Origin of the sequence: Actinoplanes sp. TBRC 11911 (assembly GCF_012933445.1) — a bacterium.
Lineage (GTDB): Bacteria > Actinomycetota > Actinomycetes > Mycobacteriales > Micromonosporaceae > Actinoplanes.
This window is the reverse complement of the sequence record NZ_JABBNC010000028.1, coordinates 1-57,671: the sequence shown is the minus strand read 5'-3', so window position 1 is coordinate 57,671 and position 57,671 is coordinate 1. Positions and strand designations below refer to the sequence as shown.

The window sequence follows — 57,671 nt, the reverse complement described above, 5'->3', positions numbered from 1 at the left end:
CGATGTCCGACATTTCCCGTGATCAGCTGAATTGCTGGACTATTCACCCAGCCAGCGGCCCGCAGCTGCTTCCATTCCGTGGGACGGACGGCCATCTACTGAGACCGTCGACCGCATCCTGGACCTGGCGTCCGGAATGTGGGACCTGCCTCCATTGTGGATGGAGCTTTTGTCCCACAAAGTGGCTTTCGTCCAGCAGCCTTTCGGGGCCGGATGTGAACCTTGGAAAGTTATGGCTCGTATGTGGGCGCAACTCGCCAAGGTTCACCAAAAGTCCACGATGTGACTGCGTTGTCCACATAGCGGGAACGCACCCGTCAGCCCGTCGCCGCGCCCGCCACGCGGCTCGTACCCGTCAGCGCATCGCCGCAACCGCCACGCGGCACGTACCCGTCAGCGCATCGCCGCAACCGCCACGCGGCACGTACCCGTCAGCGCATCGCCGCAACCGCGACGGTGACGCCCGGAAAAACCCGCTTCGGGACGGTGAGCCGGCTTCCGCTTCCGGCTGCGGCCAGCGCGGCGGCCTCAGCGACGCTCGCGGTCCCCACGGCGGCATGCACGGTAGCGCTGGGGTGGGGCACATCCTGACGCCCGAGCTCGACGGCATCCAGCGGCACGAGCTCCCAGCCTTTCTCCCGCGCCATTTCCCGTACGCCACGCTCCGCCGCACGCCGCTCGATGGTCGCGAGGATGCGCACGTCGGCGTCCACCAGCCCGGCTTCCCGCAGAACCGTGTCCACGGCCGACCGCAGATCCCCCACCGAGACTCCGCGGCGCGCACCCACCCCGACGACAAACACGCCCCGATCCTCCCAGCCCAGCACCCGCACCACCGCCACCGCCACCGCCACCGGAAAAACGAACGCTCGTTCTCGGACTCCCGACCCGCGCCCACGGCCAACAGCCGCAAAACGAACGCTCGTTCTCGGACATCCGGCCGGCGTTCATGGGCGACAGCCCAAAAACGAATGCTCGTTCTTGAACATCGGCCCGCGCAAGGCGACGGCCTAAAACGAACGCTCGTTCTCCGAACGCCCGATGCCAACGCCAACAGCGCCGGAAAACGAACGCTCGTTCGACAACACCGAGCTCGGCATCTACGCCGACACCCCCGGAAAACGAGCGCTCATTCGCGGACGCCCCCGCTCGCATCCGCCCCCACCTGCGAGGCCGCCCGCGAAGACGTGACGGCGGCGGCAGGCGCCCCGGCCCCCAGCAACTCGCGGCGGCGCGGCAACAACAGCGGAGTCGCCAGAATCAGCAAACCGGCCACCACCAAAGCGGTGCGCGGACTCGTCCAGCTCGCCAGCACCCCGCCCAACGCGCTACAAACCGCGATCGACGCGCTGCTGCTGATCGACCAGGCCGTCAGCGTGCGCGCGATGCGATCCGGCGGCGTCTGCTCCAGGCGGTACGTCACGAACACCGGGTTGTAGAGGCTCATGCAGGCGATGATCGCGAACTCCACCAGCATCACGGTGAGCAGGCCCACGACGCCGGGCCGGACGAACGCCAGGCCGATCAGCCACACCGCTCGAAGCGTGCCGACCACCAGCAGGATCCGGTCCCGGCCGAACCGGGCGACGACCCGCCGCGCCAGCCGGGAGCCGATGAAGCCGCCGACGCACGGCGCCGCGAAGGCGAGCCCGAACTGCCACGGCGGGAACCCGAGCCGGCCCAGCATCAGCACCGCCAGCAACGGCTCGGTCGCCATGATGAGGCCGCTGGTCAGGAGGTGGTTGAGGAAGAACGGCCGCAGAGCGCGATGCGTGAGCAGATGCCGCCAGCCGTCGAGCACGTCACCGAACCGGAGACGACTCCCGGCGGCGCGCACCGGGCGATGCTCGTCCCGCCGCCGGATAGCGGTGATGCCGAGCGCCGACAACAAATAGCTGACCGCGTCCGCGACCACCGTCGTCACCGGCCCGAAAAGCCCGACGGCCGCGCCCCCCAACGGCGGCCCGACCGCGATCGAACTCCACGTCGTCGATTCGAAGCGCGCATTCGCCACGAGCAATTGCGACGGCGGGACCAGCTCCTTCACAAACGCACCACTGGCCGCGTTGAACGCGATCTTCGCCGCCGCCACCACGGCCGAAACGACGAGTAGTTGGACGAAACTGAGCAGGCCGAAGGCGTACGCGCAAGGAATTGTCATCATCGCCGCGAACCGCACCAGATCCATGGTGATCATCACGGGGCGTTTGCGGCGGAATTCCACCCACGGGCCGAGCGGTAACGCGATGAGCGCGCCCACGGCCGGCCCGATCGCGGAAAGCGCCGACACCTGGGCCGGACCGGAATGCAGCACGAGCACGGCGATGAGCGGGAACGCGCCGAAGCCGAGCCCGGAACCGTACGCACTGATCGCGTACGACGTCCACAACCATCGGAAGTGCCGGCCCATCCCCGCCCCCTCGACCCGCCGAGTCGCAAGCACGAGATCCAAGCAGGGGCCGGCCCGGCGGATCAAACAACGGAAACGGCGGCGGGTCACAACCGTCCGTTGTGTGGAAAGGTCGCCCGGGTGGACCTCGAGGCCGTACGCACGTTCGTCGCCGCCGCCGGAACCGGCCAGTTCCAGGACGCCGCCGCCACCCTGTCGGTCACCCAGCAGGCCGTCTCCAAGCGCATCGCCGCATTGGAGAAAGATTTGGCCGTACGCCTGTTCACCCGCACCCCGCGCGGTGTGGTGCTCACGATCGACGGCCAGGCGTTCCTGCCCCATGCCCGGGAGTTGCTGCGGGTCGCCGATCGGGCCGATGCCTCGGTGCGTCCGGGCCGGCGCGCGCTCCGCGTCGACGTCGTCAACCGGCGGATCGCGTCCGCCATCCTGCTGCAGGATTTCTATCGGGCACATCCGGCGATCGAGCTGGACGTCGTCACGCTCGCGGGTGACGTGGACGCCGCGATCGCCGCCGTCGAGTCCGGGACGATCGACGCGACCTTCCACGCCGTACGGGTCCCCGGAACGCATCTGCCGGACCACATCACCTGGGTGCGGGTCATCGACGAGCCGCACGAGATTCTCGTCGGCCCGCGGCACCCGTTCGCGAATGCCGCGTCGGTCAGTCCGGCGCAACTTGCCGGGCATCGCATCTGGATGCCCGGCATGGCGGCCGGCACGGAATGGGCCGACTACTACGCGGAACTGGCCGGCGCGTTCGGGCTGACCATCGACGTGGTGGGCCCGGTGTTCGGCAACGAATCCCTGCTGGAGGAGATCGCCGATTCGGCCGAATTGGCGACGTTCGTGGGTGCCGGCTCGCGTTACCTGTGGCCGGACAGTTACGACCTGCGGCGCGTTCCGGTGCGCGACCCGTCGCCGATCTATCCGCTGTCGCTGATCTGGCGCGACGACAATCCGCATCCCGCGTTGGGGAAACTGTGCCGGTACAGCCGGTCGCGTCGCGCCGATCTGCGGGATGTCACGGTGTGGACGCCGTCATGGTCTCCGCCAGAAACCGTGTGATCGCATCGAACGAACGCGTATCGGCCCGCTCGTCGTAGGCAACCCCGGGTGTCGAGCCGGCGACCGCGTCGCGATGGGTGAAACCGTGCTGGGCTCCCCCGTACACAATCAATTGCCAATCGGCCCCGGCCGCCGTCATCTCCTCACTGAACGCATTGACCTGCGTCATCGGTACGTGCGGATCCAGCGCACCGTGACACACCAGGATTTTGGGTTGCACCGGCCCGGTCGTCGCTTTCGTCTCCAGGGTGCCGTGCACGCTGACCGCCGCGGCCAGGGGCACACCCGAGCGGGCTAGGGTCAGCGCCGCCATGCCGCCGAAGCAGAATCCGATCGCCGCGTGACGGTCCGCCACCGTCGCTATTTTTCGGAATCGCCCGTCTGGCGGGAAATCAGCGACTCCACGCCGTCCAGCAGCCGCTCCAACCCGAACGCGAACGCCCGCGCCGGATCCGCCGCGGCCTGATATTCCTCGCCGGCCGCCGCACCCACCCGCGCCGCCGTCGGATGACGGGCCGGATCAAAGACCTTTTCCAGTACGGGCGCGGCCCGCTCCCACCATTGTTCGTCGCTGAGCCCGGTCGCCTGCGCCACCAAGGTAGCCCCCACGGCGCCGCGCACCGCCCCGTGCACGTAGTCGGTCACCATCTGCACGATCAGGTCCATCTCCAGATCGGACAGTCCGACGCCGTCGACCGCGCGCAGCTCGTAGTCGTACTTCGCGAGCAGGTTCGGTCCCAGCGGTGGGCGGGTGGTCGCGACCTGCAGCATCCACGGGTGGCGCAGGTAGAGCTCCCAGTTCGACCGGGCGACCAGCGTGAGCCGGGCCCGCCAGCCGCCCGGCACGTCGGCGGGCATCGGCATCTCGGTGCAGACCGTGTCCAGCATCAGGTCGATGAGCTCGGCCTTGCCCGGCACGTACGTATACAGCGACATCGCCTGCACGCCCAGCCGCTCGGCCACCCGCCGCATCGACAGCGCGCCGAGCCCGTCGATGTCGGCGAGCGCGATCGCGGCGGCCGCCACGTCGTCCACCGAGAAGCGGGGCTTGGGCCCGCGGCGGGGACGCTCCTGCACCCGCCACAGCAGTTCGATGCTGCGCACGGGGTCGCCGGCGCCGCTGAAGTCCGTCGTCACGGTGCCAGCATCTCACTCTTTACAGCGTACGGAGTAATGTGGTTAACTCCGTACGGCGTAAGGAGAAGCGATGATTATGGTGGAGCAACTGACCCGCCGGTTCGGTGCGGTTGCCGCTCTCGACGGGTTCGACCTGGTGGTGCCGCCCGGCACGGTGCACGGCCTGCTCGGAGCGAACGGCGCGGGCAAGACCACCGCGATCCGGGTGCTGACCACGCTGCTGCGTCCGAGCTCCGGCCACGCGCGGGTCGCCGGGCACGACGTCGCGCGGCATCCGGAGCGGGTGCGCGCCCGGATCGGCCTGGTCGGCCAGCACGCCGCCGTCGACGAGGAGCTGGACGGCCGGCAGAACCTCGAGATGTTCGGCCGCCTGCACCATCTCGGTACGCGACCGGCCCGCGCCCGGGCCACCGAGCTGCTGGAGCGTTTCGACCTGCCGGACAAGCCGGTCCGCCAGTATTCCGGAGGCATGCGCCGCCGCCTCGACCTCGCGGCCGGCCTGATCATCAGTCCCGCCGTGTTGTTCCTCGACGAGCCCACCACCGGCCTGGACCCGCGCGCCCGCACCGAGGTGTGGTCCGCGATCCGCCGCCTGGTCGCCAACGGCACGACGGTCCTGCTCACCACTCAGTACCTGGACGAGGCCGACCAGCTCGCCGACCACATCACGGTGATCGCCGCGGGCCGCACGCTCGCGACCGGCACCACGGACGCCCTCAAGCGCCGCCTCGGCGACGACCACCTGGATGTGGTGATCCGCGACCCATTGTGTCTCACAGACGCGGCGCACTTGCTCGCCGCGTTCGGTCCCGTGCGGATCAACAAAGATCAACGACAGATCACCCTTCCCGTACGCGACCGCGTGGCGGCCCTGACCGGCGCGGCTCGCGCCTTGCAGGACAACGGGATCGACGCCGCCGACATAGCGCTGCGACAGCCCACTTTGGACGAGGTGTTCCTGCATCTCACGGCGGGTTCCGAGGAAAGGACTCCGGCATGACCACGGCGTACTGGATGGCCTCGGACAGCTGGACCCTCACCCGCCGCACCCTGCTGCACTGGCGCAACCAACCGGCGCAGTTGCTGCTGGGCCTGCTGTTCCCGGTGATGATCCTGCTGATGTTCGGCTACCTGTTCGGCGGCGCGATCGCGATCCCCGGCGGCGGCGACTACCACGAATACCTGCTGCCCGGCGTGTTCACGCTGACGATGGCCTTCGGCATCGAGACCACGTATACGGCCGTCGCCACGGACGCCACCCGCGGCGTGACCGACCGCTTCCGCACGATGCCGATCGCGGCCGGCGCCGTGGTGACCGGCCGCAGCATCGCCGACATGCTGAACGCCGCCGTCGGCCTGCTGGTGCTGCTGGCCTGCGGCCTGGCGATGGGCTGGCGCTGGCACAACGGATTCGCTTCCGCGCTGGCCGCGGTGGGTCTGCTGCTCCTGCTGCGGTTCGCCCTGCTGTGGCTGGGAATGTGGCTGGCCCTCGCGGCGGGCCGCCCGGAGACGTTGATGGCGTTACAGATCCTGGTCTGGCCCCTGGCGTTCCTGTCGAGCGTGTTCACCCCGCCGTCGACGATGCCCGGCTGGCTGGGCGCGATCGCCGACGGGAACCCGCTGTCCGCGACGGCCGGGGCGACGCGCGCGTTGTTCGGCAACCCGGGCGCCGACCAGCCGGTGTGGCTGGCCGTCGCGTGGCCGCTGGCGCTGCTGGCCGTCTTCGTCCCGCTGGCGGTCCACCGCTACCGCCGCCTGACCTAACCCGTTTGGACGCCCGGGGTCCATCCGGAGACGTCACACAGCCGGCCGCGCCACAGGCAGGGCTCCTCGCCCGTACGGTCCGGGGAGTGGATCCGGGCGTTGCGCAGATGGATGTAGCGCGTCGGTGCCATCAGCGCGTTGTGCTGGCGCTGGGTCACCTCGCCACCGACGTCGCGCAGCTTGATCGCGCCGTGTGCCAGGTCGGACTGTTCCTTCACGTGCTCGGCCATGCCGGTGTAGAAGGCGTCCTGGTGCTCGTTCAGCTCGCTGACCTCGAGGAACCACTGCCACTGCGGGATCAGCTCGCCGGCGACCAGCAGCCCGTGAACGGTCAGACTCAACGGCACGCCCGGGTCGACCGGATCGGTGAGGCGGTCCATCTGCGCCACGTACGTGCCGAGCACCGAGTCGGGCTCGTTCCAGTCGGAATGAGCCGGCCTGGCGCTCACCATCACATCGGTCACGACCCTGACTTTAGGCCAGGTTTCAGGGCTGCAGGGCCAGCTTGCCGACGGTGGCCCGGGCTTCCAGCTCGGCGAGCGCCTGGGGCCCGTCGGCCAGCGGGTAGACGGTGGGCCGGGCCGGGCGCAGCACCCCGGACCCGATGAGGCCGGCCATCTCGCCCACAAGCTCGCCGAACAGGTGCGGCGCGGCCTGGATCAGCACCCCGATGTTCAGGCCGATCACGTGGATCTGATGCCGGTACACCAGGTCCCAGTTGCTGATCCTGGCTTCCCCGCCGGCCAGGCCGTAGACGACAACCCGGCCGGTGACCCGCTTGGCCGCGCCCAGGCTGGCGTCGAGGGTGCTGCCGCCCGCCGACTCCAGGACCAGGTCGGCGCCCGCGCCCCCGGTCAGCCGCCGGACCGCCGCGGCAACACCGGCCGCACGGGAGTCGAGGACATGGTCGGCGCCCTGTGCCCGGACGACCTCGTGTTTGCCCGGCGAGGCCGTGGCGATCACGGTGGCGCCGTAGTGTTTGGCGATCCGCACCGCGGCCTGCCCGGTCGCGCCGGCAGCCGCGTGGATCAGCACGGTCTGTCCCGCGGTGACGCCGCCCAGGGTCCGGAGCGCGGCCAGCGCGGTCGGCCAGTTCACCACCAGGCCCAGCGCCTCCCGATCGGCCCAGCCCGCCGGCACCGGGACCGCGGCGGCCGCGGGCAGCAGCATGTACTCGGCGAAGGCACCGCCGGCCATCCCCGCGCCGATCACGTGCATGCCGGGCCGCAGTCCGGACACGCCGGCGCCGACCGCGGTGATCTCACCCGCGCCCTCGATGCCCGCCAGATACGGCGGCCGCGGACCGCCCGCGAACGTGCCGCGAGCCTGCGAGATGTCGACGAAGTTGACGCCGGCGGCACCGACCCGGACCAGCACCTCCCCCGGGCCCGGGGCCGGCATCGGCGCGTCGGCGATCAGGTGCAGATCTTGCGGGCCGTCGAGGGAGGTCTGCTGCAGGGCGCGCATGGCAATCGGTTTCCTTCGCTCGGGTGGTCGGAGTCGCCTACCCAGGAAGACCCGGCGGGACCGGCAAAGGAATCGCTTGCCCGAAGAAGGAGAGAAGTGCGGGATCCCCGAAGGACGAGATCCGGCGGATGCCCGCGTCCGTCACGGTCAGCACGCAGATCCCGTACGGCTGATCGTGCCGGTAGACGATCGCGGCGGGCTGCCCGTTGGCGCTGGTCGCGAGCATGCGCCAGTCGCCGGGCTCGCCCAGGAGGTGGTCGCGGAGGAACGGCACGCAGACATCGCGACCGGCGAACCACGTACGCGACGGGGTCGCCTCCAGAGTCGCATCCGCCACCAGGAGGCGCTCGAGCGCCGCGATGTCGGCCTTCTCGAACGCCGCGATGTACTGGTCGAGGAGCGCGCGTGCCCGCGGCGCGGCCGGTTCGGTGAGGTGGCCGTTGGCCAGATTCAGTTCCTCGAACCGTGCCCGAGCCCGCTGCAGCGCACTCTTGACCGACGCCGTCGTGGTGCCGAGCATGCCCGCGACCTCGGCGGCCGGGAACGCCAGCACGTCGCGCAGCAGCAGCACCGCCCGCTGCCTCGGCGGAAGGAACTGCAAGCTGGCCACGACCGCCAGCCGCAGGCCCTCGCGCGCGGCGACGATGTCCGCGGGATCCAGCACCATCGCATCGGGCGCGGGCTGCAGCCAGCGCACCTGCGGTCCCGCTTCGTGCACGTACGCGTCGGGATCGCGCTCGGCATCGAAAACCCCCGACGGCAGCACCCGCCGGCGCTGCCCCGCCAGTTCGGTAAGGCACCGGTTGGTGGCGATCTGGTAGAGCCACGTGCGGACCGAGGAGCGCCCCTCGAACGCGCCGTACGACCGCCAGGCCCGCAAGAAGGTCTCCTGAACCACGTCCTCGGCATCCTGGATCGAGCCGAGCATGCGGTAGCAGTGCGCCGTCAACTCGCGCCGGAACGGCTCGGCCGCGTCGACGAATGCGGAGCTGTGGTCGGCCACGACCCCTATTGAAACATCGTCGTCACGCCCACCCGGCTGTTCCTGCCGCTGCCGAACGTTCCGTCCGCATCGCGCACGGCCCACAACCGGTCGCCGGCCAAACCGCGTTCACCGACGTCGGCGGCCGGCGGAACCTCGCGGATGGAGGGCAGCCACCGGGTGTCCTACCGCCGTATTGTCAACACGCCTGACTGTTCGGCGCCGGGGAAGGGGAACCATGCGGATCACGGTACTGGGCGCGGGTTCGTGGGGTACCACCGTCGCGTCCGTCCTGACCCGCCGGGACCATGAATCGCTTGTCTGGGCGCGCGATCCGGCCGCGGCCGGCGAGATCAATGACAAGCACACCAACGAGCGTTATCTCGACGGCTTCCCGCTGCCGGATCGGCTTCGTGCCACCGCGGACCTCTCCGAGGCGGCGGCCCACGCCGAACTGCTCGTCGTCGGCGTGCCCACCGGGGCGTTCCGCGCCACCTTGGAGCGGGTACGGCCGGACCTGCACCCCTGGATCCCGGTGGTGAGCCTCAGCAAGGGTCTGGAGCGCGACTCACTGCTGCGGATGACCGAAGTCATCAAAGACGTGCTCCCGGGACATCCCGCCGCCGCGCTCACCGGCCCCAACCTCGCCAAGGAGATCATGGCGGGCATGGCGGCGGCCACCGTGATCGCGACCGAGGACCTCACCGTGGCGGCCGAGATCCAGCGAGTGTTCCGCCGGGGCTTGCTGCGCGTTTACACCAACCACGACGTGATCGGCTGCGAGGTCGGCGGCGCGCTGAAGAACGTCGTGGCGATCGCGACAGGCATAGCCCAGGGCCTCGGCGTCGGCGACAACACCCGGGCCGGGGTGATCTCCCGCGGGCTGGCCGAGCTGACCACGCTGGCGGTCGCGATGGGCGGCGAGCCGCGCACGCTAGCCGGCCTGGCCGGGATGGGCGACCTGGTGGCGACGTGCATCAGCCCGCACAGCCGCAACCGGCACGTCGGCGAGCAACTCGGCCGCGGGCGCAGCCTGGACGCCATCCTCGCCGAGATGGGCCAGGTCGCCGAGGGCGTCAAGACCGTCCACGCCGCGGTGCGCCTGGCCGACCGGCACGGCCTTGCCATGCCCATCACCCGCACGATCCACCGTGTCGTCACCGGCGACATCACGGCCGAGCGGGCGTACGAGGGCTTGTTGCGCACGCACCCCGCCGGACACGAGTCCGAGCCCGGCTGACCAGGAGTCCGAACCCGCCTGATCACGCCCGTTCGAGCCCGGCTGACCACGAGTGCCAGCCCCGCCGATCACGCTGGTCCGAGAAGGTCCCAATGATTTCCCGAAATATCGGCAAAAACCGCGACCCGGCCGTACGGCTCAGCACGGGCCGGGCCGACGAACATGACGCCCGCGGCAGCCATCCGCCGGTACGCGGCGTCGAAGTCGTCGACGCGCAGGAAGAAGCCGACCCGGCCGGCCGTCTGGTTGCCGGCGGCAGCGCGTTGTTGTTCCCCGTCGGCGCGAGCCAGCAGAATCCCCGTCTGCGCCCCCGGCGGCCGAACGACCACCCACCGCTTGGGTTCCCCACCGCCGGTCGACGCGGGTGAGTCCTCCACAAGCTCGAAGCCGAGCGCTTCGGTGAAGAACGCGATCGCCGGGTCGTACTCCTCGACAATCAGCGCCACGAGATCAATCTGCACGCCGGCAGTCTAGAGACCGTTCAGGTGCCGCGCCCGAATCCGCGTCGTCGCCATCCCCAACCGCACCGGGCCGACGCTGACCGGCTAGGACGCCGTGCTGGCCCATCCCCGGGTCGCGGGAGTCCAAAGCGTCGAGCTCGCCAGGCCGCAGCCGACCCCCCGACAGCGTGCTGCTCACGCCTCCGCAACAGCCGTCACCCCGCCCAGACCATCGCCATCATGCCACGGCCACCATCGCACCCACGGCCACCGCCGCCATGCCACCACGGCCACACCCACCGCCACCGAGCCGCACACGTCTCGAGGTCGACACGCGCCTCGTCCATCGATCCCATGATGCGGACGATCCCGATCACATTCTGGGCTTACTGGAGACCTTGGAGAGTTACGCCCATATGCGAGCCATAAGTTGCCAAGGTCTACAAAACGTCCGGGAAACCGGCCGGACAAAAACCGTAAAAGTGTCGGAACGATGCTCTACTGTGGATCGGCGTCTCACATCGCGGGCTTGGTATCCATGATGTGGTCGGCAGTCCCGCGTAATGGGCGCGCGTCCCACATTGTGGAGCTTCGCGGGCGGCGGGCGCCTGTTGACCATGGGCGCCAGCAGGCTCAGTTCGACTACGTGGTCGAGCCCTCAAAGCCGGCACGATTTGTCCCGCCTCAGACGTGCCGCGCTGGATCGGCGGGTATCCCGCGGGCCTGCTGTAGGTCGACTATCCCCATCCCGGTAGGAGCGGCGATAGATCCTCGAGCGCCGCACCCGGGCGTCTCGGCGTGCGCGTCCCGCCGCCGTCGTCGTGCCAGCGCCGGCCGTACTGGTCGGGCAGATCGGCCCATCCGCGGTACGCCATCGGCACCGCGGGCGCGATCCCGATCTGCTCGATGCACTCAGCGGCGACGCTTTACAGATGCGTCCAGTTGTCGCCGAGGTCGAGCGCCTAGGCGAACTGCTCGGCCGGCTACGACCGGCTCAGGGCGGGCGGTGACGTCGCCGATCGTCCCTTCCGGATCGCTGAGACGTGCTGCTCAGGCGGACAGCAGGCGGCGGACCGCGGCGCGGGCCGCGAGCAGTGCGACGATCAGCAGGGTGACCGACACGAAGCCGCCCAGGCTCACCGCGTCGCCGAAGACGAGGTCGACCAGTTCCAGGACGACGAATTTGCTGCCGGCCGCCACCACCCACAGCGTCACGGCGGCGATCACCTTGCCCGGTCGGGTCGTGGCGGCGCGCATTCCGCTCACGATCCGCTGTTTCAGGATCAGCACGAGTTCCAGGGCAAGCTTGAGCAGCACGGCGGTGAGCAGCGAGAGGGTGAAGCCTTCGCTGATCACGGACGGAACGTATTCGACAGCCAGGTTCAGGATCACCACGTAGACGAAGACATCCACCACGTCCTCGGGTCCGCCGAGCGGCCATCGGCGTACGGGGACCTCGGCGCCCGGCGGCGAAGCCGTGCCGTCAGCTCGGGTCATGGGGGTGAGTGTGAACCATGCTCGACGGTCTCGCGACAGACGCGCCCGACAACCCATCCGGAGCGTCCCGCGTCTAAAGAGCAGAGCATCGACCATCTGACGGGAGTGGTGATGAATGACAGTTCCGATGCGGCGTACCTCGCGTACGTTGTTCAGCTCGGCGCCCGAGCGTACGGGGAACCGCCGGGTTTAGTTTCGGGTGGCTGTACGTGCTGGCGTCGTCCCCGGACGACCAGAGTTACCGGGTGTACCGATTCGATGCGGTGAGCGGCACCTGGCAGATCGTCGCCGACCGGATGAACGTGGCACAGTTGGCGGCGGCCGGCATCGTCCCGAACTTCGGCCAGGACCTGCCCAAGGTCTGGGCGGGGCGGACGCCGTTCGCGTTGCCGCGGCACATGCCGTCGGTCCATGACGGGGTCGACGCGTACGTGGTCAAGGCGGTGAGCGACGACGTGCACGTGGTGGCCGGCACCGCGATGAGCAGCCGCGCCGACCCCGACGTTCCGTTCCTGCCGATCATCTGGCGCTGCCGATAGCGGCTCAGGCGAAGTCCGCGCGGTGGTCGCGCGCCCACTGTTCGAGGGTGCGGCCGCTTTGTCCGGTGAGGTCACGCACGCCGGGGCGGACCTCGTCGGGCGCGGCGACCGTGTCCGACCAGTAGGCGAGCAGCATCGCGATGATGTCCTCCGGGATGAACGGCGACACGTCGGCACGGAACTCGTCCGGGCTGATCTCCAGCAGACGGATGTCCCGCCCGATGCCCGTGGCGATCGCGGCGACCTGCTCGACGCGGGTGAGCGACTGCGGGCCGGTCAGCGCATAGGTCCGGCCGCCGTGGCCGTCCCGGGTGAGGACCGCGGCCGCGACGTCCGCGACGTCCTTCTCGTGAATGGGCGCCTGGGCGGAGTTGACGTAGGGTGCCCGGACCGGCGCTCCGGCCTTGATGGTCCACGCCCACGAGAGCAGATTGTTCGCGAAGGTGCCCGGCCGCAAAACCGTCCATTCCCCCGTACGGGATGTCACCGCCCGTTCGATCGCCAGATGGTGCGTGTAACTGGCCGAGCCGATGTCCCGGGGAAACTCGCCGGCCGCGGCGAGCGACGACAGCACCACGAACCTGCGTACGCCGGCGGCCACCGCGGCGGTGACCACCTCGTCGACGCCGTGCGCGAAGGGGAAGACGAACATCCGGTCCACGCCGTCGAACAGCTCCGCGCCGATCGACGACGGGCCGGCGAGGTCCGCGCCCACCACCTCGACCCCCGCGGCTAATCGCGCGTCCCCCGGTTTACGGCTCGTCGCCCGCACCCGCTCGCCGCGCTCCACGAGGCTCGCCGCCAGATGCCGGCCGACCGCACCGGTCGCACCCGTAATCAGAATCGTCATGACCTGCCTGTCCTGTTCGCGCCGCCGGGCCGGCGGCGCGGCCCACACACGACACTAGGAGCCCATCAGGCCAGTTCCTGTCCTCAATAGAGATCGACGAACGGCCGCCCGATCGGCCTAGACTAATGCCAAGGCGCCTGGTGACTACCTCTACTGGCAGGAGCACCTGCATTGTGGCGCACAGGCGCAGACGACCGGACTTGCCTGGTCGACGCTGGCGCGCCGGATCGAACGAGGTTCGCTGGAGCGCATCGCGCACGGTGTCTACCGAGTACGCGGCGGCGGCGAGCCTGATCACGTGGACCTGCGTGCCGCCTGGCTGCAACTCGAGCCAGGGGTCCCGGCCTGGGAGCGCACCACCGCTACCGGAGTCGTGTCACATCGTTCCGCGGCGGAGCTCTACAGGATCGGGCATCTCCCCGTGGATGCGCACGAGTTCACGCTCCCGTCCCGGAAGCAGACGCGGCGACACGATGTGCGACTTCATCGAGGCCCTGTCGACCACGACATCGTCACCTTGCGGGGCCTCCCCGTCACCCGGCCGAGCAGGATCGCGGCGGATCTGCTGGCGGATCGAGCGGATCTGGGTGCGATCGCCCAAGTGATCGCCGATGCCCTGCGGCCCGGCTTCGACGATCCCGGATCGATCTCCTCGGCGATCGCACCCCACGCCGCGGCAAACGGATTGCGGCGCGGCGACGGGATCGGTCTGCTTCGCTGGCTGCCCGAGCTGTCCGGAGATGGCGACGGCCGTTCCTGAACCCGCTCCTGGACGGGTCGGCGACGGGTGTCTGGCAACCGGGGCGACTGGCATGGTCGCGGCCGAGGCGACTGTGATCCACGTCTGTTCTGTGGTGGGTGGGGCGCCGCTACGATGGTGCCGATCATCGTCGCCCGCCTGGCCGGTCGGGTCGGCGTGGGGGCGGTGGATGGAGGTCTGCGGTGCCTGGAACCGAGCAGGAGTCGATCGCGTCGCGGCTGGATACCACGGTGGCGCACGCCGCCCGTCGCTACGACTACTGGCTCGGCGGCAAGGACAACTTCGCCGCCGACCGCGAGTCGGGGGACGCGGTCGCGGCGGCCTTCCCCACCATTCGGCTCGCGGTGCGGGAAAACCGGAGCTTCCTGCGGCGCGCGGTGCGGTTCCTGGCCGAAGAGGCCAGCATCCGCCAGTTCCTGGACGTCGGCACCGGCCTGCCCACCGCGAACAACACGCACCAGGTCGCGCAGGCCATCGCCCCGGGGTCGCGCATCGCGTACGTCGACAACGATCCGATGGTGCTGGTGCACGCGCGGGCACTGCTCACCAGTACGCCGGAGGGCGCCACCACCTACGTCGACGCCGACCTGCGCGAGCCGGCGAAAATCCTCGGTGACCCAGAACTGCGGCAGACGCTGGACTTCGAGCAGCCGGTGGCGTTGATGCTGGTGGCGGTCATGCATTTCATCCTGGACGAGGACGACCCGTACGCGGTCGTGGGCGAGCTGGTCGAAGCGCTGCCGCCGGGCAGTTACCTGGCGGTGGCGCAAGCCACCTACGACCCGCTCCCGCCGGCGACGGTCGCCGCGCTGGAGGCCGCCAACGCCCGCGGCAACCCGAAGTCGCGGCCGCGCAGCCGGGCCGAGTTCGCGCGGTTCTTCGACGGGCTCGAGCTCGTGACGCCGGGCATCGTCTCGGTCGCCGAGTGGCGGGCCGAGGACGAGCCGCAGCCACGGCCGAGCTTCGAGGACATCTCCGGGTACGCCGCCGTCGCACGCGTCCCCTAGGCGAGTAAGCCCTAAGCCGAGTCGGTGGCCACAGCGAATCAGTGCCCGTAGGCGATCAGCAATCTGATCGCCGTCCGTCCGCCAGCCGCCGCCAGCCTCCTCTCGCATATCCGACATTTCCCGAAATTTCCAGGATGGGCTGAGCCGTCAGACAGGCGGGCTCGGCGCGCAGCCGCGCGGTGCTTCCATTCCGTGAGACGGGCGACCGCCTGCTGAGACCCGCGCCCGCATCATGGACCCACCGCCCGCGTGTGAGACCAGCGTCCATTGTAGAGAATACCTTTGTCACGTAACGAGGCTTTCGCCCGGCACATTTTTCCGGCCGAATGTGAACCTTGGAGAGTTATGGCTCGTATGTGGGCGCAACTCTCCAAGGTTCACAAAAATCCATGATGTGACCGCGGTGTCCACATAGCGGGACGCCCGGCGGCGAACGGATCACCACAGCGCCTACCTCCGTCATGGGGGCAATGGCTGACCGTAGCGCCGTCACCGCGGCGGGTGGTCCATGCCTGTACCACTCGGGGCGCCGGGTACCTTTGGGCGCTCACGAAGTCACGGGGGTGCCGGGTGGATCTGACCGAGGACGAGGCGGCCATCCGCGCGGCCGTCGGCGACGGGACGTTTCGGCAGGCCCGGGCCGCGGTGGCGCGTCAGGAACTGACCGACATCCAGTGGAGCGCGCCCGCCCGGATCGGGTATGCGGCGGTGCGGTCCGGCGGGTCATCCGCACGGGTGACGGCGTCGGTCGTGGTCGGGGCCGACGGGGCGGTGAAAAGCGTGCACGGCGTGTGCTCGTGCCGTCACTCGCCTCGCTGCGCGCATCCCACCGCCCTGGTGCTGACCGCGTTGGCCGGCCACTCGCCCCGGTCCGCGTCGTGGGAGTCCTCGCTGGAGGCACTGGTCGACGCTCCGGACGAGGCGCCCGTCGCAGCGGATCTGGCGCTGCAGTTCGACGTCGAGTCCGCGGAGGACGGCGGCGCCCCGCGGATCGGGCTGCGTCCGGTCGTGCCGGGTAAGCGGGGCTGGGTCCGCACCGGGGTGACGTGGGGCTCGCTGCAGTATGTGTACCGGCCGTCGTCGCGCCGCGCGGAGCGTCACGTGGGTCTGCTGACCGAGCTGTACTCGCTGGCCGACGCCGACCACACGCACGGCTACACCTACTACGGAGCGGACCTGCGCGTCCTCTACCTCGATCAGTTCGGCAGCCGGCGGGTGTGGGACGTGCTGGCCGAGGCGCGCGACACCGGCCTCCCGATGGTGCGGGCCGGCAAGACCGCGAGCCCGGTCACGGTGCTCACCCAGCCGGTGCGTTTCTCGGTACGCGTCGACCGGGTCGACGCCGGTCTGCGGCTGCGTCCGGTGCTCGCCCACGGCGACGAGGTGATCGACCCGGCCACGTCCATCGCGCTGGGACGTCCGGCGCACGGCGTCGCCTGGTGGGCGGACGAGGCCGGTTTGCGGCTCGCGCCGACGGCACGGCCGATCAGCGTGGCGACGATGGAGGCGCTGTCGGCGCCGGCCATCGTGGTTCCGGAGGCGGACGAGTCACGGTTCCTGCGCACGTATTATCCGGGCCTCGCGCGCCGGGGCGAGGTCGTGTCGCTCGACGAGGCGGCCGCGCTGCCGGGCCTCGCGCCGGCGACCCTGACGCTGACCGCCCGGTTCCTGCGCGACAACCGGATGTCGCTGACCTGGGAGTGGGTCACGCGCATCGGTGCGGAGACACTGCGCGAGCCGCTGCACGCGGGCCACGACGACGACCGGGCCGCCTTGCTGCGCCGGGCGACGGAGCTGGTGGCCGCACCGGCGTACGGGATGATCGAGACTTTTCCCGATGGGCGCAGGCTGCTGGCGAGCGTGGTGCTCGGCGGCGACGCCATGCTGCGGGTGGTGCGTGAGGTGTTCCCGGCGCTCGACGAGGCGGACGGCCTGGACGTGCTGGTCCGGACCGAGGACGGCGTCCCCGGATACGTCGAGGAGCCGGCCGCCCCGGTCGTCTCGTTCGCGAGCGAGGACGAGGCGACTCCCGGCGCCCATCCGGACTGGTTCGACCTGGCCGTACGCGTGTCCGTCGGTGGTGAGGCGGTCGCGTTCGAGGGTTTGTTCATCGCGCTGGCGGCCGGCCAGGAGTTCATGATCTTGCCGAGTGGCCGGTACTTCAAGCTCGACCAGCCCGAGTTCCGCAAGCTGCACGAGCTGATCGCCGAATCCCGCGAACTGCAGGACGCGCCACCCGGAGTGCTGCGGGTGGGCCGCTTCCAGGCCGGCGTGTGGGGGGATCTGTCCGAGGTCGGGGAGGTGGCCGGGCAGGCCGCGGCGTGGCAGGAATCCGTTCGTGCGCTGGGTGCGACCAGCACGGACGATCCGCCGAGCGGGCTGGCCGCCACGTTGCGGTCCTATCAGCTGCACGGTTTCCGGTGGCTGGCGACGCTCTATCAGCACCGTCTCGGCGGTGTGCTGGCCGACGACATGGGGCTGGGCAAGACGATCCAGACCCTCGCGCTGATGTGCCACGCCCGCGCCGGCGAGCCTTTCCTGGTGGTGGCGCCGGCCAGCGTGGTCGCCAACTGGGCCCACGAGGCCGCGCGTTTCGCTCCGGAGCTCGCCGTCCGCACGGTCGTTCAGACGGCGGCCCGGCGCCCCGAGTCGCTGGCGAGCGTGGTCGGCGGCGCGCAGGTGGTGGTGACCTCGTACACGCTGTTCCGGCTCGAGTACGACGCGTACGCGGCGCTGCCGTGGGCCGGGCTGATCCTGGACGAGGCGCAGTTCGCCAAGAACGTCCAGTCGCAGAACTATCGGTGCGCGAAGCAGTTGCCCGTCGCGTTCAAGCTGGCCATCACCGGTACGCCGATGGAGAACAACCTGTCCGAGCTCTGGGCGTTGCTGTCCATCACCGCGCCCGGTCTGCTGCCGCGGCTCGACCGCTTCACCGACTACTACCGCAAGCCGATCGAGCGGGAACGCGACAAGGAGCGGCTCGCTCAGTTGCGCCGCCGGATCCGGCCGCTGATGCTGCGCCGCCGTAAGACCGAGGTGGCCCGGGAGCTGCCGGCCAAGCAGGAACAGATCGTCGAACTGCCGCTCAACCCGAAGCACCGCCGGATCTACCAGACGTATCTGCAGCGGGAACGGCAGAAGGTGCTCGGCCTGCTCGGCGACCTCCAGCGGAACCGGTTCGAGATCTTCCGGTCGCTGACGCTGCTGCGCCAGGCCAGCCTCGACGTCGCCCTGATCGACCCGGAGCACGAGGGTGTCGCCTCGACCAAACTGGACGCCCTGGTCGAGCGGGTCACCGACGTGGTCGCCGAAGGCCACCGGATCCTGGTGTTCAGCCAGTTCACCCGGTTCCTGTCGGCAGCCCGGCAGCGGCTGGAGAGCACCGGTATCGAGTGCGCCTATCTGGACGGCAAGACCAGGAACCGCGCCCAGGTCATCGACGGCTTCAAGGCCGGCGGCGCCCCGGTCTTCCTGGTCAGCCTCAAGTCCGGCGGGTTCGGGCTGAACCTCACCGAGGCCGACTACTGCGTGCTGCTGGATCCGTGGTGGAATCCCGCGACGGAGGCGCAGGCCGTGGACCGGGTCCACCGCATCGGGCAGACCCGCAAGGTCATGGTCTACCGGTTCGTCGCCAAGGACACCATCGAGGAAAAGGTGATGGCCCTGCAGGCGCGGAAGGCGGAGCTGTTCGGCAGCGTGCTCGACGGCGGCGACTTCGCCTCCGCCGAGCTGACCGCCGCCGACATCCGGAGCCTTCTCGAATAGCCGCCGGTCAGCGCATTGCGGTGAGCAGCCGGGTCACGGCGGCGGCGTCGAACTCGTCAGGCCGGAACTCGTCTGCGGATTCCAGGTCGAGCCATTCCAGCCGTTCGTCGTGGTCGGGATGGTCCGGGTCGGCCAGGATCTCCAGGATCTCGGTGTACGCCCAGATGCCGCCGCAGTCGTCCGGCGGGGCGGCACGCCGGCCCCCGGTGCAGCGCGGATACGCCACGGCCTGCCGGTCGAGCAGCTTCTCCACCCGGATGTCGTGGTCCCAGTCGTCGCCGAAGTCGTAGAGATACTGGATCCGGTCGCCGGCGGCGGGGGCGACCTGCTCCAGCGTCACCGGCGCTTCGGCGAGGTGTTCCAGCTCCGGGTCGGCAACCCCGAAGCTCCCGTACGGGGTTTCGAAGACGTGCAGGTGGCCGCCGTTCCAGCCGAAAGCCACCTGGATGACGAGGTGCAGATCGGCGAGCCCGATGTCGCCGGGCACCTCCAGCCGCCGCCAGATCGGGGGTTTCGCCCCGCGCAGACCGACCTTGATCTGGTAGATCGGGGCCGGCCCGCCGGACTTCCTACGCTTGGCCGGCAAGGTCGTCGACGACCGGCGCTGCGACGGCATCGGGATCGGTGCGGTGGCAACCGGCCGGCCATCGCCGTGCGGGGCTGGTGGCCGCGGCGGTTCCGGGAGGATCGCCATCCGGGCGCGCAGCACCACCGCCAGCGTGGGATAGCCGGGGCCGTCCTCGTCGCCGGCGTCCAGCTCGGGCGGGCCTTCCCGATCGTGGACGGCGCGGGCGTCGAGAGCACGCTCGACCTGCCACCGGAATTCGCCGGGGTCGAGGTCGTCGGCGGACAGGGTCACCCCGGACCGGCGGGCGTCGTCCTGGATCATGCCGGTGACCTCGTCCAGCAGCTCACCCGGGAACGTGATGATGTCCGCGGCCGCGTCACAGTCGGTGTGGTCGACATGCACGATGAAGCCGTGCGAGTGGCCGGACCGCTCGAAGACGCACAGCAGCATCGACGCTTCGCCGTCCAGGTCGCCGTAGCGCCGGCTCACCGTGAGCCGCATCGGGCGCGCCATCGCGGCCTGCCATGCCGGCGCGGTGACCCCCGCGCCGGTCAGCGAACGTGCGGCGTCCGAGGCGCCCTGACCGGGGTGGACCGCGTCGATCGCCAGCAGCAGGGCCAGTGACTCCGGGGTGGCCGCCGCCGCCAGCGCCGGAATGATGCCGCCGGTCAGCTCCTCGCGGAACGACGCCTCGCCGGCCAGCTCACCCGCGGCGATCACGGTCGCCCCGAAGAGTTCCACGTCCAGCGGGTCCTCGAGGGCGACCAGGTCGGCGGCGCTGTCCAGCAGATCGTCGAGGAACTCCTCCGCGTCCAGCGGCATGCCGGAACACGCCGGGCAGTCGCACTCGTCGGGCGGCGTCGTCACCGCACGCAGGACGCGTTGACCGGATTGGCGGGATTTCGCTTTCTTCCGTCCACGGCTCACAGGGCTCACCGGACGATCCTCCCCCATCCCGGCGGCGGCGATGACCGGGCCCCCCGGTCAACCGGCCGCGGCCGCTACCAGCCGCTCCGCGAAACCCCGGTGCCCCGCCCAGTGCAGATGCAGGTAGGACGCGTGCAGCGACGGCGTCGCGAAGCCCTCCGGGTCGGCTCCCCGCCACGCCCACGCGGCACCCCCGGCGGGCGACAACAGGACACCCGATCGTGGATGGACGGTCGTGCGGTGAAACTCGTGGCCGGTCACCCGCGTGCCCGCCGGCGCCAACGGGCTGTCACTGAGCGCCACCGCGTCGCGGTAACCCAGCGTCAACGTCGGGGTCATCGCGGCCTCGGCGTCCAGGATGCCGCACATCGGGGCGTCGTCCAGCGAACGGCACAGCCACAGCAGGCCCGCGCACTCGGCGACGATCGGGCCCCCGGACGCGCCCAGCGACGACACCGACTTGCGCAGTGACTCGTTGGCGGACAGCTCCGAGGCGTACACCTCGGGGAAACCGCCACCCACCACCAAGGCCCGCGTGCCGGCCGGCAGGGCCTCGTCGCGCAGCGGGTCGACGATCACGACCTCGGCGCCCGCGCCGGACAGGAGCTCAGGGGTCTCGGCGTACGAGAAGGAGAAAGCGGGACCACCGGCGAGCGCGACCACCGGACGGCCCGCCACCGGCGACGCGGCCGCCGGATCCCACGCGTCCGCGTAGAGCGGCGCCGCGGACCGGGCGATCGCCGCCACCTCATCGAGATCGACCGACGCGGCGACCAGCGCGGCCAGCGCGTTCACCGATTCCTGGGCCTCGGCGGCGCGTTCGGCGGCGGGCACCAGACCGAGGTGCCGCGACGGGGCGGCGACCGCGTCGGCCCGGCGCAACGCGCCCAGCACCGGGGTGCCGACCTCCTCGCACGCCTCGCGCAGGATCGCCTCGTGCCGGTCCGAGCCGACCCGGTTGAGGATCACGCCGGCCATCCGCACGTTGCCGAAGCTGCGGAACCCGTGCACCAGCGCGGCGATCGACCGGCCCTGGGCGGCGGCGTCCACCACCAGGATCACCGGGGCCTCCAGCAGGCGCGCGACCTGCGCCGTCGAACCCGTCTCACCGGCGCCGGTGCGGCCGTCGTACAGGCCCATCACGCCCTCGATGATCGCGATCTCGGCGCCGGCCGACCCGTGCGCGAACAGCGGCGCGATCAGCTCCTCGCCGACCAGCACCGGGTCGAGGTTGCGGCCGGGGCGCCCGGCGGCCAGCGCGTGGTAGCCGGGGTCGATGTAGTCGGGGCCGACCTTGAACGGCGCGACCGGCACCCCCCGCTTCGCGAAGGCCGCGAGCAGGCCGGTCGCCACGGTGGTCTTGCCGTGTCCGGAGGCGGGTGCGGCGATCACGACGCGCGGCACGGTCACCATTCGATGCCCTGCTGTCCCTTGCGGCCGGCGTCCATCGGGTGCTTCACCTTCGTCATCTCGGTGACCAGGTCGGCGGCCTCGAGCAGCCCCGGCGCCGCGTCCCGGCCGGTGATCACGACGTGCTGCGTGCCGGGCCGTCCGGCGAGCGTGGCGACGACGTCGTCCACGGAGACCCAGCCCCACTTCATCGGGTACGTGAATTCGTCGAGCACCAGGAATTTGTACGTCTCGGCGGCCAGATCGCGTTTGATCTGCGCCCAGCCCTCGGCGGCCTCGGCGGCGTGATCGCGTTCGGTGCCCGGCCGCTGGATCCAGGACCAGCCCTCACCCATCTTGTGCCAGGTCACCGGCGCTCCCCCGGACCGGCCCAGCGTCTTGAGCGCGGTCTCCTCGCCGACCTTCCACTTCTCCGACTTCACGAACTGGAACACGCCGATCGGCCAGCCCGCGCTCCAGGCCCGCAGCGCCATCCCGAACGCGGCGGTCGACTTGCCCTTGCCCGCTCCGGTGTGGACGGCGAGCACGGCCTGGCGGCGGCGCTGCCGGGTGGTGAGCCCGTCCTGCGGCACGGTGGTGACTTTGCCCTGCGGCATTTCAGGCGGCCCTCCGGACTTCGAGCTGGTCGAGTGGCATGAGATCGGCGTCGAGCGCGGTGGCGAGCCGCCCGGCCAGCCCGAGACGGATCGGCCCGGACTCGCAGTCGACGACCACGGTGGAGACGCCGGCCAGCGCGGGCGCGACCTGGACCGGGTCCGGCCCGCTGGTGGCCCGCCCGTCCGTGACGATCACCAGCAGCGGACGCCGGCGCGGATCACGGCGCCGCTCGGTGGCGATGGTCGCGGCCGCGGTGCGCAAGCCGGCCGCCAACGGTGTCCGCCCTCCCGTGCGCAACGCCGCCAGCCGCAGCACCCCGACCTCGTGGCTGGACGTCGGCGGCAGCACCTGCTCGGCGTCATGCCCCCGGAACGTGATCATCCCGACCCGGTCCCGCCGCTGGTAGGCGTCCCGGAGAAGCGACAACACGGCGGTCTTGACGATGGTCATGCGCTTGCGGGCGGCCATCGAACCGGACGCGTCGACGACGAAGAGCACCAGGTTGGCCTCGCGTCCGACGTGGACGGACTCGCGCAGGTCCCGCGGCTCGACGACACTCCCGCCGCGGGGTGTGCCTCGGTGCAGGGCGGCGCGCAGGGTGGCGGGCAAGTGGGGTGCGCCGGTCAGCTTGCCGTGCGGGACGCGCGAGCCGACGACCCGGCCGCGCCGGGAAAAGGCGGGCGAGCGGCGGCCTGAGTGCCCACCCTCACCCCGGCGGGCAATCGATAAGGTCCGGGTCCGGTACGCCTGTCCGGCCGCGACCGCGGGAGCGCCGGCGCGCGGGTCGCCGCCGTCCCGTCGTTCCGCGCCGTCGCCGTTGGTGGCTGTGTCGCCGTCGCCGGTCGCGCCGGATGCCGAGCGCTCCGCCTCGCCGGACATTTCCGATTTATCGCGTAAGTCGCTGCGGCCGGACGCGGTGCCGGGCGCCATGGAGCGCTGGGGCGACTTGCCTCCATCCGACCTTTCCGAAAAATCGGAAATGTCGGATGGGTGGGAGCTGCCGTCCGAACCCGAGCCGTCCGCGCCCGCGCGATCCGAGCCCGCGCCATCCGGCCCCGCGCCATCCGGCCCTGAATCCGGCCCGCCACCGCCCGGCGGGTCATCGTCCGGATCGTCCCCGGCCTCCGCCTCGGCAAGCGCGTCCTCCAGCTTCTGCTCATCCGTACCCGGCGGGTCCAGCGGATCCTTCCGGCGCCGATGCGGCAGCGCCAGCCGGGCCGCGTCCCGCACGTCCTGCCCGGTCACGGTCTCCCGGCCGGACCAGGCCGCCAGCGCCACCGCGCACCGGGCCACCACGATGTCCGCGCGGAGACCGTCCACCCCGTACGCGAGACACACCCGGGCGATCCGGTCGAGCATCCGGTCCGGCAGCGCCACCCGGGGCAGCACCCGCCGTGCCGTCACGATCCGCTGCGCGAGCTCCCCCTCGTCGTTCGCGAAGCGGGCCGCGAAGGCGGACGGGTCCGCCTCGTACGCGAGCCGCCGCCGGACCACCTCGGCCCGGTCCTTCGCCTGTCGTGGCGCCGCCACCGTCACGACCAGGCCGAACCGGTCGACGAGCTGCGGCCGCGGCTCGCCCTCCTCCGGGTTCATCGTGCCCACCAGCAGGAACCGGGCCGCGTGCTTGACCGACACCCCGTCACGTTCGACGTGCGCGCGGCCCATCGCGGCCGCGTCCAGCAGCAGGTCGACCAGGTGGTCCGGAAGCAGGTTCACCTCGTCGACGTAGAGCACGCCCCGGTGGGCCGCCGCCAGCAGCCCCGGCTCGTACGCCTTCACCCCGTCGGCAAGCGCACGCTGAATGTCCAGCGTGCCCACGACGCGATCCTCGGTGGCCCCGACCGGCAGCTCCACCAGCGCCGACGGCCGGCGCACCGCCGGGGAGTCGGGGGCGTGCGGGCCGTCCGGGCAGTCCGGGTCGGGCGCCGCCGGATCGCAGGCGAAACGGCACCCCCGCACCACGGCGACGTCCGGCAGCAGCCCGGCCAGCGCGCGCACCACCGTGCTCTTGGCGGTGCCCTTCTCACCCCGGACCAGCACCCCGCCGACGTGGGGTGAGACGGCGGTGAGCAGCAACGCGAGGCGCAGGTCGTCAAGCCCGACCACGGCGGAGAACGGGTACGGCGTCACGGAGTTCCCTTCTGCGGGTGTCCACGCCCGCACGACGGTGGCACGAGCGGCCGGAGTCTCCTGACTCCCGGATCGATGCGGCCCGTCCGCCTTCCGGCCAGACGCGCCGTGGCATGCGGGACGGGTCGCTCCCCGGTCACAGTGGCGGGACCGTCCCGGACTCGCACCGGGTTCCTCCGCGACCGCTCGCCGGTCATGCTTTCTCACCGGCGTGCCCGCCGTCAACGCGGGCAACGTCACCGCCGCTCGTCAAGATCGTGTTATGAGGCGGCCTTTTCTGTGCTAGGCAGCGGCGGCGGCGCCAACCGGTCCAGCTCCTTGACGGTTTCCATCATGGCGAGCGCCGACTTCTCCACGAGCGGCCGCAGCCGGGCGTACAGGGCGGCGTCGGACGGGTCCGGCATCCTCGCCGCACCCACGCCCACCAGCGACGCGGCCTCGTCCAGGTCGCTCAGGTCGCCGAGCGCGTGCCACCCCAGCAGGCACGCCCCCAGCGCGGTCCCTTCCGGCGTATCCGCGACCCCGACCGGCAAGTTCAGCGCCGACGCCAGCACGCTCACCCACAGGTCCGACGCGGCCGCTCCCCCGGTCGCCCGCACCTCGGTGACCTCGTGCCCCTCGGCCGCGAACGAGTCCCGCACCAGGGCGAGCTGCTGGCAAACCCCTTCGATCGCCGCCCGTACGAGGTGAGCCCGCCCATGTTCGCGCCGCAGCCCCAGATACGCCCCGCGCAGCCCGGGCCGCCACCAGGGCGCGCGTTCGCCGAGCAGATAGGGCAGGCAGAGCAGCCCGTCGCTGCCGGCCGGTGCGTCCTGCGCCTCGAGGACCAGGGCGGCGTCCCGCTCGTCCGCGTCCTCGCCCTCGGCGCCGGGCCGCTCGAACCCGCCCGCGAACGCCTGCCCGGCCCAGCGCACCACCGAGCCCGCGTTGTTGATCGCGCCGCCGATGGCCCAGCGGTCCTCGGTGAGCGCGTAGCAGAACAGCCGCCCGGCCGCGTCGGTGGCGGGCCGGTCGACGATGGTGCGCAGCGCGCCGCTGGTACCGAGGGAGATAGCCACGACCCCGGCGGGAACGGCGCCGACACCGAGGTTGGCCAGCGGCCCGTCGGCGGCCCCGATGATCAGCGGAGTGTCCGCCGGCAGCCCGGCCGCGGCGGCGACCGCCGGACGCAGGCGTAACCGCTCGACCGTGGGCACGACGGAGGCAAGCTGCGACTCCTTCACCCCGGCGATCGAGAGCGCTTCCGGGTCCCAGCGGCGCTCGTGCAGGTCGTAGAGCCCCGTCCCGGAGGCGAGCGACAGGTCCACCACGTACGGGCCGTCGGCCAGCGCCGCGAGCACCAGCTCCTTGACCCCGGCCCAGCGCGGCGTCTCGTCGAGCACGTGCGGGTCGTGCGCCTTCCACCACGCGAGCTTGGCCAGCGGCGACATGGGGTGCACAGGCGTACCGGAGCGGGCTTGAAGTTTGTGTCCGAGGCCCGCCGCCACGATCTGCTCGGCCTGCTCGGCGGCCCGGCCGTCGGCCCAGGTCACCACCGGACCCAGCGGGCGGCCGTCGGCGTCCATCGGGAGCAGCGCGTGCAGGAAGGCGCTGAGGCTGACGGCGACCACCCGGTCACCGTCGGCCCTGCAGGCAGCGGCGACATCGGTCAGCGCCTTGACCGCGGCGTCCTGGATGTGGACCGGGTCGAGCTCGGCGCGACCGGGACCGGGCACCGACAACGGGTAGTGCACGCTGACGCGCGCCCGCAGCCGCCCGTCGAGACCGGCGGCGACGCCCTTGGTGGCGGTGGTTCCGGTGTCGATCCCGATCACGACGTCCATGCGGACGACCCTATCGGCCGAACTTCTCCGCGTAGCCGTCGCGCAGCCGCTCGAACCCGTACGCCATGGCGTCCGACCCGCGGATCACGCCGACCGGGTCACCGTCGAGCAGGCGCGCGAGCACCGCCACGCAGATGTGCCAGCCGGCCGCGACCATCGCCTCCATCCCCCGGGTGGCGAGTGTGTGCCGCAGGATCAGCCGGGTGCCGGCTTCGGAGGGTTCCAGCGTCCAGCGCAGCCGGTCGTCGCCCCACGTGTATTCCAGCAGCGTGGGCGGGTCGGCGACCAGCACCCTGGCGGGCATGTCCATCATGGTGTCGCCGTCGATCATGGTGAGCGTGGTGTCGCCGGGCTTGGCCAGGTCGGCCGCCGCCCGGAACGGCGCCCACTGGTCGAGCTCGGCCGGATCGGTGAGCGCCTGCCAGACGACGTCGGGGGCGTGTCGCAACTCGCGTACGAAAACGAGGGTCCAATCCTCGAGGGTCGCGTCGCCGACGGGCCCGGGGTCGAAGCTCACGGGATCATCTCCTTCGCATCGAGATTCGGTCCGGGGCGAAGTTCATCCGGCTTCCCCCTTCGCATCCAGGTGTCGCTCCAGCGCGGCGAGGTGCTGCGTCCACAACCGCCGGTAGGGCGCCAGCCACGCGTCCAGCTCGCGGAACGACGCCGGCTCCAACCGGTAGATCCGCCGCTGGGCACGGATCTCCACGGACACCACGCCGGCCTCGCGCAGCACCCGCAGGTGCTTGGACACCGCGGGCTGGCTCATCCCCACGATCGCGACCAGGTCGGACACGCTGCACTCGCGGGCCCGCAGCGCGTCGGTTATCCGGCGGCGGGTCGGTTCGGCGAGGGCGGTGAGCGCGTCCATGCCCGCAGAATGCCACCTCAGTTATATAACCGTCAAGGCATGTGGAACACTTGTCCGGTGCGGGTTCTGATCGTCACCTCCGGTTCGACCGGCGACGTGGCGCCATATCTGGGCATCGCCGTACGCCTCCAGTCCGCCGGCCACGACGTCACGCTCGCCACGCATGCGCCGTTCCGGTCGCTGGTCACCGGGGCCGGGGTGCCGTTCCGGCCGATTCCGGGTGACATGCGCGCGGTGCTGCCCCAGGCGCGCGGGCAGGACGGGCGCGGCTCGGGCACGGATCCGCGCGCGCTGCTCAAGCTGATGTCGCTGGCCCGGCCGCTGATCCGGTCGATGGCGGACGGCATCGCCGCGGTCGTCGAGTCGGTGCGCCCGGACGCGCTGCTGCTGTCCACGCTCGTCGCGCCGCTCGGTTATCAGCTCGCCGAGGCGTACCGGATCAAGGCCGCCGGTCTGTTCCCGCAGCCGCTGTATCCGACGCGCGAGTTCGGGTCGGTGCTGGTCGGGGGCCGGTCGTTCGGGCCGTGGGGCAACCTGGCCTTCGGCCATCTCGTCGACTCGCTGGCGCAGACGATGTACACCCGGGCGATTCGGTCGCTGCGTGCGTCACTCGCGCTTCCCGACATCCGCTTACGTACGCTTGAACGCGCCCAGTTATCGCTTTACCCCACTTTTTACGGATTTAGCCGGGCAGTTGTGCCGCGGCCGGCCGATTGGCCCGCGCAGCTCCGCATCAGCGGCTACTGGTGGCCGGCCCGCCCCCGCGACTGGCAGCCCCCCGCCGAGCTGGTCGACTTCCTGGCCGCCGGCCCGCCGCCCGTCCACATCGGATTCGGCAGCATGGCCCCCGGCCACGGCTCCCGGCTGACCGCGATAGTCATGGACGCGGTCCACCGCACGGGCGTCCGCGCGATCCTGCAGTCCGGCTGGTCGGGCCTGGCCACCGGGCCGACCGACGACGTCCTGAGCATCGGCGACGTCCCGCACGACTGGCTGTTCCCGCAGGTGTCCGCCGTCGTCCACCACGCCGGCGCCGGCACGACCGCCGCGGCGCTGCGGGCCGGCGTCCCGGCGGTCCCGGTGCCGGTCCTGGCCGACCAGCCGTTCTGGGCGCGCCGCGTGCACCACTTGGGCGCCGCCGCCCGCCCGATCCCGATGCCCGCGCTGACCGGCGAGCGCTTGGCCGACGCCCTCCTCGATGTCCGCGACAACCCGCACCGCGCCGCCCGGGCACAGGCCCTGTCCGCCCAGCTCACCGCCGAGGACGCCACCGCCGACCTGCTGGCTTGGCTCACCGCCACCTGACCCCGGCACCGCCCGCGCACAGGCCTGTCCGCCCAGCTCACCGCCGAGGACGCCACCGCCGACCTGCTGGCTTGGCTCACCGCCACCTGACCCCGGCACCGCCCGCGCACAGGCCTGTCCGCCCAGCCCACCGCCGAGGACGCCACCGCCGACCGCTGGCTTGGCTCACCACCCCCTGACCCCGGCACCGCCCGCGCCCAGGCACCATCCGAGCGCCCGCGCCACGCAAAGCCCGCACGCTCCGCGCCGACGCCACTCCCGCACGCCCCACACCCATGCAACACCCGCACGCCCCACACCGATGCAACGCCCGCACCGGCCCGCCCACGCAACACCCGCACACACGCAACGCCCGCGCCCACCCGACACCCGCACGCCCCCGCAGCCACGCAACACGCGCACGGCCTGAGCCCACGCAACACCCACACTTTGTGGTGACCGCGAACTCCCGGCCTGGCGCCGCTTGGTCGCCAAGGTCGCATAGGAGCACGCCGTCCGACATCGCAATAAATACACACCAGGACACTCGGCTTCCCCGGTCGCGGGCGCCTATGCCTACGCAACGCCCGCACTGCCCGCACGGCCCGCGCCCTAAGCAACGCCCGCACGGGCCGAGCCCACCCGACACACGCGCCCCACACCCGCGCGACACCCGCACGCCCCACACCCACCCGACACCCGCGCGCGCCACACCCACGCAACACCCGCACGCCCCACACCCACCCGACACCCGCGCGCGCCACACCCACGCAACACCCGCACGCCCCACACCCACGCAACACCGGCACGGCCCGCGCCCCCGCAACACCCGCACGCAGCGGTGACTGCGAGCTCCCAGGCCGGCGCCGCTTGGCTGCCGGGGAGCAGGCCGACACCGCAACTGCACACCAAGACACTCGGCTTCCCCGGTCGCGGGAACCCACACCCGCCGCCGGTACCGCCCACCGGGTCCGCACCCACTCTGCGCACTTCGTCGCTCGCGCCGATTCAGTGGCGGATTTGGTGCGGGACCCCGAGAGCCGGCAAACCGGGCAGCCCTCTGGGGCATTCGAGCCGGGCCGCCTTCCGTCACCGGCGCGCGCGCCCGCAACACCCACGATGTGGGACGAGCGTCCGTTGTGTGGGACCAGTGACCACATCGTGGCGGCGAGTCCAGCATGCGGGATCGGCGTCTACTATGGATAGTCTTTTCTCCCGTCATGCGGCTTTTGTTCGACGGGATTTCCCTGTCCGGCGTGGACCTTGGAGAGTTATGGCTCGTATGTGGGCGTAACTCTCCAAGGTCGCCGCAAAGCCCAGAATGTGAGCCGCGAAGACCACATTGTGGTATCGCGAGCGCACTGCCACCGCAGAGGCGCCGATATCCGTAGTGGTGCGGCGCTGGCGGTGGCGTTGCTCGGTGGCAGTGCCCGTGGCGCTGGCGGTGGCCGGTGGCCGGTGGCAGTGCCCGTGGCGGTGGCCGTGGCAGATGGCGGTAGCCGTGGCGCTGGCGGTGGCCGTGGCCGTGGCCGTGGCACTGGCAGTAGCCGCGGCGCTGGCAGTAGCCGCGGCACTGGCAGTAGCCGCGGCACTGGCAGTGCCCGTGGCGCTGGCAGTGGCCGTGGCGCTGGCAGTGGCCGTGGCGCTGGCAGTGGCCGTGGCCGTGGCAATGGCGCTGGCAGTGGCCGTGGCGGTGGCCGTGGCAGATGGCGCTGGCAGTGGCCGTGGCGGTGGCCGTGGCAGATGGCGCTGGCAGTGGCCGTGGCGGTGGCCGTGGTGGTGTCAATGGCGGTGGCGCTGGCCGGTGGCGGTGGCGGTGGCAGTGGCGGTGGCGGTGGCCGTGGACCTACCGGGGGTATTCGGCGGGCACGAGTCCGGTCACCTCGCCGCCGGGACGCCTCGCAGTCGCACCGGTTCGGGCAAAATGCGCCAACGCCACGAGGTAGTGACAATCCCGGCCCTACCCGATCGGGACGCCCTCGAGCAAACAGGCGGCAGGGATCACTCCTCAGGGCCGCCCGGCAGAAGCGCATCCGAGCTGGGCCCTCGAACGGGTGTCTCTAGACTGCGCGCATGTCGTCCCTCGATGCGCCCACCCCGGAGAACCCGGTCACCCGCGACGTTCGGCTGGATGTGCGGCTGCCGGCCGTCAAGGCTGTCGCGCGCGTGCAGGCTCGCGAGATCCGCATGCTCGCCGGCCGCGTGGCGGGGCTGCACCGGCACAACGGGCCGGTCTTCGGGACCATCGTCGCAGGGGCCGCGATCTATCAGGTCGACGGGGAGGCGGAGACCCTGCTGCGGGCGGGGGACGCCTTCTACGAACCGGAAGGCGCGCGCATCTCGCGCCTCGACGCCACCGATGAAGGGGTCACGTTCGCCGCCTTCTTCCTGGTCGGGGACGACCAGGAGCCGGGCGAGCTGGAGTTCCTCTGACGAACGAAGGACGAACGAAGGACGAACGAAGTACGCCCCGCCTGAGCAGACGGGGCGTACCGGGAAAATGATGGTCAGCGCTTGGCGATCTCGATGAAGTCGCGGGACGCCTCGCCGGTGTAGAGCTGGCGGGGGCGGCCGATCTTCGTCGCCGGGTCGTTCATCATCTCGGTCCACTGGGCGATCCAGCCGGGCAGGCGGCCGAGCGCGAACAGGACCGTGAACATCTTGGTCGGGAAGCCCATCGCCTTGTAGATCAGGCCGGTGTAGAAGTCCACGTTCGGGTAGAGCTTGCGCGAGACGAAGTAGTCGTCGCTGAGCGCGATCTCCTCGAGCTGGAACGCGAGCTCCAGCAGCGGGTCCGGCTTGTCCAGGGTGTTGAGCATCTGGAGGGCGGCCTTCTTCACGATGGCGGCGCGCGGGTCGTAATTCTTGTAGACCCGGTGGCCGAAGCCCATCAGCTTGACGCCCTTCTCCTTGTTCTTCACTCGCGTGACGAAGGAGTTGACGTCGCCGCCGTCCTTGCGGATCTGCTCGAGCATCTCCAGCACGGCCGCGTTGGCGCCGCCGTGCAGCGGGCCGGACAGCGCGTTCACCCCCGCGGAGACGGACGCGAACAGGTTGGCCTGCGCCGATCCCACCAGGCGGACGGTGGACGTGGAACAGTTCTGCTCGTGGTCCGCGTGCAGGACGAAGAGCATGTCCAGGATCTTGGCGACCTTGGGGTCCACGTCGTACTGCAGAGTGGGCAGCCCGAACGTCATACGCAGGAAGTTGTCGACGTAGTCGAGGCTGTTGTCCGGGTACGGCAGGGGGTGCCCGATGGACCTCTTGTACGCGTACGCGGCGATCGTCGGAAGCTTCGCCATCAGCCGGATCCCCGAGATCTCGACCTGTTCGGGGTCGAGTGGATCAAGCGCGTCCTGATAGAACGTCGACAGCGCGGTGACGGCCGAGGAGAGCACCGCCATGGGGTGAGCGTCGCGCGGGAAGCCGGAGAAGAAGGTGCGCATCTCCTCCTGCAGGAGCGTGTGCACCCGGATCTTGTCGGCGAAGTCCTTGAGCTGCGTCGGCGTCGGCAACTCGTCGTGCATCAGCAGATAGGAAACCTCGAGGAAAGAGGCTTTCTCGGCCAGCTGCTCGATCGGGTATCCCCGGTACCGCAGAATGCCGGCGTCGCCGTCGATGTAGGTGATCGACGACGTGGTCGAAGCGGTGTTGACGAACCCCTGGTCGAGAGTGACGAAGCCGGTCTCCTTGAGGAGGGCGCTCACGTCGATGCCACCCGGGCCCTCGACCGCCTCCCGTACCGGCATCGACAGCTGACCGCCAGGATGCTCGAGCTTGACATCCGTCATGTATTTCCCTCACTTCACCGGCAGATGTCCCACAAATTTTGACGTTTACCGTAAACCCTCAACCTGAATGGGTCATCAGGTGGCCTTCTGCTGAGGGATTGATCACCACGAGTGGCGTCCCGGCGTAGATAATGGTTGGCAGACAGCAGCGGAGGTGCAAGCCAATGCGGAACCCTGTTGTGGTCGGAGTGACCGGCACACCGGCCGGCCTCGCGGCCGTGCGATTGGCCGCACGCGAGGCGGTCTCGCGTGCGTGTCAGCTCCGAGTCGTGCACGCTTTCACCTGGCCCAGCCCGGCCGCCGATCTCGACTACGAAACCACCCGGCGGGCCGCCTCGCGGGCCGTCGAGGAGGCGGTCGCCACCGCCAAGCGTTCCACACCGCGGGTGCGGGTGTCGGGTCAACTCGTCGACGGGCCCGCCGACCGGGTGCTGGTGCGGCTCAGCCGCGGCGCCGCCCTGGTCGTGCTGGGCGACGACGACCTGGCCACCACGCCGTGGCTGCCCACCTCGTCGGTGCTGGTGCAGACGGTGGCGCGGGCGTGGTGCCCGGTGCTGGTCGCGCGCGGCCCGCGCCCGCAGAAGGGGCCGGTGCTGGTGGCGGTCGACGGCTCGGCCTGCTCGATGCTGGCGCTGCGGGTGGCGGCTGCGGAGGGCCGCCGGCGCAAGGTGCCGGTCGAGGTGGTCTATGTGTGCGGCGAGCCGGGCGGCGACAAGCTGCTGGCCGACGCGGTCGCCGACGTGCCGGAGCTGCGCCGCCCGGTCACGCGGGTGCTCAGCGGCCTGCCCGGCCCCACGCTGGTGCGGGCCTCCGGCTTCGCGCGGCTGATCGTGCTGGGCCCGCGCGGCACCCGCGACGCCGGGCTGCTCGGCTCGGTGGCCCGTGAGGTGCTGCATCGCGGCGCGAGCCCGACGGTGTTCGTGCACGGCAGTGTGATACCGGCGCAACGCACCGGTTCGCCGGAAAACGCGGCGCTGACCAACGCATACTGACAAACCCGGCACCAAGGCTGGCGCCGGGGGCTTTGCTCGGGCATAGTTCCCACCGCCGGTACTCGGGGGTAACCGGGATCACCTTTCCGGTCTCTGAGAAACGCTGGGAGACGACATGGCAACACTGGTCGCCGTCCTTCTCATGCTCACCATCGGGCTCGGCCTGGCGTTGATGGCGGCAACCAAACGTTTGTAGCAGGCTGGGCGGATGCGGTTCGCTACCTGGAACGTCAACTCCGTCAAGGCCCGTCTGCCGCGCCTGCTCGACTGGCTCGACTCCACCAAGCCCGACGTCGTATGCCTTCAGGAGACGAAGGTGGCCGCCGACGGCTTCCCGTCCGCCGAGGTGGGCGATCTTGGGTACGCCGTGGAGGCGTACGGGCAAGGGCGGTGGAACGGGGTTGCTCTTCTCTCCCGCGTCGGGCTCGACGATGTGCGCCGCGGTTTCGCCGGGGAGCCCGGCTACCCGGATCCCGAGGCACGGGCGGTCAGCGCGCTCAGCGGCGGGATCCGGTTCATGTCGGTATATATCCCCAATGGCCGTACGCCCGAGGATCCGCACTACCAGTACAAACTCGCCTGGCTCGCAGCCTTGCGCACGGCGCTGGTCGCGGACGTCGCACAAGGCCCGACCGTGGTGGCCGGTGACTTCAACGTGGCGCCGACCGACGACGACGTGTGGGATCCGGCGGTCTTCATCGGCGCGACGCACGTGACTCCCCCGGAGCGCCAGGCCCTCGCCGACATCCGCGCGGTGGGCCTGCGTGACGTGGTCGGACGGCCGATGAAGGGCGACCGCCCGTTCACCTATTGGGATTACCGCGCCGGGATGTTCCATCAGAACAAAGGCATGCGGATCGATCTCGTGTACGCCACCCCGGACGTCGCCGCGCGCGTCACGGACGCGGTGGTGGACCGCGAGGCGCGTAAGGGAAAGGGCCCGTCCGACCACGCGCCGATCGTGGTGGACATCGACTGACCCACCACAATGGCCCGGCACCGCTCCCGGTGCCGGGCCTGTTCGCGTCCGCCGGTGGGGTCAGCCCAGTTCGGCGTACACGTCGTCGAGCTGGCCGTGGTACATGTCGCTGTGCGTGTTGAAGTTCGGGCCGCCGACGCGCAGCGGCAGGCTGTTGCTGATCGAGAGCGACGCCGGGATCGTGGCGGCGCCGCGCTGCACGTTGTCGACCCAGACCGAGAGGCTGGTGCCGTTGCGCTGGCAGACCACCTTGTGCCAGGCGCCGTCGGCCACCGTCTGCGACGACCGCACCACGTAGGAGCCGGTCGTGCCCGTCCCGGCCACGATGCACTGGGCCCGGCCGTTGGTGGCGCCGATCTGCAGTTTCCACTGGCTGCCGCCGGTGGACACGCCCTTCTGCAGCACGTTGGAGGAGCCGGCGAGCTGTGCCTTGGTCACCGCCACCCGGGCCGACCAGCGGAACACCCGGGTGCCGGGGTTGAGGTCGGCGTCGTCGGGGGCTTCGAGCAGGCCGCGCGGGCAGGCGTCGGCGCCGCTGCGGCAGGCGGCCGGGAACGCGACGGTGCCGCCGGAGAAGCGGATGACGCCCTGGTCGGCCGAGCGGACGGTCAGGGCGGGGGCGCGGCCGGACAGGTCGGCGACGCGCCCGTTCACGGCGCCGGCGTCGAAGGTGTAGCGGGCCACGAGCGCCGCGGGCGGCACGGTGTCGGTGCCGGCGGCGGGCGCCGCGGACGCGGGCGCCGCCGGCAGGACGAATGCGGTGAGGGCGGCGAGCGCCCCCAGACTGATCTTCATAGGGAAAAGGTCCCGGAAAGACCGAAAAATTCCAAAAAGGCGATTCGGCGTTTCGGCTTGATTCCCCCGTCAGAACAGGGCGGACTCCTCGGCGATCGCGCACACCGCGAGCAGGCGGATCGAGTGGAAGTCGGCGGCGCGCCACGCGGCGGCCGTGACCGGGGCCTGGCCCGGCGCGGGCACGGTGCTGCCGGCGCGGCGGGCGGCGAAGACGATCGAGCGGGCGTAACCGGCCAGGGCGTCGGCGCAGATCTCGCGGCCGGCCGCGAGCAGGGCCTCCCGGACCGCTGCCGCGTGCTGGTCGACCAGGGCCAGCAGCGCCGGGTCGGTCAGCGCCGCGACCAGGCCGTCGACGCCGACCCGCGCCATCATCTCGTCCAGCACGGCGGTCGCCGGGTCCGACGGGACGGCGATCGGGGTGGCGGAAATCGGGGCGAAGGCGAGGAATTCGTTCGTCATGGCGAAGACGCTAGGGCCTGCGCCGACGCCACGACAGAGGGGTAACCGAACGGCACCCGAGGGCCAACCCGACCGCTACATCGGCAACTGGTCCATCGCCTTGTAGATGCGTTTGTCCGAAACCGGATAGGCCGTGCCCAGCGCCTGGGCGAAGAAGTTGATCCGCAACTCCTCGATCATCCAGCGGATCTCGGACAGCCCCGGATCGGCCGGCCCGCCCGCGGGGGCCTCCGCGCGCAGCTCCCGGTACTCGGACTCGATCTCGTGGATCTGGGCGGTGAGCTGCCGGTCGCGGGCCAGGTTGCCGCCCAGGCGGTCCAGCCGGTGCACGATGCCGCGCAGGTAGCGGGGCAGGTGGTGCAGGTGCCGCCAGCCGGTCTCGGTCACGAAACCGGGGTGCACCAGGCCCTTGAGCTGCTGCCGGATGTCGGCCAGCGCGCTCAGCAGCCCGGGGTCGCGCAGGTTGCGCAGCCGCTGCTCGACGTCGTACGTGTCGGCCAGCACCGCCTGCACCTGGGTGACCACGGAGGCGACCGCGTCGACGAGGTCCTGCCGCACGGTGTCCCGCAGCGAGGCGAACTCGATCGACGACCACACCGGGCCGCCGGCGTCCGCCACCAGCTTGTCCACCGCGGCGCCGGCGCAGTCGTCCAGCAGCTCGGCGACCGATTTGTACGGGTTCGCCCGAGAAAGCTCCAGCTTGGCCCGATTGTCCAGGCGGCCCTGCAGGTACTTGGCCGCGGGCGGCAGGGTCAGCAGCAACAGCTTGCGGGTGCCCGCGACCATCGCCACGCGCTGCGAGGGCTCGTCCTCGAAGACCCGGATCGCCACCGACGAGCCCTCGTCGACCAGCGCCGGGTAGACGTTCACCTCGTAGCCGCCGCGGACCTGCGCCACCCGCCGCGGCAGCACGCCGAAGTCGTTGACGGTGATCCCGCGGCGCTCGATGTCGCCGGCCGCCGCCGAGATGGTCTGCTGGACCTTCGGCGCCAGCCGCCGGCGCAGCTCCTCGAGGTCACGGCCCTCGGCGACCGCCTCGCCGGCCTCGGAGAGGACGCGGAAGTTCATCCGCAGGTGGGACGGCACCTCCTCGGGATGCCAGGCGTCGCGGGGCACCACCGTGCCGGTGAGCCGCCGCAGTTCGTTGCCGACCGCGTCCGGCAACGAGCCCTGCCGCGCGGGGATCCGGTCCAGCACCGCGTCGGCCCAGTCCGGGACCGGCACGAAGTTCGTCCGCAGCGCCTTCGGCAGGGCCCGGATCAGCGCGATCACCACGTCGCGGCGCATGCCCGGCACGGACCACACGAAGTCGGCCGGGTCCAGCTTGTTCAGCAGGGTCAGCGGCACCTCCACGGTGACGCCGTCGGCCTGCGAGTTCGGCTCGAACGCGTACGTGAGGGGCAGCCGGACGCCGGCGGCCAGCCAGGCGTCCGGGAACGCGTTCGGGTCGACGGTGTCGCGTCCCGCGTTGACCAGCATTTCCCGGGTGAACGTCAAAAGATCGGGATTTTCCCGGCGGGCCTTCTTCCACCACGCGTCGAAGTGCCGCACCGAGACCACGTCGGCCGGGATCCGCGCGTCGTACAGCGAGAACACCGTCTCGTCGTCGACCGCGATGTCGCGCCGGCGCGCCCGGTTCTCGGTCTCCTCGATGCGTTCCAGCAGCCGCCGGTTCTCGTCGTAGAACTTGTGGTGGGTGTCCCAGTCGCCCTCGACCAGCGCGTGCCGGATGAACAGCTCACGGCTCAGCACCGGGTCGATCCGGGAATATCCGACACGGCGCCGGGGCACGATCGGCAACCCGTAGAGAGTCACTTTCTCGTACGCCATGACGGCGCCCTGCTTCTTCTCCCAGTGCGGTTCGCTGTACGACCGTTTGACCAGGTGCGGTGCGAGATTCTCGGCCCACTCGGGTTCGATGCGGGCGTTGACGCGCCCCCACAGCCGGCTGGTCTCGACGAGCTCCGCGGACATCACCCAGCGCGGCTGCTTCTTGAACAGCGCCGAGCCCGGGAAGATCGCGAACTTGGCGCCGCGCGCGCCCAGATATTCGCGCTTGTCGGTGTCCTTGAGCCCGATGTGCGAGAGCAGTCCGGACAGCAGTGCGGTGTGGACGTTCTGACCCGGGGACAGGTCCTCACGATCCTCATTCAACGACAGATTGAGCGTACGGGCTACCTGTCGCAGTTGTGCGTAGATGTCCTGCCACTCCCGTACCCGCAGGTAGTTCAGGAATTCGGCGCGGCACAGCCGGCGGAACTGGTTGCCGGACAGCTCCTGCTGACGTTCGCGCAGGTAGCGCCACAGGTTCAGGTAGCTGAAGAAGTCCGATTCCTTGTCGGTGAACCGGGCGTGCTTCTCGTCGGCCTGCTGCTGTTTCTCGTTCGGACGCTCGCGCGGGTCCTGGATGGACAGTGCCGCGGCGATCACCATGACCTCGGCGACGCACTCCTGCTTGTCCGCCTCGATGACCATGCGGGCCAGCCGCGGGTCGACCGGGAGCTGGGCGAGCTGGCGGCCCAGCGGGGTGAGCCGCCGCGCGTCCAGGGCGCCGAGCTCCTCCAGCAGTTTCACGCCGTCGTTGATGTTGCGCGGGTCCGGCGGGTCGATGAACGGGAACTTCGCGAGGTCGCCCAGCCCCAGGTTGGTCATCTGCAGGATGACGCTGGCGAGGTTGGTGCGCAGGATCTCGGGCTCGGTGTACTCGGGGCGGGACGCGAAGTCCTCCTCCGAGTACAGCCGGATGCAGATGCCGTCCGCGGTCCGGCCGCTGCGGCCCTTGCGCTGGTTGGCGCTGGCCTGCGAGATCGGCTCGATGGGCAGCCGCTGCACCTTGAGGCGGCTGGAGTAGCGGCTGATCCGCGCGGTACCCGGGTCGATCACATAGTGGATGCCGGGGACGGTCAGCGAGGTCTCGGCGACGTTCGTGGCGAGCACGACCCGGCGCTGACTGTGCCGTTCGAAGACCTTGTGCTGCTCGGCCGCGGAGAGCCGGCCGTACAGGGGAACGATCTCGGTGTTGCGCAGGTTGCGTTTGCCCAGCGCGTCGGCCGTGTCGCGGATCTCCCGCTCGCCGGAGAGGAAGACCAGGACGTCGCCGTCACCGTCGCGGCCCAGTTCGTCGACCGCGTCCGCGATGCCGTCGACCTGGTCCATCGGCTCCTCGGTGTCGTCCTCGGTGGTCTGCACCAGCGGGCGATAGCGCACCTCGACCGGATAGGTCCGGCCGGACACCTCGATCACCGGAGCAGGCTTTCCGGAAATATCCGAAAAATGAGTCGCAAACCGCGCGGTCTCGATCGTCGCCGACGTGATGATCACTTTCAGGTCGGGCCGCTTCGGCAGCAGCTCGCGCAGATAGCCCAGGATGAAGTCGATGTTCAGGCTGCGCTCGTGCGCCTCGTCGATGATCAGCGTGTCGTAGCGGCGCAGCGACCGGTCCGTCTGGATCTCGGCCAGCAGGATGCCGTCGGTCATCACCTTGACCATGGTGTCGTCGCTGACCTGGTCGGTGAAGCGCACCTTGTACCCGACCGTCGAGCCCAGCGGCCGGTCCAGCTCCTCGGCGATGCGCTCGGCCACCGTGCGGGCCGCGATCCGCCGCGGTTGCGTGTGCCCGATCTGGCCGCGCACCCCGCGGCCCAGCTCCAGGCAGATCTTCGGCAGCTGGGTGGTCTTGCCGGAGCCGGTCTCGCCGGCCACCACCACGACCTGGTGGTCGCGGATGGCGGCGGCGATGTCGTCCTTGCGCTGACTGACCGGCAGCGACGCCGGGTACGTGATCGTGGGTAGGCCGGCCAGCCGGGCCGCCAGGCGCTCGGCGGCCCGGTCGACCTCGGTGGCTATCTCGGCGAGCACCGCCTCGCGGGCGGCGTCGTCACGGATTCTGCGGATGCCTTCGAGGCGGCGCTGGAGCCTTCGCTCGTCGCGAGGGAGCAACTCGGCGATCCGGCCGCGCAGTTCTGCACTTACTGACATGTCCCGGCAAGGATAGGTCACAACGTGCAGCGACCGCCTCGTGATTATCGCCGCGCGCGTTACCCCCGGCCGAGCCCGTCGATCGCGCTCATCTCCTCGTCGGTGAGCACGAAACCGTCGATGTCGGCGTTGCGGGCGATCCGCTCCGGCGTCTTCGACTTCGGGATCACCACGATCTCGTGCTGCACGTGCCAGCGCAGCACCACCCGGGCGGTGTCGACGCCGTGCTGCGCGGCGATCCGGGTGAGCACCGGGTCGTGCAGGTTGGTGGTCTTGAACGGCGAATATCCCTCGACGACGACGCCGCGCTCGCGGTGCGCCTCGACCAGCCGCCGGTCCCATAACTCGGGGCCGAAGCGGAACTGGTTGACGGCCGGCCGCTCACCGGTCGCGTCGATCAGCTCGTCGATCTCGCGGATGCTGTAGTTGCTGACGCCGACCGCGCGCGCCAGGCCGGCCTCGCGGGCGTTGACGAGATCGCGCCAGAACGCCACCGAACCGCCGCGCGACGGCGGCCAGTGGATCAGCCAGAGGTCGACCGCGTCCACGCCGAGCGCGCGCAGGCTGCCGTCGAGGGTGGCGCGGGCCCGGCGGGCGTGCTCGGCCGGCACCTTCGTGGTGATGAAGACTTCGTCGCGCGGCACGCCGGAGTCCTTCAGCGCGCGCCCGACCTGTTCCTCGTTGCCGTACGCGTTCGCCGTGTCCAGATGCCGGTACCCGGCTTCGAGGGCATCCCGCACCGACCGGTACGCGGTGTCGCCACGGATCTGCCAGGTGCCGAACCCGAGTAACGGCATCTCGACCGGGGTGCCGTCGACGGCTTTCGGCAGCGAGAGGGCTGGGATGGTCATGGGGGTCTTCCTTCCCGGATGTTGACGGGACAACAGTTCCCATCCTGCCTCGCGTCAATCGGCGACCGCACGGCTGGGATCGCGAACCCGGTCGTCCGGGGGCGCGTGCCGGGTCAGCTCCTCCAGTTCCGCCCGCTCGCTGAGCAGGGCGGCCTGGCGGCGGACCGTGCGCACCGCGCGCCGGCGCGCGGTGGCCAGCGCATGCACGAGCCCGGCCACGGTCAGCGTCAGCACGCAGCCGCCGATCAGCACGGTCAGCGGCAGCCCGGTGCGCCCGCCGCTCGCGGCGCGGGTGATCAGGGTCCACTGCCGGTCGGCGACCTCGACGGTGCCGCGCCGTTCCAGGCCGGGCCGGCCGGGCAGCGGGCGTCCGGTGGGCAGCAGCTCGGCGTTCAGCCCGGCCGCGGCCGGCAGCCCGCTCAGGAAGTCCGGGCCGCGCAGGCCGGCCACGAGCCACCCCCGGAACTCGGGCCGGCTCGCGCGGGTCCAGAGCGGGGCCGCGAACACGAACGAAAACCCCTGGCCGTCCCCGTACGCGTCGGAGACGCTCGGCTGGCCGGACGAACGTGACCCTTCGAGGGCCTCGGCCGCCTCCGGGGATGCGCCTGCGTCCAGCCCGTCCGGCGACGCGCTTGTGCCGCCGAGCGGCCGGGTGAAGATCGAGAAGTAGTGCTCGCCGCGCGCCGGCGCCGGCTGGAGCACGAGTCCGGTCGCGCCGCGCTCGCGCCAGCGCCGCTGCACGGCCGCGATGTCCGCGGTGCGGGCCGGCACCACGTAGGCGACGCTGGTCGCCCCGCTCAGCCCGGCCGCGGCCAGCGGCGCCGTCGCGGCGTCGAAGTCGTCCCAGCTCAGCCGGTCGTCGAGGGCGAGGCCGGCGGCGGTCGCCTCGAGCAGCGCGCGGTAGCGGCCGGCCTCGGTGCGCACCGCCGCCAGGGCCGCCGCGGTGCGCTGGTCCATCACCGTCTCGGCGGTCTCCCGCTGATCGGCGCGGATCGCCATGCTGGTGAGGGCGGTGCCGGCCAGACCCGCGACGACCACGGCGAGGGCGAGTGCCTGTCTACCGCGTTCCGCTATTTCCACCTAAAAGAGCGTAAAACGCGAAACACCCCCACCGGCCGGGTTCGGCCGACGGGGGTGCCCCGGTCACTTCCAGGTGTCGTACTTGTACAGGTTGTAGGTGGTCATCAGCCCGGTGACCTTCGTGTAGTAGTTCGGGTCGGTCGCGTAGCCCGCCTTCCACACCTGCCAGATGAACTTGTTGGCGTCCTTGGTGTAGGCGAACGCGGGCTTGTACCGGCTGTTGACCCGCAGGAACGAGCCGTGGTCGCGGAACGAGTGCGCCATCGAGGCGTACGTGCGGAAGGCTCCGGTGGTGGTGAAGCAGGTGCCGGCCTTGGTGCACTCCTGCGTGGTGTAGACGTGGCAGCCGTTGGCGATCTTCCCGTACGCGCCGTTCTGGCACTTGATCCCGAAGTAGTTCTTGTCGGCGGTGGACAGGCCGCTGCGGCCCCAGCCCGACTCGAGGATGGCCTGCGCCATGGTGACCGACGCCGGGACACCGAACTCGCGCCAGCCCTGCTGCGCGCCCGGCGCGGCGGCGGCCAGGAACTGCGCGGTCGTCAGCGGCACGGCAGGCGTCAGCGACGCGCCCGGGCACAGGTGCAGGGTCGGCGTCACCACGTACGCGTGCGAGATGTACGTGCCGTCGGACAGCCGGTTCCACTGGGTGGTCGACCGGACCGTCCCGCTGACCTGGCTGCCGACCACGCCGCAGACGCCGTTGACCTTGGCGCCGGTGAGCACGCTGCGCTTGACCGGCGCCGAGGTCGACGGCGCCGTCCGGATGTTGACCTTGCCGTCGGCGCTGCGCACGGTGCCGACCTTGTAGACGGGTGCCTTCGCGGCGGGCTTCGCCTTCGCGGGCTTGGCCTTGACGGCCTGCGCCTTCGCCGTGCCGGACACCCCGGCGGCGTGGGCGGCGGCGGGCATCGCGAGCGCCGACGCGACGGCGAACGCCAGCATCGGGCCCGCGAGCAGGCGTCGGGTGGTCTTGCCCAGGCTGGGCTGGCTCATGCGAACGTTCCCCCTCGTTCCGGTGCCTTGCGGCTGTTCCGGTCGAAGGTCGCGAGGGCGCGTTGCGAGCCGAGAGCGCTGCCGGGTGCAGCTAGGTTGTTGTGCTTGAAAGTGGGCGCGTCTGGGCACAAGGGCTACCGCTTGTGTCTCCCCGTCCCGTTGTTTGCCGTTTGGAGGACATCGCCGATGACGGTCCTGGCGTCCCACGAGCAGGCGCCCCCCGCCGCCGCCACGTCACGTCCCGGGTTACTCGCGCCGCTGGTGACCCTGGTTCTCGCGGCAGCGGCCACCTTCGCCACCTACCAGGTCTTCATCCGCACCACGCTCGGCCAGTCGGTGGACACCCGGGCCATGCGCGGCGCCGAGGTGCACCATCCCAAGGTCATCGAGGTGCTGAACCGCACGCTCAACGGCACCACGCTGGTCAGCCTGGTGCTGGTCTGCCTGGTCGCGGCCGCGATCGGCGTGCTGCGCAAGCGGATCGACCTGGCGGTCGGAGCGGCCCTGCTCGTGCTCGGGTCGAACGGCAGCGTCCAGCTGCTCAAGACCCACCTGATCCGGCCGCACCTCGATCAGTTCCCGGCGCCGAACTCGTTCCCGTCCGGCCACACCGCGGCCGCCGCCTCCGTCGCGTTCGCGCTGGTCATGGTGCTTCCACAGGCGATTCGCGGCACCGTCGCGCTGATCGGCGCCGGCTACGTCGCGGTGATCGCGATCGCCACGGTCTGGGCCGCCTGGCACCGGCCCAGCGACACCGTGGCCGCCCTGCTCATTGTGCTGACCTGGGGTTCTTTGGCAACATTCGGTATTCGGGCCGGTCGCTACCGGTCACTAGCCGCGTCGCGCCGACCGGGCCGGCTAGCCACCCTGCCATTGATCGCGATCGGGGCGGTGACCGCGGTGACGGGCTTGCTGGGCCTGGCCGCCGTGGCCCTGTCCGAACGCGTGACGCCAGACCTCGTGTCCGGCCGTTTCGCGTTCCTCGCCGGTGCGGCGTGCATCACCGCCGCCGTCGCCGGCACCTTTCTCCTCTGGATGCGGCTCGCTTCGGCGGAAGTCGCGCCCGGCACCACCCCTCAGGGAGGCACCACGTGACGACTCCATCCAACAACCCGTTGACCAGCCCCTCCGCCGGCAACACCATCCCGCCCGGCCCGGCCGGGGTGCCCAGCCTGCCCCAGCAGAACCTCGCCTCGCCGAACGTCCCGGTCACCGTGGTCGGCACCTACCCCGACTACGCGATGGCGCAGCAGGCGGTCGACACGCTGTCCGACGCGAAGTTCCCGGTCGAGCGCACCGCGATCATCGGCACCGACCTGCGCCTGGTGGAGAACGTGCTGGGCCGCCTCACGGTGGGCCGGGCCGCGCTCGCCGGCGCGGCCAGCGGCGCCTGGTTCGGTCTGTTCATCGGCCTGCTGTTCGGGCTGTTCTCCAGCTCGAACTGGTTCGCCGTGATCATCGCGGGCCTGCTCATCGGCGCCGCCTGGGGTGCGATCTTCGGCGCGATCGCGCACGCCGCGACCGGCGGCCGGCGCGACTTCGCCTCCCGCAGCTCGATCCAGGCCGGCACCTACTCGGTGACCACCGACGCGGAACTGGTGGATCAGGCCCGCTCGCTGCTGACCCAGCTGAACTGGCGGGCGTCCGGCGCGCAGTGACAAAACTGTGACGTGACGTAGGGATGACCTGCGGTGCGATTCGATGTCGCACGTCCGTGGTAAACACCGGGAAACAAAATTGGAACCATGGACGGGACAAAAGGGATGGCCATACTCGGCATCGACATCGGCGGCTCCGGGGTGAAGGGGGCACCGGTCGACACCACGAAGGGCGAGCTCCTGCAGGAGCGCGTCCGGGTCCCCACGCCGCAGCCCTCGGACGTGAGCAGCGTCGTCGAGGCGGTGGCCGGGGTGGCGGCGCAGTTCGACGGGTACGACCGGGTCGGCATCACGTTCCCGGGCGTCTGCGTCGACGGGGTCACCCGTACCGCCGCGAACGTGGACAAATCGTGGATCGACGCGCCGGCCGCCAAGGTGTTCGGCGACCGGCTGGGCAAGCCGGTCACGGTCCTCAACGACGCCGACGCGGCCGGGGTGGCCGAGGTCGCGTTCGGCGCCGGCCGCGACCAGCACGGCCTGGTCGTGATGCTGACCTTCGGCACCGGCATCGGCAGCGCGCTGTTCCTGGACGGCAAGCTGATCCCGAACACCGAGTTCGGGCACCTGGAGCTCGACGGCAAGGACGCCGAGGTGCGTGCCTCCGACCGGGCCCGGGAGGAGGGCGACCTCAGCTGGGAGAAGTGGGCGTCGCACGTGCAGAAGTATCTGCGGCACGTGGAGGCGCTGCTCTCGCCGCGGCTGTTCATCGTCGGCGGCGGGGTCAGCCGCAAGTCCGACCGGTTCTTCCCGCTGATCGACATCCGGACGCCGATGGTTCCCGCGACGCTGCTGAACAACGCGGGCATCATCGGCGCCGCGGTCAGCGCCGCCGACCCGTCGAAGGCGGGCGTGGTCTGATGCCGCGCACGATCGCGACGAACACGCAGGTCACCCGCGACGAGTTACTCGAGTTCATCCGGATCCGGCATCACGGGATCCTGATGACCACGCGCCGCGACGGCCGGCCGCAGGCGTCGCCGAACACCATCGGCGTCGACACGCAGGGCCGCATCGTCGTGTCGACGTACCCGGAGCGGGCCAAGGCGATGAACGTGCGCCGCAACGGGCAGGTCTCGGTGTGCGTGCTGTCGGACGACTTCGGCGGCCCGTGGGTGCAGGTCGACGGCACGGCCGAGGTGCTCGACCTGCCCGACGCGCTGGAGCCGCTGGTGGAGTATTTCCGCTGCATCTCCGGCGAGCACCCGGACTGGGACGAGTACCGCCAGGCCATGGCCGACCAGGGCAAATCGCTCATCCGGGTCACGATCGACCGGTGGGGCCCGATCGCGACCGGCGGCTTCCCGGCCCGCCTGGCGGACTGAGGACTTCCGGGCGGCCGGCGCACACCGGCCGCCCGTGTCGTCACGCCGCGAGATGCTCCTCAGCACCGAGCAGGTAGACCAGGGTGTCGCGGTGCAGCTCGGCGACCGGCTCGAGCAGATCCGGGTGGCGCAGCAGTACGGCGGCGTCCAGGTCGCGCTGGTCCGGGTCGAGCAGCTTGCCGAACTCGCTGGTCAGCCCGCCGCGCGGGTACGGGCGGGGCCGGTCGGCCGGGATCGCGGCGGCGACCGCGTCGGCGCCGAGGCGGGCCAGCACCGGGTCGGCCAGCAGGCACGCCGCCCAGCTCACCACGACCTCGTCGACCCAGGTCCGCCAGCCCTCCTCCTCGGCGTTCTCGTCGTCCGGCTCGCTGCCGGCCCGCCAGTCCAGCACCGCCGAGCCGCCCGGGCCGGCGATCGCGACCAGCGCGGCGTCCACCGGGGTCGGGTAGCGCAGCCACGCGGCGACCGTCACGGCCTGCCGGGCCTGCATCTCCGCCAGGGTGTGCGCGATCGAGTCCGACGCCCCCGACGGGTAGGCACGCGACAGCCAGTGCGTGCTCGCCGCGATCACCGGCGACAGCTCGACAGACGGACTCACGTGGTGCTCCTCGCCTCGTGCGCGGTGCCGTTCGCCGACCCGCGTCGGGGTAACACCTCGGTTCCGGCGAGCGGGTAGTTGAGTAGGGTCACCGGATGGCACCGCAGGGCAACCGACGCGCACCCGTGCACGTGGCGGTCCGGTACGGGACCGCCGAGCTACGACCCGACCCGGACCGGCCGCAGGGCTGGACGCTGCTGGTGGACGGGGTCCCGCAGTCGTACGTGGATCTTTCCGACCCCGGGCACCTGGAATTCCCGTACGCGAAACTGCTGGGTCGCGTGGTGCGGATGAAAACCGCGCGGCACGTGCTGCACTTGGGCGGCGGTGCCCTGATGATTCCCCGGATGCTGGCGCACCTGCGCCCGCGGACCGAGCAACTGGTGATCGAGCGGGATCCGGAACTGCTCGGCCTGGTACGGATGTATCTGCCTTATCCGGACTCGATCGAGGTGCGGCTCGCCGACGCGCGCGCGGCCCTCGATCAAGCGGCTCCACAGGCGTACGACCTGATCGTCGCGGACGCCTTTCAGGGCGCGGCCATGCCGGCGACGGTCGGTACCAGCGAGTTCGCCGCCGCGGCCCGCCGCGCGCTGCGACCGGACGGCCTGCTCGCGATGAATCTGACCGACATCCCGCCGCTGGCGCAGACCCGGATCCAGGCCGCGACCGCGCGGTCCGTCTTCGACGAGGTGGCCCTGTTCGGCGAGTCCGCGATTCTGCGCGGCCGCCGGGCCGGAAACATCATTTTGCTCGCCGGTCACATTCCGGTGATGCGAAGCGGGAAAGATGAACGCGTCGTCGGCGGGACCGATTTAGCGGAATTCATCGGGGGTGCGAAGGCGCGCCTCGATGAGCCGGGCTGAGTCTGCTCCGGTAGGTTGAGCGCAGCGGCACGCCCGTCGTTTGCGGTGCCTCCACAGCGGAGAAGTATGCCCTGACGGCGGTGTGGTTTCGCCGAACTCGCCCGCGCCCTTCTGACTACGGTGGAGATCATGACCGGTCGTTTCCCCATCGAAGACGTGACGCCCTCGGTGTCCTGCGGCCGGTACCCGGCCAAGGCGGTCGTCGGAGAACTCGTTCCGGTTTCCGCGGTGTCCTATCGCGAAGGTCACCACACCCTCGGTGTGAATGTGGTATGGCAGGGGCCCGAGGGCGTTGCCGAGCCGTTCACCCGCATGGAGCCCGGCGAACCCGGGCTGGACACGTGGCACGGCGTGATCCGGCCGGACCGGGTGGGCCGCTGGACGTTCACCATCGAGGCGTTCGAGGACCCGTACCGCACCTGGCGTGACGCCGTGGTGAAGAAGATCGGCGCCGGTCAGGGCCTCGAGGACCTGCACAACGACCTGGCCGAGGGCGCCGACGTGCTCGACCTCGCCACCAAGATCGTGCCGAACGAGCACGAGGAACGCGTCCGGGACGCGGCGGCCGCGCTGCGCGACGACAACCGGTCGCTGTTCGCCCGTGTCTCCCCCGCGCTCGACCTGGAGGACCTGCTCTGGCAGAACCCGGTCCGCCAGCTCGTGACCACCACCCGGTCGTTCGCGATCTGGGTCGACCGCAAGCGCGCGCTCTACTCGGCGTGGTACGAGTTCTTCCCCCGCTCCGAGGGCGCCGAGGTGGGCCCGGACGCGATCCCGATCAAGCACGGCACCTTCGCGACCGCGGCCGAGCGCATCCCGGCCGTCGCGGCGATGGGCTTCGACGTGCTCTACCTCCCGCCGATCCACCCGATCGGCAAGGTCAACCGCAAGGGCCGCAACAACACCCTGGTGGCCCGCCCGCAGGACGTCGGCTCGCCGTGGGCCATCGGCTCGGACGAGGGCGGCCACGACGCGATCCACCCGCAACTGGGCACGCTCGAGGACTTCCGCGCGTTCATCCGTACGGCCGAATCGAACGGCCTCGAGGTGGCGATGGACCTGGCGCTGCAGACGGCGCCGGACCACCCGTGGGTCAAAGAGCATCCGGAGTGGTTCACCACGCGCGCCGACGGGACCATCGCGTACGCCGAGAACCCGCCCAAGAAATACCAGGACATCTACCCGCTGAACTGGGACAACGACTACAAGGGCCTGCGCGACGAGGTCTACCGCGTGGTCATGCACTGGGTCGCGCAGGGCGTCAAGATCTTCCGCGTGGACAACCCGCACACCAAGGCGCTGAACTTCTGGCAGTGGCTGATCGCCAAGGTCAAGGAGACCGAGCCGGACGTGCTGTTCCTGGCCGAGGCGTTCACCCGGCCGGCCATGATGAACGGGCTCGGCAAGATCGGCTTCAGCCAGTCGTACACGTACTTCACCTGGCGCACCTCAGCCTGGGAGATGCGCGAGTACATGGAGCAGCTGATCGCCTCGGTGGACTGGATGCGGCCCAACTTCTGGCCGAACACCCCGGACATCCTGCACGAGACGCTGCAGCACGGCGGCCCGCCGATGTTCAAGATCCGGGCGGTGCTGGCGAGCATGCTGTCACCGTCCTGGGGCATGTACTCCGGCTTCGAGTTGTTCGAGCACGTCCCGCGGCCGGGCGCCGAGGAGTACATCGACAACGAGAAGTTCGAGCTCAAGCCCCGCGACTGGGCCGCGGCCGAACGTACGGGCCGCTCGCTCGCGCCGTACATCACCGGGTTGAACCGCACCCGTCACGAGAACCCCGCCCTGCACTGGTTGCGCAACCTGAGCTTCCACGAGATCGACAACGGCGCGCTGCTGTGCTTCTCCAAGCGCGACCCGGACACCGGCAACACCGTGCTGGTGATCTGCTCGTTCGACTCGTCCGGCGTGCAGTGGGGCAACACCGTGCTGGACATGCCCGCGCTGGGCCTGGACTGGCACGAGACCTTCGAGGTCGTCGACCAGATCACCGGCGCCACGTACGAGTGGGGTCAGCACAACGCGGTCCGGATCGACCCGTATGTCGAACCGGCCCACATCTTCGTCGTGCAACCGCGAAAGTGATTCAAGTACAGGCTCTTGGGTAGGTGGGGAACCCTATGGACCAGATCAATGACCTTGACCTCGACCCGTCGCTCGAGCACGACCCGGCGGAGGGCAGTCACGTCGAGGACGGGGTGGTCGAGCATCCCACCGCGGACGACTTCGAACACGCCCGGGTGTTGCCGGCCGACCGCACGTGGTTCCAGCGTGCGGTCTTCTACGAGGTCCTGGTCCGGGCGTTCTACGACTCCGGGTCGGACGGCTCCGGCGACCTGCGCGGGCTGATCGAACGCCTGGACTACCTGCAGTGGCTCGGCGTGGACTGCCTGTGGCTGCCGCCGTTCTACGACTCCCCGCTGCGCGACGGCGGCTACGACATCCGCGACTTCTACAAGGTGCTGCCCGAGTTCGGCACGGTGGAGGACTTCGTCGCGCTGCTCGACGCGGCACACAAGCGCGGCATCCGGGTGATCACCGACCTCGTCATGAACCATACGAGTGACCAGCACGCCTGGTTCCAGGAGTCACGCCGTGACCCGGACGGCCCGTACGGCGATTTCTATGTGTGGAGCGACACCAGCGACAAGTACACCGACGCCCGGGTCATCTTCGTGGACACCGAGGAGTCCAACTGGACCTTCGACCCGGTTCGCCGGCAGTTCTTCTGGCACCGGTTCTTCTCCCACCAGCCCGACCTGAACTACGACAACCCGGCCGTGCAGGAGGCGATGCTCGACGTCCTGCGGTTCTGGCTGGACCTGGGCATCGACGGTTTCCGGCTGGACGCGGTGCCCTACCTGTACGAGCGGGAGGGCACCAACGGTGAGAACCTGCCGGAGACGCACGCCTTCCTCAAGCACTGCCGCAAGGTGATCGACGACGAGTTCCCCGGCCGGGTGCTGCTGGCCGAGGCGAACCAGTGGCCGGCCGACGTGGTCGAGTACTTCGGCGACTCCAAGACCGGCGGCGACGAGTGCCACATGGCGTTCCACTTCCCGCTGATGCCGCGGATCTTCATGGCGGTGCGCCGCGAGTCGCGTTTCCCCATCTCCGAGATCATGGCGAACACGCCGGCCATCCCGGAGAACTGCCAGTGGGGCATCTTCCTGCGCAACCACGACGAGCTCACGCTCGAGATGGTGACCGACGAGGAACGCGACTACATGTACGCCGAGTACGCCAAGGACCCGCGGATGAAGGCGAACGTGGGTATCCGGCGCCGGCTCGCCCCGCTGCTGGAGAACGACCGCAACCAGATCGAACTCTTCACGGCGCTGCTGCTGTCGCTGCCCGGATCACCGGTGCTGTACTACGGCGATGAGATCGGCATGGGCGACAACATCTGGCTCGGCGACCGCGACGGCGTGCGCACCCCGATGCAGTGGACGCCGGACCGCAACGCCGGCTTCTCCACGGCCAACCCGGGACGCCTCTACCTGCCGCCCAACCAGGACGCCGTGTACGGATACCAGTCGGTCAACGTGGAGGCCCAGCGCGACAGCCACACCTCGCTGCTGAACTGGACGCGCACGATGCTCGCGGTGCGCCGCCGGCACGAGGCGTTCGCGGTGGGCACCTTCCGGGAGCTCGGCGGGTCGAACCCGTCGGTGCTCGCGTTCCTGCGCGAGGACGGCGACGACGTGGTGCTGTGCATCAACAACCTGTCCCGATTCCCGCAACCCATCGAGTTGAACCTCCAGCACTGGAACGGGTACACCCCGGTGGAACTGACCGGACACGTGAACTTCCCGCGCATCGGCCAGTTGCCGTACCTTTTGACGCTTCCGGGACACGGTTTCTACTGGTTCCAGTTGTGCGGGTCGGAGGAGAAGCAATGACGCTGCCTTTCGCCGAATGGCTACCGCATCAGCGGTGGTACGCCGGTAAGTCGCGCACGCTCGAGTCCGTCAAGCAGGCCTCGTCGACCGCGCTCGACGACGACCTCGACCTGGTGCTCATCGACGTCGAGTACACCGACGGCAGCTCGGAGCGGTACCAGGTGATCGTGGCCTGGGAGTCCGGGCCGATCGCCGAGTACAACACGGTCGCGACCATCGGCGCCGACGACGACCGCACCGGCTACGACGCGCTCTACGACCCGGTCAAGGCCGGCCGGCTGATCGAGATGGTCGCAGCCGGCGGCACCGCCGGGGACGTGGTGTTCGAGCCCGAGCCGGACGCCGAGTTCCGCTTCGGCGCGAGCTCGCGGGTCTTCGACGCGGAACAGAGCAACACCAGCGTCATCTTCGAGCAGGACGCGATCCTCAAGATCTTCCGCCGGGTCACCCCGGGCATCAACCCGGACATCGAGCTCAACCGGGTGCTCGGCCGCCGCGGCAACCCGCACGTGGCCAAGCTGATGGGCTCGTTCGAGACCACCGAGGGCGGTGAGCCGTGCCCGCTGGGCATGGTGACCGCGTACGCCGGGAACTCCGCCGAGGGCTGGGCGATGGCCACCGCCTCGGCCCGCGACCTGTTCGCCGACGCGGAACTGCGCGCCGACGAGGTGGGCGGCGACTTCCAGGGCGAGTCGTACCGGCTGGGCGAGGCGGTCGCGTCGGTGCACGCCGACCTGGCCGACGAGCTGGGCGCGGGCCCGGCGCCGTTCCCGGTCGACGGCATGCTGGCCCGGCTGCGCACCTCGGCCGGCGGGGTGCCGGAGTTGCAGCGGCACGTCCCGGCCATCGAGGAGCAGTACCGCAAGCTCAGCGCCGAGCAGATCATCGTGCAGCGCGTGCACGGCGACCTGCATCTCGGCCAGGTGCTGCGCACTCCCGAGGCGTGGCTGCTGATCGACTTCGAGGGCGAGCCGGGGACGCCGCTGGACCAGCGTCGCCTGCCCGACTCGCCGTTGCGGGACGTGGCCGGGGTGCTGCGCTCGTACGAGTACGCGGCGTACCAGTTGCTGGTCGACGAGGATGCCGACGAGCACCTGGCGGCGCGGGCCCGCGAGTGGGTGGACCGTAACCAGGCGGCCTTCTGCGACGGGTATGCGAAGGCGTCCGGCAGCGACCCGCGTGCGCAGGGGCAGTTGCTCGCGGCGTACGAGCTGGACAAGGCTGTGTACGAGGCCGCGTACGAGGCGCGTCACCGGCCCGGGTGGTTGCGGATTCCGTTGCGCTCGATAGCCCGCCTGGTCGGGTGACGGCGTGACCCTGCCCCGCGCGACCCCGGCCCGCGTGACCCCGCGCCGCGCGTCCCCGGCGCACCCGCCCCGCGCCACCCCGTTCCCCACCCCTAAACCGACATTTCACGATATTTCGCTTTAAAGGAGCCCGCAGTGATCGGCCACCCCGCCACCTCCTCGCTCGCCGCCGACCAGCGCGCCATGAACAGCGTGGTGGCCGGTGACACCCACGACCCGCACGCCATCCTCGGCACCCATCCGAGCGGCGACAGCACCGTCATCCGGACGCTCCGCAAGGGCGCCAAGGCGGTCAGCGTCGTCGTGGACGGCGAACACACCCCCATGATCAAAGTGCACGACGCCGGCCTGTTCGCCGCCGAGTTGCCCGGCACGGTCCTCGACTACCGGCTCGACGTGGACGGCGAGGAGTTCGACGACCCGTACCGCCACCTGCCCACCCTGGGCGAGCTCGACCTGCACCTGATCGGCGAGGGCCGGCACGAGAAGCTGTGGCGCGTGCTCGGCGCCCAGCCGCGCGGCACCGGCGTGGCGTTCGCGGTGTGGGCCCCCAGCGCCCAGGGCGTGCAGGTGGTCGGCGACTTCGTCGGCTGGGGCCCGTACGACGGCTGGCCCATGCGCTCGCTCGGCTCCAGCGGCGTCTGGGAGCTGTACGTGCCCGGCGCCGGTGTCGGCAGCAAGTACAAGTTCAAGATCCTCGGCCGGGACGGGGCGTGGCGCGAGCACGCCGACCCCCTCGCGCGGCACACCGAGGTACCGCCCGCGACCGCGTCGGTGGTCTACGAATCCGCGTACGAGTGGCGCGACGCCGACTGGATGCGCGACCGCACCACCAAGCAGTCGTTCCAAGAGCCGATCAGCGTGTACGAGGTCCACCTCGGCTCGTGGCGCCCCGGCCTGTCCTACGTTGAGCTTGCCGAGCAACTCACGGCGTACGTGCAAGAAATGGGTTTCACGCACGTGGAGCTCATGCCCGTGATGGAGCACCCGTTCGGCGGCTCCTGGGGCTATCAGGTCACCGGATATTTCGCGCCGACCTCGCGGTTCGGCAACCCGGACGAGTTCCGGCACCTGGTGGACGCGCTGCACCAGGCCGGCATCGGCGTGATCCTCGACTGGGTGCCGGCGCACTTCCCGAAGGACGAGTGGGCGCTCGCCCGGTTCGACGGCACTCCGCTGTACGAGCACGGCGACTGGCGGCGCGGCGAACACCCGGACTGGGGCACGTACGTCTTCGACTACGGACGCAAGGAGGTGCGGAACTTCCTGGTCGCCAACGCCCTCTACTGGTGCGAGGAGTTCCACGCGGACGGTCTGCGGGTCGACGCGGTGGCCTCGATGCTGTACCTGGACTACTCGCGCAAGGACGGGGAGTGGACCCCCAACCAGTACGGCGGCCGGGAGAACCTCGACGCGATCAGCTTCCTGCAGGAGATGAACGCGACCGTCTACAAGAACAACCCCGGCGTGATGACGATCGCCGAGGAGTCCACCGCCTGGCCCGGCGTCACCCGGCCCACCCACCTCGGCGGGCTCGGCTTCGGCTTCAAGTGGAACATGGGCTGGATGAACGACACCCTGTCGTACATGGTCAAGGAGCCCATCTACCGCCAGTGGCACCACCACCAAATGACCTTCGCCACCGTGTACGCCTGGAGTGAGAACTACATTTTGCCGATCAGCCACGACGAGGTGGTCCACGGCAAAGGCTCACTGACCGGCAAGATGCCCGGTGACGAGTGGCAGAAGCTGGCGAACACTCGCGCGCTGCTCGGTTTCATGTGGGCGTTCACCGGCAAGCAGCTGCTGTTCATGGGCGGCGAGATGGGCGACATGCAGGAGTGGAGCGAGGAGCGCGGGCTGGACTGGGAGCACCTCTCGGGAGGTCTGCAGACCCTGGTCAAGGACCTGAACGCGGCCTATCGTTCGACTCCCGCGTTGTGGACGCAGGACACGTCACCGAGTGGCTTCCGCTGGATCACCAGTGAGGACTCGCAGCACAACACGTTCTCGTTCCTGCGGTTCGCACCCAACGGGGACGCGCTGGCCTGCATCGTCAACTTCGCCGCCATCCCGTACGAGGATTATCGGATCGGTCTCCCCCGGGCCGGCCGCTGGCACGAGCTGATCAACACGGACTCCACCTTGTACGGCGGGTCCGGGGTGGGCAACCTCGGCGAGGTCGTGGCCGAGGAGATCCCCTGGCATGGGCTCAACGCGTCGGTCGCCCTCCGGGTGCCGCCGCTGGGCGCGGTCTGGCTGCGCTACTCGTCCTCGTCCTCGTCCTCGTCCTCGTCCTCTTCCTCTTCCTCTTCCTCTTCCGCGAACAGTTCGGACAGCCGGGGGTAACGCTTCTCCTGCTCGGCCCGGTCATCCAGATCGAACTCCGGATCGGCCGGGTCGGGCGACAGGCGATACTGGTGGCCGATGCCGTCGAGGACCTCGTCCAGATCGTCGTCGGTCTTTTCCTCGTACGCGTCGTCGGCCACATACTCGAGCTGTTCCCAGTCGGGCCAGTCCTCGTCGTCCCACTCCTCGGCGTCCGCGAGCTCGACCACCAGCGGCACGTCGGCGAGCGTGTCCGGGTTCGCCACCGCCCGCTCGAACGTCTCCCGGCCCAGCCCGACCAGCCAGGACTGGAAGAACCAGAAGTTGTCATCGGACGCGCCGCCGCAGATCAGCGTGGCCGCACCCCACATGTGCCAGGTGTCCGCGCGCTCGTGCAGCCCGTCCAGATGTTTACGAAAGTCGATGATCTCGTCCGGCGACAGCTTGATCAGCCTGTCCACGAGCCACTCGGCGCGTTCGTCCGGGTCGGGCTCTTTCTGCCCGCTACGTTCGATCAAATCCCAGAAGTCGGCAAGATCCACGCCGCACACCTAACCATGCCCCAGCCCGACGCGGGAGAGTCACCCACGTGAATTCTGCCCGCCCGGCAGTCGCGCCGGTTTGTGTGGACGTCACCAGAGTCTCTCCCGCGAGCCCGCCATCGTCCACCCGTGATCTTTACCGTCGCGGTCATGAAAAGTGTTTACCCCGCGGGCCGGCGGCGGCTCTCAGCGGCGCGCGCGCTGATCACGGCGGTGGCCGGCGGCGCGGCGGTTGTCGCCATCGCCACACCGGCGGCGGCTGCGCCGGCCCGCTTGGTGCCCCTCGCGGCGATCCCGTTCACCACGGCCGCCGTCACCGACCCGGCCGGCGGGTCGGTCACGGTCTCCTGGACGGCACCGGCCGTCCGGAGCGTCCGGGTCTATGAGGGCGCGACCCCGGTGCGCACCGACCGATACGTCGGCGGCGGCCACGGCACCGGAAAGCTCACGGTCCGCGTTCCGGCCGGCGCCCACGAGTACTTCCGGCTGGTGCCCGACCGCGGCGCGTCCCTGACCGTCAGCCAGCGCGGCTTCGGCCTGGCAAGCGACCCGAACCTGCGCGACGTGGGCGGTTATCGCACCACCTCCGGGCAGTGGGTCCGTGAGAACGTGCTCTACCGGTCCGGCGCGCTGTCCCTCACCCCCGCCGACCTCAAGGTGGTCAACGGTCTCGGCATCCGCGCGGTGGCCGACCTGCGCACGCCCGGCGAGATCGCCACCACGCCGGACGTGGTCCCCGCCGGTGCCCGCTACCACAACTTCAACATGACGGGCGAGGCGAGCACGGGCTCACCGTCGATCCCCACCGAGGCCGCCGCGGTGCAGCTGCTGGTCGACGGAGAACGCCAGATGGTCCTCTCCGACGCCTCGAAGCAGGCTCTGCACGACCTGTTCACCACGCTGGCCTACAGCCCCGGCGCCGGCCTGTTCAACTGCTCGGCCGGCAAGGACCGCACCGGCTGGTCCACCGCCGTCCTGCTGACCTTGCTCGGCGTGCCGTCCGACGTGGTCATGAAGGACTACCTGCTGAGCAACACCTACTACTTCAACTCACCGGGCGTGCAGCAGACGCTCGCCTCGCTGCCGCCGGCCACCGCGGCGATCTACACCCACCTGCTCGACGTCGAGCCGCAGTACCTGCAGGCGGGCCTGGACCAGGTCAAGGCCACCTACGGCTCGATGACCGGCTACGCGCTGCGCGGCCTGAAGCTGAGCCCGCTCACCCTGGCGCTGCTGAAGGCGAAGCTGCTCACCGGCACCCCCGCCCGCGTCGCCTGACCCTCCTACGAGGAGAGACCGGGAGCCCCGGCGTTCCGCGGGCTCCCGGTGCGATTTCACATGGTGAATGTGGATCTCCGCAGCGACCTGGCGCCCGGCGAAACCGTCGCAGGGGTGTTAGTGCTCGGCAGCGCCGGGCAGATCCTCGACACCGGCCGTGCTCGCCGACTCGCCACCGCAGCGCTACGGCGCGCCTTGCACATCCGCGACCGCGGCTGCGCTTTCCCAGACGTGCGACCGCCCATCCCGCTGGAGCGGCGGGCACCATATGAACACTCGGCCGAGGACCATATGCACAGACGCCCGTCCGGGGGCAAGCCGACGCGATGTGCCGAAGAGGACGTGGCTCAAGACCGCCGGCCTCGGGTCGTCACGCACCGTGGGGCCTTGCAGGGCCGCTGGCGCGCGAATCCGCCGATATCAGTGCGGCGAATTGCTCGGCTAGCCCTGCGTGAAACGCGTGGCGACGGGCGCGTCTAGCTCGAGCGAAAGTCCTGAACTGCCGGGGTGGACCGCACAGCCGTTCCGCTGAAAGGGCGTTCGCCGTCGTCGATCGGAAACGTTGGCGCACGGCGGTCCGCGGTCCTTTCGTCCAATATTCCGGAGCTTTACCCGCTGATACGGACAGGCGAATTGGTGGCGGGGTTTTCCGGGCGGTTTTCGTGTGCCGGTGGCGTGACAGCGGAATACGGGCACGATGTGGTGGGCGGGTGTGAGTCGTCGCAAAGCTGGTGGTCTGATTGCCGCGCCCGCCGGCGGCGTCGCTGTGGGTCGCCTCCCGTGCTGGTGGGCGCGACGTGCTGGTGCAAGCATGCGGGCGGCGGGGGCCGCGCTCTCGTCTGGCGGCCGCATGCCCGCCGCGGACGGGGGCGGCCCACTGTGCGGGTCGCCACGCTGCGCGGACGCGACCCGGCTCTCGCGCGGACGCGACCCGGCTCTCGCGCGACGCGACCCTCGCGCGACGCGACCCTCGCGCGACGCGACCCGACTCTCGCGCGACGCGGCTGCGTCGCGGAGCACGGCCGGGCTGGGTGGGGCGACTGAATTGCGGGGTGCGGCCGGATTACGAGGTGCGGCGCGGTCCACCAGCCCGGTGAGTTCGCGGTGCCGGCCGGTGTCGCGGCGGGCGACGTTATCGGGGTGACCCGCCGGCGCCGCTCGTCCATCCGGGCCGGCAGGCCGGGCACGATGCGGCGTGGCTTCCGGGGCCGGGGAGCCTGCCGGCACGGCACTGCTTGCTCTATCCGGCTGGTTGGCTGCCGCTGGCGCCGGGCGATGGGTCAGGGTTGCCTCGGCGGGCCAGATCAACGGCGGGACCGCCTCGGCCAGGTCATGCAGGCCGATGATCGCGCATTCGTCGGAACAGCCATGCGCCCGGCACAGCTTACGCGCGTGCCGGCGCGCCAA

General features: G+C 70.6%; 48 protein-coding genes and 1 riboswitch. Of the genes, 22 read left to right on the top strand and 26 right to left on the bottom strand.

Annotated features, from left to right (window positions below; all coding sequences use genetic code 11):
- Positions 1–431 precede the first annotated feature (431 nt).
- A complete protein-coding gene (locus HH310_RS30350; protein ID WP_169179122.1) occupies positions 432–854 on the bottom strand; it encodes a cobalamin biosynthesis protein in 423 nt (140 codons plus the stop codon).
- Positions 855–1,129: 275 nt separating this feature from the next.
- Complete coding sequence (locus HH310_RS30345; protein ID WP_312034413.1) at positions 1,130–2,443, bottom strand: MFS transporter; 1,314 nt, start codon at positions 2,441–2,443, stop codon at positions 1,130–1,132.
- 87 nt (positions 2,444–2,530) lie between these two features.
- On the opposite strand from HH310_RS30345, the gene HH310_RS30340 reads away from it, so the two are divergent.
- Positions 2,531–3,475, top strand: a complete 945-nt coding sequence (locus tag HH310_RS30340; RefSeq protein ID WP_169179121.1) for a LysR family transcriptional regulator — start codon at positions 2,531–2,533, stop codon at positions 3,473–3,475.
- Here HH310_RS30340 and HH310_RS30335 read toward each other — a convergent pair.
- A complete protein-coding gene (locus tag HH310_RS30335; RefSeq protein WP_169179120.1) occupies positions 3,432–3,830 on the bottom strand; it encodes a dienelactone hydrolase family protein in 399 nt (132 codons plus the stop codon). The genes HH310_RS30340 and HH310_RS30335 overlap by 44 nt on opposite strands.
- Before the next feature lie 5 nt (positions 3,831–3,835).
- A complete protein-coding gene (locus HH310_RS30330) occupies positions 3,836–4,612 on the bottom strand; it encodes a TetR/AcrR family transcriptional regulator C-terminal domain-containing protein (RefSeq protein ID WP_169179119.1) in 777 nt (258 codons plus the stop codon).
- 70 nt (positions 4,613–4,682) lie between these two features.
- Between HH310_RS30330 and HH310_RS30325 the strand changes: the two genes are divergently transcribed.
- Together HH310_RS30325 and HH310_RS30320 are read left to right on the top strand one after the other, a co-directional pair.
- Positions 4,683–5,612, top strand: a complete 930-nt coding sequence (locus HH310_RS30325; RefSeq protein WP_169179118.1) for an ATP-binding cassette domain-containing protein — start codon at positions 4,683–4,685, stop codon at positions 5,610–5,612.
- Complete coding sequence (locus tag HH310_RS30320; protein WP_169179117.1) at positions 5,609–6,376, top strand: ABC transporter permease; 768 nt, start codon at positions 5,609–5,611, stop codon at positions 6,374–6,376. The genes HH310_RS30325 and HH310_RS30320 overlap by 4 nt, the downstream gene beginning before the upstream one ends.
- On the opposite strand, the gene HH310_RS30315 is transcribed toward HH310_RS30320, so the two are convergent.
- From HH310_RS30315 to HH310_RS30305, 3 genes are read right to left on the bottom strand one after another with little or no spacing between them, the layout of a single operon-like run.
- Entirely contained in the window at positions 6,373–6,840 is a 468-nt protein-coding gene (locus HH310_RS30315) for a hypothetical protein (protein ID WP_169179116.1), read from the bottom strand. The two genes, HH310_RS30320 and HH310_RS30315, sit on opposite strands and share 4 nt — an antisense overlap.
- A 22-nt stretch (positions 6,841–6,862) precedes the next feature.
- The gene (locus tag HH310_RS30310; RefSeq protein ID WP_169179115.1) at positions 6,863–7,843 is read right to left on the bottom strand and encodes a zinc-binding dehydrogenase; all 981 of its coding nucleotides are present in this window, start codon (positions 7,841–7,843) and stop codon (positions 6,863–6,865) included.
- Between the two features lie 37 nt (positions 7,844–7,880).
- Positions 7,881–8,846: an RNA polymerase subunit sigma-70 gene (locus HH310_RS30305; protein ID WP_169179114.1), complete on the bottom strand. Its 966-nt coding sequence runs from the start codon at positions 8,844–8,846 to the stop codon at positions 7,881–7,883.
- 217 nt (positions 8,847–9,063) lie between these two features.
- Here HH310_RS30305 and HH310_RS30300 point away from each other — a divergent pair, with 217 nt between their 5' ends.
- Complete coding sequence (locus HH310_RS30300; protein WP_169179113.1) at positions 9,064–10,065, top strand: NAD(P)H-dependent glycerol-3-phosphate dehydrogenase; 1,002 nt, start codon at positions 9,064–9,066, stop codon at positions 10,063–10,065.
- A 68-nt stretch (positions 10,066–10,133) separates the two neighbouring features.
- Here the strand turns inward: HH310_RS30300 and HH310_RS30295 are convergent, their stop codons facing one another.
- Positions 10,134–10,526: a VOC family protein gene (locus tag HH310_RS30295; RefSeq protein WP_169179112.1), complete on the bottom strand. Its 393-nt coding sequence runs from the start codon at positions 10,524–10,526 to the stop codon at positions 10,134–10,136.
- Positions 10,527–11,555: 1,029 nt separating this feature from the next.
- A complete protein-coding gene (locus tag HH310_RS30290; RefSeq protein WP_211192788.1) occupies positions 11,556–12,002 on the bottom strand; it encodes a hypothetical protein in 447 nt (148 codons plus the stop codon).
- A gap of 245 nt (positions 12,003–12,247) precedes the next feature.
- On the opposite strand from HH310_RS30290, the gene HH310_RS30285 reads away from it, so the two are divergent.
- On the top strand, positions 12,248–12,541 hold the full coding sequence (locus HH310_RS30285) for a hypothetical protein (RefSeq protein WP_169179111.1): 294 nt from the start codon (positions 12,248–12,250) through the stop codon (positions 12,539–12,541).
- 4 nt (positions 12,542–12,545) lie between these two features.
- Here the strand turns inward: HH310_RS30285 and HH310_RS30280 are convergent, their stop codons facing one another.
- A complete protein-coding gene (locus HH310_RS30280) occupies positions 12,546–13,391 on the bottom strand; it encodes an NAD(P)H-binding protein (protein WP_169179110.1) in 846 nt (281 codons plus the stop codon).
- A gap of 298 nt (positions 13,392–13,689) precedes the next feature.
- Between HH310_RS30280 and HH310_RS30275 the strand changes: the two genes are divergently transcribed.
- The 3 genes from HH310_RS30275 to HH310_RS30265 all read left to right on the top strand — a co-directional run bounded on the left by HH310_RS30275 (position 13,690) and on the right by HH310_RS30265 (position 18,923).
- Positions 13,690–14,151: a hypothetical protein gene (locus HH310_RS30275; RefSeq protein WP_169179109.1), complete on the top strand. Its 462-nt coding sequence runs from the start codon at positions 13,690–13,692 to the stop codon at positions 14,149–14,151.
- Positions 14,152–14,333: 182 nt separating this feature from the next.
- On the top strand, positions 14,334–15,158 hold the full coding sequence (locus HH310_RS30270; RefSeq protein ID WP_169179108.1) for an SAM-dependent methyltransferase: 825 nt from the start codon (positions 14,334–14,336) through the stop codon (positions 15,156–15,158).
- A gap of 570 nt (positions 15,159–15,728) precedes the next feature.
- Positions 15,729–18,923, top strand: coding sequence for a DEAD/DEAH box helicase (locus tag HH310_RS30265; RefSeq protein ID WP_169179107.1), 3,195 nt, complete (start codon positions 15,729–15,731; stop codon positions 18,921–18,923).
- A 7-nt stretch (positions 18,924–18,930) separates the two neighbouring features.
- Here HH310_RS30265 and HH310_RS45565 read toward each other — a convergent pair whose 3' ends face one another.
- The 7 genes from HH310_RS45565 to HH310_RS30230 form a co-directional block, all read right to left on the bottom strand.
- The gene (locus tag HH310_RS45565) at positions 18,931–20,358 is read right to left on the bottom strand and encodes a plasmid pRiA4b ORF-3 family protein (RefSeq protein WP_211192787.1); all 1,428 of its coding nucleotides are present in this window, start codon (positions 20,356–20,358) and stop codon (positions 18,931–18,933) included.
- 117 nt (positions 20,359–20,475) lie between these two features.
- Complete coding sequence (locus HH310_RS30255; RefSeq protein WP_169179105.1) at positions 20,476–21,831, bottom strand: cobyrinate a,c-diamide synthase; 1,356 nt, start codon at positions 21,829–21,831, stop codon at positions 20,476–20,478.
- Positions 21,825–22,424: a cob(I)yrinic acid a,c-diamide adenosyltransferase gene (cobO, locus tag HH310_RS30250; protein WP_169179104.1), complete on the bottom strand. Its 600-nt coding sequence runs from the start codon at positions 22,422–22,424 to the stop codon at positions 21,825–21,827. The genes HH310_RS30255 and cobO overlap by 7 nt, the downstream gene beginning before the upstream one ends.
- Position 22,425: 1 nt before the next feature.
- Entirely contained in the window at positions 22,426–24,555 is a 2,130-nt protein-coding gene (locus HH310_RS30245; RefSeq protein ID WP_169179103.1) for a VWA domain-containing protein, read from the bottom strand.
- Positions 24,556–24,608: 53 nt separating this feature from the next.
- A riboswitch (cobalamin riboswitch) is annotated at positions 24,609–24,732 on the bottom strand.
- 83 nt (positions 24,733–24,815) lie between these two features.
- Positions 24,816–26,378 (bottom strand): gluconokinase, encoded by a 1,563-nt coding sequence (locus HH310_RS30240; RefSeq protein ID WP_169179102.1) that lies wholly within the window; start codon positions 26,376–26,378, stop codon positions 24,816–24,818.
- A gap of 10 nt (positions 26,379–26,388) precedes the next feature.
- Positions 26,389–26,895 carry an SRPBCC family protein gene (locus HH310_RS30235; protein WP_169179101.1) on the bottom strand — a complete coding sequence of 169 codons (507 nt, stop codon included), beginning with the start codon at positions 26,893–26,895 and terminating at the stop codon, positions 26,389–26,391.
- A 42-nt stretch (positions 26,896–26,937) separates the two neighbouring features.
- On the bottom strand, positions 26,938–27,249 hold the full coding sequence (locus HH310_RS30230) for a metalloregulator ArsR/SmtB family transcription factor (RefSeq protein WP_169179100.1): 312 nt from the start codon (positions 27,247–27,249) through the stop codon (positions 26,938–26,940).
- A 57-nt stretch (positions 27,250–27,306) separates the two neighbouring features.
- On the opposite strand from HH310_RS30230, the gene HH310_RS30225 reads away from it, so the two are divergent.
- Both HH310_RS30225 and HH310_RS30220 read left to right on the top strand, forming a co-directional pair.
- A complete protein-coding gene (locus HH310_RS30225) occupies positions 27,307–28,554 on the top strand; it encodes a glycosyltransferase (protein WP_312034412.1) in 1,248 nt (415 codons plus the stop codon).
- A gap of 2,052 nt (positions 28,555–30,606) precedes the next feature.
- On the top strand, positions 30,607–30,966 hold the full coding sequence (locus tag HH310_RS30220) for a cupin domain-containing protein (protein WP_169179098.1): 360 nt from the start codon (positions 30,607–30,609) through the stop codon (positions 30,964–30,966).
- Positions 30,967–31,040: 74 nt separating this feature from the next.
- On the opposite strand, the gene HH310_RS30215 is transcribed toward HH310_RS30220, so the two are convergent.
- The gene (locus HH310_RS30215) at positions 31,041–32,324 is read right to left on the bottom strand and encodes a citrate synthase (RefSeq protein ID WP_169179097.1); all 1,284 of its coding nucleotides are present in this window, start codon (positions 32,322–32,324) and stop codon (positions 31,041–31,043) included.
- Positions 32,325–32,488: 164 nt separating this feature from the next.
- Here HH310_RS30215 and HH310_RS30210 point away from each other — a divergent pair, with 164 nt between their 5' ends.
- Together HH310_RS30210 and HH310_RS30205 are read left to right on the top strand one after the other, a co-directional pair.
- Positions 32,489–33,316: a universal stress protein gene (locus HH310_RS30210; RefSeq protein WP_169179096.1), complete on the top strand. Its 828-nt coding sequence runs from the start codon at positions 32,489–32,491 to the stop codon at positions 33,314–33,316.
- Between the two features lie 208 nt (positions 33,317–33,524).
- A complete protein-coding gene (locus tag HH310_RS30205; RefSeq protein ID WP_169179095.1) occupies positions 33,525–34,295 on the top strand; it encodes an exodeoxyribonuclease III in 771 nt (256 codons plus the stop codon).
- A 60-nt stretch (positions 34,296–34,355) separates the two neighbouring features.
- Here the strand turns inward: HH310_RS30205 and HH310_RS30200 are convergent, their stop codons facing one another.
- The 6 genes from HH310_RS30200 to gsmA form a co-directional block, all read right to left on the bottom strand.
- Complete coding sequence (locus tag HH310_RS30200) at positions 34,356–35,090, bottom strand: laminin G domain-containing protein (RefSeq protein ID WP_169179094.1); 735 nt, start codon at positions 35,088–35,090, stop codon at positions 34,356–34,358.
- 69 nt (positions 35,091–35,159) lie between these two features.
- A complete protein-coding gene (locus HH310_RS30195) occupies positions 35,160–35,549 on the bottom strand; it encodes a DUF6401 family natural product biosynthesis protein (protein WP_169179093.1) in 390 nt (129 codons plus the stop codon).
- 75 nt (positions 35,550–35,624) lie between these two features.
- Entirely contained in the window at positions 35,625–39,527 is a 3,903-nt protein-coding gene (gene hrpA, locus HH310_RS30190) for an ATP-dependent RNA helicase HrpA (RefSeq protein ID WP_169179092.1), read from the bottom strand.
- A 59-nt stretch (positions 39,528–39,586) separates the two neighbouring features.
- Positions 39,587–40,378, bottom strand: a complete 792-nt coding sequence (locus HH310_RS30185; protein ID WP_248294576.1) for an aldo/keto reductase — start codon at positions 40,376–40,378, stop codon at positions 39,587–39,589.
- A 54-nt stretch (positions 40,379–40,432) separates the two neighbouring features.
- A complete protein-coding gene (locus tag HH310_RS30180) occupies positions 40,433–41,458 on the bottom strand; it encodes a CHASE domain-containing protein (RefSeq protein WP_169179091.1) in 1,026 nt (341 codons plus the stop codon).
- Between the two features lie 63 nt (positions 41,459–41,521).
- The gene (gene gsmA, locus HH310_RS30175; protein WP_169179090.1) at positions 41,522–42,451 is read right to left on the bottom strand and encodes a sporangiospore maturation cell wall hydrolase GsmA; all 930 of its coding nucleotides are present in this window, start codon (positions 42,449–42,451) and stop codon (positions 41,522–41,524) included.
- 186 nt (positions 42,452–42,637) lie between these two features.
- On the opposite strand from gsmA, the gene HH310_RS30170 reads away from it, so the two are divergent.
- The 4 genes from HH310_RS30170 to HH310_RS30155 all read left to right on the top strand — a co-directional run bounded on the left by HH310_RS30170 (position 42,638) and on the right by HH310_RS30155 (position 45,431).
- Positions 42,638–43,546 (top strand): phosphatase PAP2 family protein, encoded by a 909-nt coding sequence (locus HH310_RS30170; RefSeq protein WP_169179089.1) that lies wholly within the window; start codon positions 42,638–42,640, stop codon positions 43,544–43,546.
- On the top strand, positions 43,543–44,109 hold the full coding sequence (locus HH310_RS30165; protein ID WP_169179088.1) for a general stress protein: 567 nt from the start codon (positions 43,543–43,545) through the stop codon (positions 44,107–44,109). Before HH310_RS30170 ends, HH310_RS30165 begins: the two co-directional genes overlap by 4 nt.
- 87 nt (positions 44,110–44,196) lie before the next feature.
- Positions 44,197–44,967, top strand: coding sequence for a polyphosphate--glucose phosphotransferase (gene ppgK, locus HH310_RS30160; protein WP_248294575.1), 771 nt, complete (start codon positions 44,197–44,199; stop codon positions 44,965–44,967).
- Positions 44,967–45,431 carry a PPOX class F420-dependent oxidoreductase gene (locus HH310_RS30155; RefSeq protein WP_169179087.1) on the top strand — a complete coding sequence of 155 codons (465 nt, stop codon included), beginning with the start codon at positions 44,967–44,969 and terminating at the stop codon, positions 45,429–45,431. Before ppgK ends, HH310_RS30155 begins: the two co-directional genes overlap by 1 nt.
- Positions 45,432–45,471: 40 nt before the next feature.
- On the opposite strand, the gene HH310_RS30150 is transcribed toward HH310_RS30155, so the two are convergent.
- Positions 45,472–46,029, bottom strand: a complete 558-nt coding sequence (locus HH310_RS30150; protein ID WP_169179086.1) for a hypothetical protein — start codon at positions 46,027–46,029, stop codon at positions 45,472–45,474.
- A 95-nt stretch (positions 46,030–46,124) separates the two neighbouring features.
- On the opposite strand from HH310_RS30150, the gene HH310_RS30145 reads away from it, so the two are divergent.
- The 5 genes from HH310_RS30145 (at position 46,125) to glgB (ending at position 54,465) form a co-directional block, all read left to right on the top strand.
- Positions 46,125–46,895 (top strand): spermidine synthase, encoded by a 771-nt coding sequence (locus tag HH310_RS30145; protein WP_169179085.1) that lies wholly within the window; start codon positions 46,125–46,127, stop codon positions 46,893–46,895.
- Between the two features lie 129 nt (positions 46,896–47,024).
- A complete protein-coding gene (locus tag HH310_RS30140; protein WP_169179084.1) occupies positions 47,025–48,992 on the top strand; it encodes an alpha-1,4-glucan--maltose-1-phosphate maltosyltransferase in 1,968 nt (655 codons plus the stop codon).
- A 35-nt stretch (positions 48,993–49,027) separates the two neighbouring features.
- A complete protein-coding gene (gene treS, locus HH310_RS30135; protein WP_169179083.1) occupies positions 49,028–50,809 on the top strand; it encodes a maltose alpha-D-glucosyltransferase in 1,782 nt (593 codons plus the stop codon).
- On the top strand, positions 50,806–52,116 hold the full coding sequence (locus HH310_RS30130; protein ID WP_169179082.1) for a maltokinase N-terminal cap-like domain-containing protein: 1,311 nt from the start codon (positions 50,806–50,808) through the stop codon (positions 52,114–52,116). Before treS ends, HH310_RS30130 begins: the two co-directional genes overlap by 4 nt.
- A gap of 183 nt (positions 52,117–52,299) precedes the next feature.
- Positions 52,300–54,465, top strand: a complete 2,166-nt coding sequence (gene glgB / locus HH310_RS30125; RefSeq protein WP_169179181.1) for a 1,4-alpha-glucan branching protein GlgB — start codon at positions 52,300–52,302, stop codon at positions 54,463–54,465.
- Here the strand turns inward: glgB and HH310_RS30120 are convergent.
- Complete coding sequence (locus tag HH310_RS30120; protein WP_169179081.1) at positions 54,381–54,986, bottom strand: DUF4240 domain-containing protein; 606 nt, start codon at positions 54,984–54,986, stop codon at positions 54,381–54,383. The two genes, glgB and HH310_RS30120, sit on opposite strands and share 85 nt — an antisense overlap.
- Positions 54,987–55,136: 150 nt before the next feature.
- Between HH310_RS30120 and HH310_RS30115 the strand changes: the two genes are divergently transcribed.
- On the top strand, positions 55,137–56,264 hold the full coding sequence (locus tag HH310_RS30115) for a tyrosine-protein phosphatase (protein WP_169179080.1): 1,128 nt from the start codon (positions 55,137–55,139) through the stop codon (positions 56,262–56,264).
- The last annotated feature ends 1,407 nt before the right edge of the window (positions 56,265–57,671 follow it).

Bases quoted from the DNA above. Each gene is read 5' to 3' on its own strand.
- HH310_RS30195 (WP_169179093.1), bottom strand. From the start codon at position 35,549: ATGACGAACGAATTCCTCGCCTTCGCCCCGATTTCCGCCACCCCGATC.
- HH310_RS30145 (WP_169179085.1), top strand. From the start codon at position 46,125: ATGGCACCGCAGGGCAACCGACGCGCACCCGTGCACGTGGCGGTCCGG.
- cobO (WP_169179104.1), bottom strand. From the start codon at position 22,424: ATGCCGCAGGGCAAAGTCACCACCGTGCCGCAGGACGGGCTCACCACC.
- HH310_RS30185 (WP_248294576.1), bottom strand. From the start codon at position 40,378: ATGACCATCCCAGCCCTCTCGCTGCCGAAAGCCGTCGACGGCACCCCG.
- HH310_RS30220 (WP_169179098.1), top strand. From the start codon at position 30,607: ATGTCGTCCCTCGATGCGCCCACCCCGGAGAACCCGGTCACCCGCGAC.
- HH310_RS30130 (WP_169179082.1), top strand. From the start codon at position 50,806: ATGACGCTGCCTTTCGCCGAATGGCTACCGCATCAGCGGTGGTACGCC.
- HH310_RS30200 (WP_169179094.1), bottom strand. From the start codon at position 35,090: ATGAAGATCAGTCTGGGGGCGCTCGCCGCCCTCACCGCATTCGTCCTG.
- HH310_RS30170 (WP_169179089.1), top strand. From the start codon at position 42,638: ATGACGGTCCTGGCGTCCCACGAGCAGGCGCCCCCCGCCGCCGCCACG.
- gsmA (WP_169179090.1), bottom strand. From the start codon at position 42,451: ATGAGCCAGCCCAGCCTGGGCAAGACCACCCGACGCCTGCTCGCGGGC.
- HH310_RS30230 (WP_169179100.1), bottom strand. From the start codon at position 27,249: ATGGACGCGCTCACCGCCCTCGCCGAACCGACCCGCCGCCGGATAACC.
- HH310_RS30115 (WP_169179080.1), top strand. From the start codon at position 55,137: ATGAAAAGTGTTTACCCCGCGGGCCGGCGGCGGCTCTCAGCGGCGCGC.
- ppgK (WP_248294575.1), top strand. From the start codon at position 44,197: ATGGACGGGACAAAAGGGATGGCCATACTCGGCATCGACATCGGCGGC.
- HH310_RS30320 (WP_169179117.1), top strand. From the start codon at position 5,609: ATGACCACGGCGTACTGGATGGCCTCGGACAGCTGGACCCTCACCCGC.
- HH310_RS30140 (WP_169179084.1), top strand. From the start codon at position 47,025: ATGACCGGTCGTTTCCCCATCGAAGACGTGACGCCCTCGGTGTCCTGC.
- HH310_RS30255 (WP_169179105.1), bottom strand. From the start codon at position 21,831: ATGGTGACCGTGCCGCGCGTCGTGATCGCCGCACCCGCCTCCGGACAC.
- HH310_RS30215 (WP_169179097.1), bottom strand. From the start codon at position 32,324: ATGACGGATGTCAAGCTCGAGCATCCTGGCGGTCAGCTGTCGATGCCG.
- hrpA (WP_169179092.1), bottom strand. From the start codon at position 39,527: ATGTCAGTAAGTGCAGAACTGCGCGGCCGGATCGCCGAGTTGCTCCCT.
- HH310_RS30290 (WP_211192788.1), bottom strand. From the start codon at position 12,002: ATGACCCGAGCTGACGGCACGGCTTCGCCGCCGGGCGCCGAGGTCCCC.
- HH310_RS30210 (WP_169179096.1), top strand. From the start codon at position 32,489: ATGCGGAACCCTGTTGTGGTCGGAGTGACCGGCACACCGGCCGGCCTC.
- HH310_RS30155 (WP_169179087.1), top strand. From the start codon at position 44,967: ATGCCGCGCACGATCGCGACGAACACGCAGGTCACCCGCGACGAGTTA.
- treS (WP_169179083.1), top strand. From the start codon at position 49,028: ATGGACCAGATCAATGACCTTGACCTCGACCCGTCGCTCGAGCACGAC.
- HH310_RS30310 (WP_169179115.1), bottom strand. From the start codon at position 7,843: ATGCGCGCCCTGCAGCAGACCTCCCTCGACGGCCCGCAAGATCTGCAC.
- HH310_RS30325 (WP_169179118.1), top strand. From the start codon at position 4,683: ATGATTATGGTGGAGCAACTGACCCGCCGGTTCGGTGCGGTTGCCGCT.
- HH310_RS30205 (WP_169179095.1), top strand. From the start codon at position 33,525: ATGCGGTTCGCTACCTGGAACGTCAACTCCGTCAAGGCCCGTCTGCCG.
- HH310_RS30300 (WP_169179113.1), top strand. From the start codon at position 9,064: ATGCGGATCACGGTACTGGGCGCGGGTTCGTGGGGTACCACCGTCGCG.
- glgB (WP_169179181.1), top strand. From the start codon at position 52,300: ATGAACAGCGTGGTGGCCGGTGACACCCACGACCCGCACGCCATCCTC.
- HH310_RS30240 (WP_169179102.1), bottom strand. From the start codon at position 26,378: ATGGACGTCGTGATCGGGATCGACACCGGAACCACCGCCACCAAGGGC.
- HH310_RS30280 (WP_169179110.1), bottom strand. From the start codon at position 13,391: ATGACGATTCTGATTACGGGTGCGACCGGTGCGGTCGGCCGGCATCTG.